The sequence below is a fragment of the Streptomyces sp. PTY087I2 genome (genome assembly GCF_001687325.1).
In the GTDB taxonomy this organism is placed as follows: Bacteria; Actinomycetota; Actinomycetes; order Streptomycetales; family Streptomycetaceae; genus Streptomyces.
Window position 1 is genome coordinate 1 of sequence record NZ_LZRD01000036.1, and the last position, 55,503, is coordinate 55,503.

Annotated in this window: 36 protein-coding genes and 2 rRNA genes; 20 read left to right on the forward strand and 18 right to left on the reverse strand. The window is 71.9% G+C overall.

Annotated elements, in window-relative coordinates; translation table 11 throughout:
- A 23S ribosomal RNA gene (locus A3Q37_RS30545) occupies positions 1-209 on the forward strand; the annotation flags it as partial.
- Positions 210-287: 78 nt separating this feature from the next.
- Positions 288-404: ribosomal RNA gene (gene rrf, locus A3Q37_RS30550) — 5S ribosomal RNA — on the forward strand.
- 119 nt (positions 405-523) lie between these two features.
- Here the strand turns inward: rrf and A3Q37_RS30555 are convergent.
- From A3Q37_RS30555 to A3Q37_RS30575, 5 genes are read right to left on the reverse strand one after another with little or no spacing between them, the layout of a single operon-like run.
- Positions 524-1,837: a DUF58 domain-containing protein gene (locus tag A3Q37_RS30555; protein WP_065489529.1), complete on the reverse strand. Its 1,314-nt coding sequence runs from the start codon at positions 1,835-1,837 to the stop codon at positions 524-526.
- A gap of 10 nt (positions 1,838-1,847) precedes the next feature.
- The gene (locus A3Q37_RS30560) at positions 1,848-2,819 is read right to left on the reverse strand and encodes a MoxR family ATPase (protein ID WP_107471620.1); all 972 of its coding nucleotides are present in this window, start codon (positions 2,817-2,819) and stop codon (positions 1,848-1,850) included.
- 53 nt (positions 2,820-2,872) lie between these two features.
- On the reverse strand, positions 2,873-4,123 hold the full coding sequence (locus tag A3Q37_RS30565) for a DUF4350 domain-containing protein (RefSeq protein WP_065489533.1): 1,251 nt from the start codon (positions 4,121-4,123) through the stop codon (positions 2,873-2,875).
- Positions 4,120-4,809 (reverse strand): DUF4129 domain-containing protein, encoded by a 690-nt coding sequence (locus A3Q37_RS30570; RefSeq protein ID WP_065489535.1) that lies wholly within the window; start codon positions 4,807-4,809, stop codon positions 4,120-4,122. Before A3Q37_RS30570 ends, A3Q37_RS30565 begins: the two co-directional genes overlap by 4 nt.
- 4 nt (positions 4,810-4,813) lie before the next feature.
- Complete coding sequence (locus tag A3Q37_RS30575; RefSeq protein WP_065489538.1) at positions 4,814-6,022, reverse strand: proline-rich domain-containing protein; 1,209 nt, start codon at positions 6,020-6,022, stop codon at positions 4,814-4,816.
- Between the two features lie 140 nt (positions 6,023-6,162).
- Here A3Q37_RS30575 and mtnA point away from each other — a divergent pair, with 140 nt between their 5' ends.
- The 7 genes from mtnA (at position 6,163) to A3Q37_RS30610 (ending at position 14,746) form a co-directional block, all read left to right on the forward strand.
- A complete protein-coding gene (gene mtnA, locus A3Q37_RS30580; RefSeq protein ID WP_079138058.1) occupies positions 6,163-7,311 on the forward strand; it encodes an S-methyl-5-thioribose-1-phosphate isomerase in 1,149 nt (382 codons plus the stop codon).
- A gap of 4 nt (positions 7,312-7,315) precedes the next feature.
- A complete protein-coding gene (gene mtrA / locus A3Q37_RS30585) occupies positions 7,316-8,005 on the forward strand; it encodes a two-component system response regulator MtrA (RefSeq protein ID WP_007448372.1) in 690 nt (229 codons plus the stop codon).
- A gap of 1 nt (position 8,006) precedes the next feature.
- On the forward strand, positions 8,007-10,043 hold the full coding sequence (mtrB, locus tag A3Q37_RS30590; RefSeq protein ID WP_065489543.1) for an MtrAB system histidine kinase MtrB: 2,037 nt from the start codon (positions 8,007-8,009) through the stop codon (positions 10,041-10,043).
- A gap of 28 nt (positions 10,044-10,071) precedes the next feature.
- A complete protein-coding gene (locus tag A3Q37_RS30595) occupies positions 10,072-11,907 on the forward strand; it encodes an LpqB family beta-propeller domain-containing protein (RefSeq protein ID WP_065489545.1) in 1,836 nt (611 codons plus the stop codon).
- A 64-nt stretch (positions 11,908-11,971) separates the two neighbouring features.
- Positions 11,972-12,790 carry a ComF family protein gene (locus tag A3Q37_RS30600; protein ID WP_065489582.1) on the forward strand — a complete coding sequence of 273 codons (819 nt, stop codon included), beginning with the start codon at positions 11,972-11,974 and terminating at the stop codon, positions 12,788-12,790.
- A gap of 327 nt (positions 12,791-13,117) precedes the next feature.
- Positions 13,118-13,807 (forward strand): ribosome hibernation-promoting factor, HPF/YfiA family, encoded by a 690-nt coding sequence (gene raiA / locus A3Q37_RS30605; RefSeq protein WP_006124981.1) that lies wholly within the window; start codon positions 13,118-13,120, stop codon positions 13,805-13,807.
- A gap of 183 nt (positions 13,808-13,990) precedes the next feature.
- Complete coding sequence (locus A3Q37_RS30610; protein ID WP_006124980.1) at positions 13,991-14,746, forward strand: response regulator transcription factor; 756 nt, start codon at positions 13,991-13,993, stop codon at positions 14,744-14,746.
- Between the two features lie 21 nt (positions 14,747-14,767).
- Here the strand turns inward: A3Q37_RS30610 and A3Q37_RS30615 are convergent, their stop codons facing one another.
- On the reverse strand, positions 14,768-15,955 hold the full coding sequence (locus A3Q37_RS30615) for a winged helix-turn-helix domain-containing protein (protein WP_065489547.1): 1,188 nt from the start codon (positions 15,953-15,955) through the stop codon (positions 14,768-14,770).
- Between the two features lie 64 nt (positions 15,956-16,019).
- Positions 16,020-16,640 carry a GNAT family N-acetyltransferase gene (locus A3Q37_RS30620; protein WP_065489549.1) on the reverse strand — a complete coding sequence of 207 codons (621 nt, stop codon included), beginning with the start codon at positions 16,638-16,640 and terminating at the stop codon, positions 16,020-16,022.
- Between the two features lie 238 nt (positions 16,641-16,878).
- Between A3Q37_RS30620 and secA the strand changes: the two genes are divergently transcribed.
- Complete coding sequence (gene secA / locus A3Q37_RS30625; RefSeq protein WP_065489551.1) at positions 16,879-19,692, forward strand: preprotein translocase subunit SecA; 2,814 nt, start codon at positions 16,879-16,881, stop codon at positions 19,690-19,692.
- A gap of 77 nt (positions 19,693-19,769) precedes the next feature.
- On the opposite strand, the gene A3Q37_RS36085 is transcribed toward secA, so the two are convergent.
- Complete coding sequence (locus A3Q37_RS36085; protein ID WP_079138059.1) at positions 19,770-20,300, reverse strand: Rv3235 family protein; 531 nt, start codon at positions 20,298-20,300, stop codon at positions 19,770-19,772.
- A 275-nt stretch (positions 20,301-20,575) separates the two neighbouring features.
- On the opposite strand from A3Q37_RS36085, the gene A3Q37_RS30635 reads away from it, so the two are divergent.
- Together A3Q37_RS30635 and A3Q37_RS30640 are read left to right on the forward strand one after the other, a co-directional pair.
- Complete coding sequence (locus A3Q37_RS30635) at positions 20,576-21,082, forward strand: DUF6912 family protein (protein WP_032765104.1); 507 nt, start codon at positions 20,576-20,578, stop codon at positions 21,080-21,082.
- Between the two features lie 62 nt (positions 21,083-21,144).
- The gene (locus A3Q37_RS30640; protein ID WP_065489554.1) at positions 21,145-21,831 is read left to right on the forward strand and encodes an HAD family hydrolase; all 687 of its coding nucleotides are present in this window, start codon (positions 21,145-21,147) and stop codon (positions 21,829-21,831) included.
- Positions 21,832-22,170: 339 nt separating this feature from the next.
- Here A3Q37_RS30640 and A3Q37_RS30645 read toward each other — a convergent pair whose 3' ends face one another.
- Positions 22,171-22,728 carry a DJ-1/PfpI family protein gene (locus A3Q37_RS30645; protein ID WP_065489555.1) on the reverse strand — a complete coding sequence of 186 codons (558 nt, stop codon included), beginning with the start codon at positions 22,726-22,728 and terminating at the stop codon, positions 22,171-22,173.
- Positions 22,729-23,171: 443 nt separating this feature from the next.
- Between A3Q37_RS30645 and A3Q37_RS30650 the strand changes: the two genes are divergently transcribed.
- The gene (locus A3Q37_RS30650) at positions 23,172-28,178 is read left to right on the forward strand and encodes an NAD-glutamate dehydrogenase (RefSeq protein ID WP_065489556.1); all 5,007 of its coding nucleotides are present in this window, start codon (positions 23,172-23,174) and stop codon (positions 28,176-28,178) included.
- Positions 28,179-28,612: 434 nt separating this feature from the next.
- Here the strand turns inward: A3Q37_RS30650 and A3Q37_RS30655 are convergent, their stop codons facing one another.
- Complete coding sequence (locus tag A3Q37_RS30655; protein WP_065489557.1) at positions 28,613-29,338, reverse strand: ABC transporter ATP-binding protein; 726 nt, start codon at positions 29,336-29,338, stop codon at positions 28,613-28,615.
- 57 nt (positions 29,339-29,395) lie between these two features.
- Entirely contained in the window at positions 29,396-30,331 is a 936-nt protein-coding gene (locus A3Q37_RS30660) for an ABC transporter permease (protein WP_065489559.1), read from the reverse strand.
- A 214-nt stretch (positions 30,332-30,545) separates the two neighbouring features.
- On the opposite strand from A3Q37_RS30660, the gene A3Q37_RS30665 reads away from it, so the two are divergent.
- Positions 30,546-31,166: a TetR/AcrR family transcriptional regulator gene (locus A3Q37_RS30665; protein ID WP_065489562.1), complete on the forward strand. Its 621-nt coding sequence runs from the start codon at positions 30,546-30,548 to the stop codon at positions 31,164-31,166.
- Between the two features lie 47 nt (positions 31,167-31,213).
- Here A3Q37_RS30665 and A3Q37_RS30670 read toward each other — a convergent pair whose 3' ends face one another.
- Entirely contained in the window at positions 31,214-32,437 is a 1,224-nt protein-coding gene (locus A3Q37_RS30670; RefSeq protein ID WP_065489564.1) for a hypothetical protein, read from the reverse strand.
- A gap of 77 nt (positions 32,438-32,514) precedes the next feature.
- Positions 32,515-36,120 carry a CDP-glycerol glycerophosphotransferase family protein gene (locus A3Q37_RS30675; protein ID WP_065489566.1) on the reverse strand — a complete coding sequence of 1,202 codons (3,606 nt, stop codon included), beginning with the start codon at positions 36,118-36,120 and terminating at the stop codon, positions 32,515-32,517.
- 101 nt (positions 36,121-36,221) lie between these two features.
- Between A3Q37_RS30675 and A3Q37_RS30680 the strand changes: the two genes are divergently transcribed.
- The 6 genes from A3Q37_RS30680 to A3Q37_RS30705 all read left to right on the forward strand — a co-directional run bounded on the left by A3Q37_RS30680 (position 36,222) and on the right by A3Q37_RS30705 (position 47,126).
- Entirely contained in the window at positions 36,222-37,418 is a 1,197-nt protein-coding gene (locus tag A3Q37_RS30680; protein ID WP_079138060.1) for a CDP-glycerol glycerophosphotransferase family protein, read from the forward strand.
- A gap of 117 nt (positions 37,419-37,535) precedes the next feature.
- Positions 37,536-38,294 (forward strand): methyltransferase domain-containing protein, encoded by a 759-nt coding sequence (locus A3Q37_RS30685; RefSeq protein WP_065489568.1) that lies wholly within the window; start codon positions 37,536-37,538, stop codon positions 38,292-38,294.
- Between the two features lie 11 nt (positions 38,295-38,305).
- Positions 38,306-39,184 carry a TylF/MycF/NovP-related O-methyltransferase gene (locus A3Q37_RS30690; protein WP_176711542.1) on the forward strand — a complete coding sequence of 293 codons (879 nt, stop codon included), beginning with the start codon at positions 38,306-38,308 and terminating at the stop codon, positions 39,182-39,184.
- A 420-nt stretch (positions 39,185-39,604) separates the two neighbouring features.
- A complete protein-coding gene (locus A3Q37_RS30695) occupies positions 39,605-43,126 on the forward strand; it encodes a bifunctional glycosyltransferase/CDP-glycerol:glycerophosphate glycerophosphotransferase (RefSeq protein WP_065489572.1) in 3,522 nt (1,173 codons plus the stop codon).
- On the forward strand, positions 43,123-45,987 hold the full coding sequence (locus A3Q37_RS30700) for a CDP-glycerol:glycerophosphate glycerophosphotransferase (protein ID WP_065489574.1): 2,865 nt from the start codon (positions 43,123-43,125) through the stop codon (positions 45,985-45,987). Before A3Q37_RS30695 ends, A3Q37_RS30700 begins: the two co-directional genes overlap by 4 nt.
- Complete coding sequence (locus A3Q37_RS30705; protein WP_065489576.1) at positions 45,984-47,126, forward strand: glycosyltransferase; 1,143 nt, start codon at positions 45,984-45,986, stop codon at positions 47,124-47,126. Before A3Q37_RS30700 ends, A3Q37_RS30705 begins: the two co-directional genes overlap by 4 nt.
- Positions 47,127-47,169: 43 nt before the next feature.
- On the opposite strand, the gene A3Q37_RS30710 is transcribed toward A3Q37_RS30705, so the two are convergent.
- The 5 genes from A3Q37_RS30710 to A3Q37_RS30730 form a co-directional block, all read right to left on the reverse strand.
- Positions 47,170-49,401, reverse strand: a complete 2,232-nt coding sequence (locus tag A3Q37_RS30710) for a bifunctional glycosyltransferase family 2 protein/CDP-glycerol:glycerophosphate glycerophosphotransferase (protein ID WP_065489578.1) — start codon at positions 49,399-49,401, stop codon at positions 47,170-47,172.
- 173 nt (positions 49,402-49,574) lie between these two features.
- The gene (locus A3Q37_RS30715) at positions 49,575-50,516 is read right to left on the reverse strand and encodes a carbohydrate ABC transporter permease (RefSeq protein ID WP_065489584.1); all 942 of its coding nucleotides are present in this window, start codon (positions 50,514-50,516) and stop codon (positions 49,575-49,577) included.
- 14 nt (positions 50,517-50,530) lie between these two features.
- Positions 50,531-51,817 (reverse strand): carbohydrate ABC transporter permease, encoded by a 1,287-nt coding sequence (locus tag A3Q37_RS30720; protein WP_065489586.1) that lies wholly within the window; start codon positions 51,815-51,817, stop codon positions 50,531-50,533.
- Positions 51,818-51,917: 100 nt separating this feature from the next.
- A complete protein-coding gene (locus A3Q37_RS30725; RefSeq protein WP_065489580.1) occupies positions 51,918-53,282 on the reverse strand; it encodes an ABC transporter substrate-binding protein in 1,365 nt (454 codons plus the stop codon).
- A 381-nt stretch (positions 53,283-53,663) separates the two neighbouring features.
- The coding region (locus tag A3Q37_RS30730; RefSeq protein ID WP_255311992.1) for an FtsK/SpoIIIE domain-containing protein at positions 53,664-55,503 on the reverse strand (1,840 nt) is incomplete at its 5' end.

A 55,503-nucleotide genomic window follows, 5' to 3' on the forward strand; every position in this document is an offset into this window, starting at 1 on the left:
CAGTTGTTCTGCCAAGGGCATGGCTGGTTGGCTACGTTCGGAAAGGATAACCGCTGAAAGCATCTAAGCGGGAAGCCTGCTTCGAGATGAGTGTTCCCACCCCCGTGAGGGGTTAAGGCTCCCAGTAGACGACTGGGTTGATAGGCCAGATGTGGAAGCCCGGTAACGGGTGGAGCTGACTGGTACTAATAGGCCGAGGGCTTGTCCTCAGTTGCTCGCGTCCACTGTGTTAGTTCTGAAATAACGAACGGCCGTGTTTTTGTCCGGTGTTCACAGTTTCATAGTGTTTCGGTGGTCATTGCGTTAGGGAAACGCCCGGTTACATTCCGAACCCGGAAGCTAAGCCTTTCAGCGCCGATGGTACTGCAGGGGGGACCCTGTGGGAGAGTAGGACGCCGCCGAACAATCTTTGTGGGAAAGCCCCGCACCTTTTGGTGCGGGGCTTTTCTGCGTTCAGGGTGCGGAACCCCGGAACTGCGGCCGACGCACCCGCAGCCCCTTCCCCGGGCCGGCCGCAGATCCCTCAGAGACGACCTGCGGCCTTCAGCGCCAAGTACGCATCGGCCAGTGCGGGAGCGAGATGGTCCGGAGTGGCGTCCACGACGACGACGCCGTGGCGCCGAAGCCTGTCGGCCGTGCGGCGACGATCTGCCTGGGCCTGGCCGGCGGCTGCCGCGTCGTAGACCGAGTCCACTGTTCCCCGCGCGTTCGCCATGTCCTCGATCCGAGGGTCGGAGACCGCGGCCACGAGAACGGTGTGGCGCTGGGTGAGCTGAGGCAGTACCGGGAGAAGCCCCTCCTCGATGGGGGCGGCCTCCAGCGTCGTGAGGAGAACGATCAGCGAACCGCGCGGGGCGTCGGTGAGGGCGGCATTGCTCAGGCCGCGGGCGTCCGTCTCGATGAGCTCGGGTTCCAGCGTGGCCAGCGTGTTGATGACGGTGGCCAGGACATTGCCCGACGTCGTCCGGCCCTGGACACGGGCTCGGACCTGACGGTCGTAGGCGAGGAGGCTGACGCGGTCGCCTGCCCGCATGGCGAGCGCGGTGAGAAGGAGCGTGGCGTCCATCGAGGCGTCCAGGCGGGGGACATCGCCGACCCGCCCCGCCGACGTACGCCCGGTGTCGAGGACGAGCAGGATGTGGCGGTCACGCTCGGGGCGCCACGTCCGGACCGCTACGGCCGACTGGCGCGCGGTGGCCCGCCAGTCGATGGAGCGGGTGTCGTCCCCGGGAACATAAGCCCGTAGACTGTCGAACTCGGTGCCCTCACCGCGTGTCAGAACGCTGGTGCGGCCGTCCAGTTCCCGGAGCCGGGCGAGCCGGGAGGGCAGATGCTTGCGGCTCGTGAACGGCGGCAGGACCCGTACGGTCCAAGGGGCTCGGTGCTGACCCTGGCGTGCGGCCAGGCCGAGCGGGCCGTACGACCGGACCGTGATGCGTTCCGCCTGCCGGTCACCGCGACGGGTCGGGCGCAGAACGGTGACCAGGCGCCGCTGTTCCCCGGCAGGGATCGTCAGCGTGTGACGGGAAGAGCTGCGTTCGGTGCCCGAGGCCCAGCTGCTGAGGGGCCAGGCGTCCCGCAGCTGGGCGCGCAGACGCCGACGCGAGGTGTTGGTCACCGTCAGTTGCACTTCGGCCGCGTCACCGAGTCGAACAGTTGTATCGCCGGATCGGGTGAATCGAAGCGTGCGCACTGGCGCTGCCAGGGCGTAGTCGCACAGAATTGCCAGTGAGAGCGGTGCGTTGACCGCCAGCATCCCGGTCCAGCTGGGAGCGAGGATGCCTACGGGGAGTGACCCCAGGGCGGCCAGCAGCGCGGTACGTCCGGTGAGGGCCATGGTCACCGCCTCATCGGGGTACGGGGACATGGGCGAGCACTGAGGCGATGACGGAGTCGGGAGTGACTCCTTCCATTTCCGCCTCGGGCCGCAGTTGGATGCGATGACGGAGCGTGGGGAGCGCCAGGGCCTTCACATCGTCCGGGGTGACATAGTCCCGGCCGGTCAGCCAGGCCCAGGCGCGGGCGGTCGACAGTAGTGCGGTGGTACCTCGGGGGGAGACACCGAGGGCGAGCGAGGGGGAATCGCGCGTGGCACGGCAGATATCCACGACATAGCCGGCGATCTCGGGGGAGACGGTCGTCTTCGCGACGGCTTCGCGAGCTGCTTCCAGATCGGCGGGCCCGGCGACGGGCTGTATTCCGGCGGCCTTCAGGTCGCGGGGGTTGAAGCCGTCGGCGTGACGGGTGAGGACGTCGATCTCGTCCTGTCGTGAGGGCAGCGGAACCGTCAGTTTGAGCAGGAAACGGTCCAGTTGGGCTTCGGGAAGGGGGTAGGTGCCTTCGTACTCGACGGGGTTCTGGGTCGCGGCGACGAGGAACGGTTCGGGCAGTGGACGCGGAGTTCCGTCGACGGTGACCTGCCGCTCCTCCATCGCTTCGAGAAGGGAGGACTGGGTCTTGGGAGGGGTGCGGTTGATCTCGTCGGCGATCAGCAGGTTGGTGAAGACCGGGCCGGGCTGGAAGGAGAACTCGGCGGTGCGTGCGTCGTAGACCAGTGAACCCGTGACGTCGCTGGGCATCAGGTCGGGGGTGAACTGGACCCGCTTGGTGTCGAGTTCGAGGGAAGCGGCGAGTGCACGGACCAGCAGGGTCTTGGCCACTCCGGGCACGCCCTCGAGGAGTACGTGACCTCGGCAGAGCAGCGCGACGACGAGTCCCGTGACAGCGGGGTCCTGCCCGACCACGGCCTTGGCGATCTCGGAGCGCAGAGCCTCCAAGGAGGCGCGGGCGCTGTCGGACGGCTCCGGTTCCGCGGGCATCACGGGGGCTGCCGCAGGCGCCGTGGGCTCGGCCGGCTCGGGGGTCGGGGCGCTCATGAAGTGCGTACCTCTCTTTCGAGGGCGCCGAGTTGATCGGCGAGGAGGACCAGGGCGGCGTCGGTGGAGGGAGCCGTGCCGAACAGCAGGGTGCTGAGGTCGTGGTCCGGGGCGGTGACGCGTGCGGACACGGCGGGGAGGAGGACATCGGGGGTGTGCGCGTCGCGTGCGGGCACACCGGCGAGCGGGGCGAGGCGTGTGCGGCTGGCGGCTCGGAGGGCGTCGGCGGCCCGGTCGCGGGCGTTGGCCTTGCGGTAGAGGAGTGAGCGGCCTTCGGCGGATTCGGATGCGCGGATGGCCACCGGCAGTCGTTCTGTCACCAGGGGGCCGAGTCGGCGGGCCCGCCAGACGGCGGCGAGGACTGCGGCGAGGGCGAGTTGGAGCGTTCCCCACAGCCAGCCGGAGGGGATGAGGTCGAGGAAGCTGCTCTCGTCGGCCGCGTCCTCCCTCGCTCCGCCCTCCGACTGTTCTTCGTCCCCGTCGCCGGGGGCGCCGTCATCGGTTGTTGCGGATGGATCGCTGAGAGAGGGGAGGTACCAGACGAGATGGGGACGGGAACCGAGGAGTTGCAGGGCGAGCGAGGCGTTGCCCTGCTTGTCGAGACGTTCGTTGTGGAGGATGCCGGGGGAGCCGAGGACGACGGTGTCGCCGCCCGCTCCGGTCGGCAGGACGACCAGGCTGGGGAGGCCTGCGCTCGGGTAGCAGGCGACGGCGGAGGGGCCCTGCGTCGTGTAGCGGGTGCCGCCCATGTCCGCTGTGCCGGCCCGCCGGGCGGCGGGGAGTTCGCACGCCGGGGCGAGAGCACTGACGGCCCGGTGGGATTCGGCGTGGATGCCGGGGGCGAGCCGGGGTGTGGCTCCCGGCCCCGGGGCGACCAGCAGGGTGCGCCCTCCGGAGGCGGAGGCCGCGTCGTCCAGCCGGAGCTGCTGCGACCGGGTCAGGAGGTTGGGGCCGGTGACCAGGAGCGTGGTGTCGGGGCCGGTCGCGGCGGTGGCCTCGTCGAGCGTGGTGGCGACGGTGACGGATATGCCGCGAGCCTTGAGGAGTTCGGCCACGGCACGGCTGCCCTTGGGGTCCGCGGAGCGGGGGTCGAGCTGCCCGTGGTTCGTGCCGGAGCGTACGGCGGCGAATGTGATGCCGGCGACGACGAGGATGAGGACGACGGCCAGGATGCCTCGGGCGCGGGTCCAGACCTGGCCGGGGGTGGGCGCGGTCGAGGTGGACGAAGGGGTGGTCGCCGCGGTCATCCGGTGGCTCCTCGGGAGGTTCCGGGCAGGAGCGGCTTCGCCTCGTCGAGTTCGAGGTCAAGGGTGCGCAGGGACAGGTATGCCGACCGGTTCGCGGCGCGGCCTCCGTATGTCACGTCGTCGAAGGTCCGGGCGGCGGCGCGCAGCCGGGCCGTGTGCTCGGGGAGAGTGCGGCCCGCTTCGGCCGCGGCTTCGTCCGCGGTGCGGCCGGGGCGGGGGTCGAGCAGAGCCCGCTCCTCCAGGGAGCGGACGATGGCGCGCATGCGTTCCTGGACGGCTTCGGTCCAGCGCAGGGCCGCGGCGTGGGCCTCGGCGGCGGCGCGGTGCTGGGCCGCGCTGCGGGGGCCGGCGCTGTCGAAGAGGGCGTCCGCGCTCCGGGAGGAGCGTTGCGGGGTGCCGAGCCGCCACCAGAGGGCGGCGGCGAGACCGATGACGATGACGACCAGGACGGCGAGTCCGGCCGGGCCGCCGGGGGCAGCCCCCGCGGCGGCGTCGAACACTCCGGCGACCCAGTCCCAGAACTGGTTCAGGGCACGCTGGACGAAGTTCGGGTCGTTCTCGTGGTACATCGGTTTGGACAGTTCGCTCTCGGCCGCCTCCCGTGCGGGGAGACGTGGTGTGTCCACGGGTATGTCGCCCGCTGCGATGTCCTGCCGTGCTGTGGTGGTGCCCCCCGCCCCCGACACCGCATCAGCTCCTGGGTGTGTTGTCGCCGTAGCCGGGCAGGCCGGCGGCTCGTGCGAGGTCGAGGTCCAGGGCTTCGCGGCGGATGCGCTGGTCCATGTAGAGGAGGGCCATCACGCCGGCGACGAAGGGGTAGATCAACGTCGAGACGATCACTTCGCCGATGCCGGTGACGATCAGGAAGGGCCAGCCGACGGAGGGGGCGGTACCGCCGAAGAGGTCGTTGACCTCGGTTCCGTCGGCGACCACCGCGATGGCGGTGAACGGGATGGAGACGAGGAAGGTCAGCAGGAAGGTCAGCAGATAGGTCAGGGCGAGGATTCCAAAGGTTCGCCACCAGGCGCCCCGGACCAGCTTCGCCGACCTGCGCAGCGCGGCCACGATGCTCTGCCGTTCCAGCATCAGTGCGGGGGCGGCGAGGGCGAAGCTCACGTTCAGCCAGAGCATCACGACGCAGGCGGCGGCGAAACCGAGGAAGGCGAGGGCCGCTCCGGCCTCGGAGCCCAGCAGCAGGCCGGGGCCGATGCCCACGGTCATGATGGCGGCCATGATCACGGCGACCAGCACGGTCAGCCCGAGCAGGGGGAGGACGCGGGGGCGGGCCTCGGCCCAGGAGTCGGCGAGTGTGGTGGGGCGGCCCAGTACGGAGCGGCTGATGATCACGGTGACGACCGACGCGGTGAAGAGCGTGGCGATCATCGAGAGGACGGAGGCGGGGGCCAGGGAGATCAGCGTCGAGCGGGCCGAGTCGGCGGTCTGACGCAGGGCCTCGGCGCCGGTGGCGTTCGGGTCGATGGAGGTCGGTTCCGGCAGCAGATAGCGCTGCATGAGGATGACGGCGATCTGGGTGACCACGGAGACCGCGAGGCTGAAGCCGAGGGCGGTACGCCAGTGGGCGCGCAGGGCGGACACCGAGCCGTCGAGGATTTCGCCGAGGCTCAGCGGTCGCAGCGGGATGACGCCGGGCTTCGCGGCCGGGGGCGGTCCTGCCCAGCCGCGCTGAGGGCCGCCGCCCCAGCCGGATGCGGGCGGCCGGGTTCCGGGGCCGCTGCCGGGGTTGCTCGGTGGGGACCACTGCCCGGGGGGCGGCTGCTCGGGGGACCACTGTCCCGTCGGGCCGCTTCCGTCCTGCGGGTCGGAGGGGCGGGGGATCGCCTTCTCCTTGCCGTCGGAGGGGGCAGATCCGGGCGACGCCCAGCCCGGAGAGTCGTTCATTCTCGCTCCTTCACCGTCCTGACCGCTCATCGGGGCGGCAGGTTGGCAGCCATCGTGCCACGCGCCGGTGCGGGGCGGACCAGCCGCTCCATCTCGTTCGCACCTTCATATGCGGGTGGCTCACCGGGCAGACTGGACAGATGGCTGATCAGGACGCGCAATCATCGGTGGGCTTCGAGCCTCCCGCGCTTTCCGTACTTCGCTGGGACGAGCCTCCGGAAGGTCCCGTGCTGGTGCTTCTCGACCAGACGCGGCTGCCCGCAGAGGAGGTCGAGCTGGTGTGCACCGATGTGCCCGCGCTGGTGCGGGCGATCCAGACGCTGGCGGTGCGCGGGGCTCCGCTGCTCGGGATCGCCGGGGGGTACGGGGTGGCGCTCGCGGCGGCGAGGGGCTTCGACGTCGCGGAGGCGGCGGGACTGCTGGAGGGGGCGCGGCCCACCGCGGTGAACCTCGGTTACGGGGTGCGGCGGGTGGCCGCGGCCTACTGGGCGGCCTCCGGGAAGGGGGAGGGGGAGGGGGACGAGGCGGCGGCCGCGGCGGCGCTGGCCGAGGCGCGGGCGCTGCACCGGGAGGATGCCCAGGCCAGCGGGCGTATGGCCGAGTACGGCGAGGCGCTGCTGGAGGAGCTGCTGCCGGGCCGGGCGTACCAGCTGCTGACCCACTGCAACACCGGGGCGCTGGTCTCGGGGGGTGAGGGGACGGCGTTCGCGGTGGCGTTGCGGGTGCACCGGCAGGGGCGGCTGCGGCGGCTGTGGGTGGACGAGACGCGGCCGCTGCTCCAGGGGGCGCGGCTGACCGCGTACGAGGCGGCGAGGAACGGGCTGGCGTACAGCCTGCTCACGGACAACGCGGCGGGGTCACTGTTCGCGGCGGGGGAGGTCGACGCGGTGCTCATAGGCGCCGACCGCATCGCCGCAGACGGCTCGGTGGCCAACAAGGTGGGGAGCTATCCGCTGGCCGTGCTCGCGAAGTATCACCATGTGCCCTTCATCGTGGTGGCGCCGACGACGACCGTGGATCTGGAGACCCCGGACGGCACATCGATCATCGTCGAGCAGCGTTCCGGGAAAGAAGTGACGGAGCTCACATCGTCGCAGGGTGTATCGGCCGGCGGCGGAGGCGGGATCGTCGTCGCACCCCTCGGAGCCCCGGCGTACAACCCGGCCTTCGACGTCACACCGCCGGAACTGATCACGGCGATCGTCACCGAGGAGGGCGCGATTTCCCCGGTCACGGGGGTCGGACTGGCCGAGCTGTGTGCCAGGTCATCGCAGGTAACGATTGGCTAATGGGATGATGTCGATTATGAAGGGACGCGTCCTTGTCGTCGACGACGACACCGCACTGGCCGAGATGCTCGGGATTGTGCTGCGTGGAGAAGGTTTCGAGCCGTCGTTCGTAGCGGACGGCGACAAGGCACTGGCCGCATTTCGTGAGGCCAAGCCGGACCTGGTGCTGCTGGATCTCATGCTGCCCGGTAGGGACGGCATCGAGGTGTGCAGGCTGATCAGGGCCGAGTCCGGTGTGCCGATCGTCATGCTCACTGCCAAGAGCGACACCGTCGATGTCGTGGTCGGCCTGGAATCAGGGGCCGACGACTACATCGTCAAGCCGTTCAAACCGAAGGAGTTGGTCGCCCGGATCAGGGCACGTCTGCGGCGGTCGGAAGAGCCCGCGCCGGAGCAGCTGACCATCGGTGACCTGGTCATCGACGTGGCCGGCCACTCCGTGAAGCGGGAGGGGCAGTCGATCGCCCTGACTCCGCTGGAGTTCGACCTGCTGGTCGCGCTCGCCCGTAAGCCGTGGCAGGTCTTCACCCGTGAGGTCCTGCTGGAGCAGGTGTGGGGTTACCGCCACGCGGCCGACACCCGCCTGGTGAATGTTCATGTCCAGCGTCTGCGTTCCAAGGTCGAGAAGGACCCGGAACGGCCGGAGATCGTGGTGACGGTCCGAGGCGTCGGCTACAAGGCCGGACCGAGCTGAGATGTCCCGAGGCAGTGCTGCTCCGGGGCCCGGCGAGCCGGGAGTCCGTACGGAGCGGGCTGCCGGCCCGGGACGGAAGGCGTCACGTATGAGCCGTTTCCTGCATGGCGGCCGGTTGTTCGAGGACCGGACGCCCGGCGGGCCCGTACCGCGGTTGCTGATGCGGTGGGTGCGCCGTCCGTTGCTGCCCGCCGTCCGGTTGTGGCGGCGCAACCTCCAGCTCCGCGTGGTCGCGGGCACCCTCCTGATGTCGATCGGGGTCGTGCTGCTGCTCGGCTTCGTCGTCATCGGCCAGGTGCGCAACGGCCTGCTCGACGCCAAGGGCAAGGCCGCCCAGACCCAGGCCGCCGGTGGTTTCGCCGCGGCCCAGGAGAAGGCGAACGCCCCTCTCGCCCCCGGTGGGCAGGGGAGCGGCGGTGCCGACGGTATGACCGGCAGCACTTCCTGGCGTACCGAGCTCGTCGACCAGCTCGCCAGCGGCGGCAAGAACGCCTTCAACGTGGTGGCGCTCAGTGTGGACTCGGTGACCGAGGGCGCGAGCAGCCGTGCCGCGCGCGGTTCCGGCAGCGTCGAGGCGTCCAGCGTGCCCGAGCGTCTGCGGCAGAACGTGAGCAAGGGGCAGGGCGCCTACCAGACGTACTCGCTGATCCAGTACTCGTACGGCAACGAGTCGCAGCCGGGGCTCGTCGTCGGCAAGCGGCTCTACGACATCGATCAGCAGCCCTACGAGCTGTACTACCTCTTCCCGCTCACGCAGGAGGAGAAGTCCCTGACCCTGGTCAAGACGACCCTGGCGACCGCCGGACTGTTCGTCGTCGTGCTGCTCGGCGCCATCGCCTGGTTCGTGGTGCGGCAGGTCGTCACACCGGTACGGATGGCGGCCGGCATCGCCGAGCGCCTCTCCGCGGGCAAGCTCCAGGAGCGGATGAAGGTCACCGGCGAGGACGACATCGCCCGGCTCGGTGAAGCGTTCAACAAGATGGCCCAGAACCTCCAGCTGAAGATCCAGCAGCTGGAGGAGCTCTCCCGGATGCAGCGGCGCTTCGTCTCCGACGTCTCGCACGAGCTGCGGACCCCCCTCACGACCGTGCGGATGGCCGCCGATGTCATCCACGAGGCCCGCGCCGACTTCGACCCCGTCACCGCACGCTCCGCCGAGCTGCTGGGCGACCAGCTCGACCGGTTCGAGTCGCTGCTCGCCGATCTGCTGGAGATCAGCCGCTTCGACGCGGGCGCCGCGGCCCTGGAGGCCGAGCCGATAGACCTGCGGACCGTGGTGCACCGGGTGATCGGCGGCGCCGAGCCGCTCGCCGAGCGCAAGGGCACCCGGATCCTGGTCGTCGGCGACGACCAGCCGGTGATCGCCGAGGCCGATGCCCGCCGTGTCGAACGCGTCCTGCGGAACCTCGTGGTCAATGCCGTCGAGCACGGCGAGGGCCGGGACGTCGTGGTGCGGATGGGCGCGGCACAGGGCGCGGTCGCCGTAGCCGTCCGGGACTACGGGGTCGGGCTCAAGCCCGGCGAGGCGACCCGCGTCTTCAACCGGTTCTGGCGTGCCGACCCGGCACGGGCCCGGACGACCGGCGGGACCGGCCTCGGCTTGTCCATCGCGGTCGAGGACGCCCGGCTGCACGGCGGCTGGCTCCAGGCCTGGGGCGAGCCCGGTGGCGGCTCCCAGTTCCGGCTGACCCTGCCGCGTACGGCGGACGAGCCGCTGCGCGGTTCGCCGATACCGCTGGAGCCCGAGGACTCACGGCGCAACCGGGAGGACCGGGAGCGCGACGGGGCCGGTTCGGGCCCGTCGGGCGACCACCGGCTGATGTCCGTGCCGCCCCAGCCCGGCGCGGGCGGGCGTTCGCCGCTGCCCGTGCCCGGTCGCGGCCCCGCCCTCCGTAACGCCGCGCCCTCGTCGGTGCACCCCGCCGCGCTGCCCGGCAACGGAGCACGAGTCGTGGCGCGCCAGGCCCCGGAACGTCCCGGTGGCCTGGGCAACGGCGTACAGAATTCCGACCGGGAGGACACCACTCGTGGGTACTGACCGCCGTCCGGGCGGCCATGGACGGGCGGTGCGGATATCCGCGCTGCTGGGCTGCGGCGTCGTCGTGCTGGCCGGCTGCGGCTCGATGCCGGTGACCGGCGACGTCAAGGCGGTCGACGCCTCGCAGCCCGGGGACTCCCAGGTGCAGGTGTACGCGGTGGCGCCCCGGGAAGGCGCGCCGCCCAGCGAGATCGTCGACGGCTTCCTGGAGTCGATGACCAGTGACGATCCCGCGTTCGCGACCACCCGGAAATACCTGAGCGCGGACGCCCGGCGCACCTGGCAGCCGGGCGGGACCACCACGGTGCTGGCCCAGGCCCCCAACCGCAGCGGCCCCCTGCTCCACGACGAGGACAACCGGGCCACCCGGGACCGGGAGACGACCTACACGCTGACCGGCGAGAAGGTCGCGACGGTCGACGCTCAGAGCTCCTACCAGCCGCTCGCGCCCACCTCCTACTCCCAGACCCTGCACCTGGTGCTGGAACAGGTGGCGGAGGGGAAGAAGGAGTGGCGCATCGACATCGTGCCGGACGGCCTGGTCCTCGGGCAGTCCGACTTCAAGCGGCTCTACCGCTCCGTGAACAAGTACTACTACGCCACCGGGGGCACGAACGGCCGGTCGACGCTCGTCGCCGACCCCGTCTACGTACGCAACCGTACGGATCCCGTCACGCGCATGGACACCGCGACGCAGACCGTCAGGACGCTGCTGGCCGGGCCGACGAACTGGCTGCGGCCCGTGGTCGATTCCCGGTTCCCGACGGGCACCGCCCTGCGCAAGGGCGTCACCGCGCTGGCGCCGGACGATCAGAACGTCCTGAAGGTGCCGCTCAACCAGAAGGCCGACACGGCGGGCAGGAGCGCCTGCCGGATGATGGCCGCCCAGGTGCTGTTCACGCTCCGCGATCTGAGCTCGGCGCGGGTCGAGCGGGTGGAGCTGGAGGGCGGCGAGGGCCGGCTCTGCGCGCTGGACGCCGACGAGGCGTCGGAGTTCTCCGCCGACCGCGGCTCCGAAGGGGCCGACAGCCAGTACTTCATCAACGACAAGGGCCAGGTCGAGCGGATTCTCGGCGCCACCGACGGCGGCGGGACGCCCGAGCCCGTCGTCGGTCCGCTGGGAGCGGGCACCGTCCCGATGGGATCGGTCGGGGTGGCCCGGGACGAGGAGCGGGCCGCCGCGGTCTCCTCCAAGGGGCAGCATCTCTACGTGTCCTCCCTGGAGACGGACAGCGAGCTGGCCGAGCCCCTCGTCACCAGCGGGGCGAAGAAGGCCGCCGACCGGCTGTCGCCCCCGAGCTGGGACGGCCGCGGCGATCTGTGGGTCGCCGACCGTGATCCGGCGGGACCCAGGCTGCTGCGGCTGGCCGGGGGTACGGGCGAGCCGCAGGAGGTCCGGGTGCCCGGCCTCGACGGCGCCCGGATCGAGGAGCTCCGGATGTCCGCGGACGGTGTTCGGATCGCCCTGCTGCTGACGAAGGACGGCCGTACGACGCTGAACATCGGCCGGGTCGAGCGCCGGGGGTCCACCGTGGCGCCCGAGATCTCGGTCGAGGACCTGCGCCAGGCCGCACCGCAGCTCACGGACGTCACGGCCATCTCCTGGTCGGGACGCAGCCGTCTGGTGGTGGTCGGCAAGGAGGAGGGCGGCGTCCAGCAAGTGCGTTACGTGCAGGCCGACGGGTCCACGTCCGCCTCGGGGGCGCTCCCCGGGGTGAACCAGGTCCAGTCGGTCGCCGCGGCGGACGACGAACAGCTTCCGCTGATGGCGGAGACCGTCGGCGACGGGATCGTGAAGCTCTCGCCGGGCGACAACTGGCAGACGGTCCTCAAGAAGGGCAAGGCGTTGGTCTACCCCGGCTGATCCGGGAGTTCCGGGGTCTTCCACAGGGGTGGTCCGGTTCCGGTGGGCGCGGCACAGTGAGGTCATGCGGAACGTGTGGCAGGAGCTGTCCGGTCTGCTTCTGCCGGTGGCCTGCGCCGGCTGCGGCAGGCCGCGCACCGAGCTGTGCGTGGCCTGCCGGGCCGCGCTGCTCGGCGGACCCGCCCGCCGGGTCCGCCCCTCGCCCGGGCCGCCGGGACTTCCGGCGGTCTATGCGGCCGCGCCGTACGAGAACGCCGTACGCGCGGTTCTGCTGGCCCACAAGGAGCGCGGGGCACTCGGGCTGGCGGGGGTGCTCGGACGCGCCCTGGCGGGGTGTGTACGGGCCGGGACGGGGCAGCTGGGCGGTGCGGAGCCCCGGCCGGGACGTGCGGGAACGCCGGGCGGTGCGGCGAGGCCCGGCGGGGCAGGCTTCCCGGGAGCTGCGGCGCCTCTGCTTCTGGTCCCCGTGCCCTCCGCGCGTTCCGCGACCGCTGCCCGCGGCCATGACCCGGTGAGCAGGATCGCCGCCACGGCCGCGCGGGAGCTGCGGCGCGCGGGTCTGCCGGCCCGGGTGCTTCCCGTGCTCCGGCAGCGGCGCGCGGTCGCCGACCAGTCGGGGCTCGGGGCGCGGCAGCGGCGGGTGAACGTGGCCGGCGCGCTGGAGCTCACGGCGGCGGGGGAACGGCTCCTCCGGCGCGGACTTCTCCGTCACGACCGGGTGATCCTGGTCGACGATCTGTTGACGACGGGATCGACGCTGGCGGAGGCGGCACGGGCCCTCGGAGAGGGGCACGGCACCGATCGGGAGCCTCCCGTGCACGGAGGGTGCCGGGCGGCGGTCGTCGCAGCCTCTCCCTCCGCCTTCGAAATGAACCGGAACTGACCGAGAATCTGCATCGTTGCAGGTAATGAGAGGCCAATACCCCCTGAATGGAGGTACGTGCCAGTAGCGGGTGCCGAGACCCTGGTGCGCAGGCTATGTTCGGTTGTGAGGAACGGTGAATGCCGGACCTCGATGAATGCACCATGAGGTTTCGGGCAGGTAACTCACCGGTAGGAGAAGCACGCAAAGTCGGTGGGGTTGCGACCCCTCCGGCGGGGGAGGAGGAGGCGAAAGCCACCGAGTCCGAGGCCCTGGGGATCTCCGGGGCCTGGTGCAAAAGGGAGATGCTCCGCCATCGAGCGGGGCGATCCGGGAACGGAGTTCTGCGTGGACATCGTCGTCAAGGGCCGCAAGACCGAGGTGCCCGAGCGGTTCCGCAAGCACGTGGCCGAGAAGCTGAAGCTGGACAAGATCCAGAAGTTCGACGGCAAGGTGATCAGCCTCGACGTCGAGGTGTCCAAGGAGCCGAATCCCCGTCAGGCCGACCGTTCCGACCGGGTGGAGATCACGCTCCGCTCCAGGGGACCGGTCATCCGGGCGGAAGCGGCGGCGGGCGACCCTTACGCAGCGCTCGACCTGGCCACCGGAAAGCTGGAGGCCCGGCTGCGCAAGCAGCACGACAAGCGCTACAGCCGCCGTGGCAACGGCCGTCTGTCGGCTGCCGAGGTCGGGGACGTCGTCCCCGGCGTAGCTTCGTTCGACGAGGACGGTGAGCTGGTCGGCGACCAGTCGCCGGCGCCCGTCCCCACCACGAAGATCGGCTCGCTCGAAGTACAGGGCGAAGGGCCGCTCGTGATGCGCGAGAAGACCCACACCGCCGCACCGATGTCGCTCGACCAGGCGCTCTACGAGATGGAACTGGTCGGCCACGACTTCTACTTGTTCGTCGACTCCGAGACGAAGGAGCCCAGCGTCGTCTACCGGCGACACGCCTACGACTACGGCGTCATCCACCTGAGGACCGACCCGCTCGCCGCGGACGAGGCAGGCGGCGCGGGCGGTGCGCTCGGCGGCTGAGGCCACATCGCGCGGGTGCCCCCGGGGCGTTTTTACGCCACCGGGGGCACCCGCGCACGGGCACAGGACCACCGTGCCGGGGTCGGGGCATGGAATCATGGCGGACCGAGCCAACCGGTGTTCCGTGAGGTGCCGTTGGCGAACGACCGACACTTCAGGCCGTGGCCTTCAGGGGGAGGAACGATGGCGGACACCTTCGGGCCCGTGCGTGATGCGAACGACTCCGACGACGACACCGGTGCGTACACCGGCGCGGACGCGGACGGCGCTGCACGCAAGGAGCCCATCAGGGTCCTCGTGGTCGATGACCACGCGCTCTTCCGCAGGGGTCTGGAGATCGTCCTCGCGCAGGAGGAGGACATCCAGGTCATCGGCGAGGCCGGGGACGGATCCGAGGCGGTCGACAAGGCTGCCGATCTGCTGCCCGACATCGTTCTGATGGATGTCCGGATGCCCAAGCGCGGCGGCATCGAGGCCTGCACCGCCATCAAGGAGGTGGCTCCCAGCGCGAAGATCATCATGCTGACGATCAGCGACGAGGAGGCCGACCTCTACGAGGCGATCAAGGCGGGCGCGACCGGATATCTCCTCAAGGAGATCTCCACCGACGAGGTCGCCACGGCCATTCGCGCGGTCGCCGACGGCCAGTCCCAGATCAGCCCCTCCATGGCCTCCAAGCTGCTCACCGAGTTCAAATCGATGATCCAGCGCACCGACGAGCGGCGGCTCGTCCCGGCGCCCCGGCTCACCGAACGCGAGCTGGAGGTGCTGAAACTCGTGGCGACCGGCATGAACAACCGGGATATCGCCAAGGAGTTGTTCATTTCCGAGAACACGGTGAAGAACCACGTCCGCAATATCCTGGAGAAACTCCAGCTGCACTCCCGGATGGAAGCCGTGGTCTATGCCATGCGCGAGAAGATCCTGGAGATCCGGTAGCCGGCAGGGGCAGACAGCCGGTCAGCGACCGGCGCGCCGGAACGCGTGGCCGATCTCCGTCCGGAGCGGCTCGCGCAGCTCCGGCGCGTCCACCCGGTCCACCCGGATGTCCGTGCAGCCCACCCAGGCCGCCGCCTCCACCAGCGCCTCGGCCATCGGGGCCACCGCCTTCGGGCCGGCCAATGAGGCCTGCTTGGCGACCAGTGTGGTGCCCTCGCGCGCCGGATCGACCCGGCCCTGGAGCTTCCCGCCCGCCAGCAACGGCATCGCGAAATAACCGTGGATCCGCTTCTGCTTGGGCACATAGGCCTCCAGCCGATGCGTGAAGTCGAAGATCCGCTCCGTGCGCGCCCGCTCCCAGATCAGGGAGTCGAACGGCGACAGCAGCGTCGTACGGTGGCGGCCGCGCGGCTCCTTGGCAAGGGCCTCCGGATCCGCCCAGGCGGGCTTCGTCCAGCCCTCCACCACGACCGGGACCAGCCCCGAGTCCGCCACCACGGCGTCGAACTCCTCGCCCTTCAGCCGGTGGTAGTCCGCGATGTCGCTACGGGTGCCGACGCCCAGGGACCGGCCCGCCAGCGCGACCAGCCGCCGCCGGCACTCGGCGTCGCTCAGCTCGTCGTGCAGCAGGGCGTCCGGAACGGCCCGCTCGGCCAGGTCGTAGACCCGCTTCCAGCCGCGCCGCTCGGTGCACACCACCTCGCCGTACATCAGGGCCCGCTCGACGGCGACCTTGGACGCCGACCAGTCCCACCACTCGCCGCCGTTCTTCGCGCCGCCCAGCTCGGTGGCCGTCAGCGGGCCCTCGTCGCGCAGTTGCTTGATCACGGTGTCGTACACGCCGTCGGGCAGATCGTGGTGCCAGTGCGGGCGGGAGCGGTAGGCGCGGCGGCGGAACGCGAAGTGCGGCCATTCCTCGACGGGCAGGATGCACGCGGCGTGCGACCAGTACTCGAAGGTGCGGCCGCCCGACCAGTAGGCGTCCTCCACCGTCCGGCGGCCCACCGAGCCGAGCCGGGCGTAAGGGATCAGCTCGTGCGAACGGGCCAGCACCGAGATCGTGTCCAGCTGGACCGCGCCGAGGTGGCGCAGCACCCCCGGCACCCCTGCCCGGCGGTCCGGAGCCCCCAGGAAGCCCTGGGCGCGCAGGGCTATGCGGCGGGCCTGGTCGGCGGAGAGTTCGACTGCGGGAGGAGGCACAGGCGTCATACGTCGAACCCTAGACGCCACCACTGACAGTCCCGCCCCGCGATCCGCCCGCCTATCACGGAGGTCAGACGGGCCGGCGTACGGAATCGGGGGCTCCGTCGGGCCGGGGCGCGTGCCGCCCGGGGACGTACGGGTGGGTGCCCGCGAGCCCGAGGTCGGACGGGAGCAGGGCCGCCGTCCAGGCGTCACGCCGCACGCCTTTGTTGAGCAGCCCGGACCGCTGCTCGCCCTCCAGCCGGAACCCCGCCCGCAGGGCGACGGCCCGCGAGGCCAGATTGCCGATCTCGGCCCGCCACTCCAGCCGGTCCGCCCCGAGCGAGGCGAAGGCCCAGCGGGCGGAGCCGAGGACCGCCTCGGTGACATAGCCGTTGCCGCGGTGCTCCTTGGTGGACCAGTAGCCCACCTCGTACGTCCCCGGATGGCTGCGGCGGTCGATGCCGAGTGCCCCCACGAGCGTCCCGTCCTCCCGCAGAGTCAGGGCGAAGCCGTACGCGGAGTCGTCCTGCCAGCCCGCCGGGGCCAGCTTCGTGGTGAACAGCTCCGCGTCGGTGAGGCGGTACGGGGAGGGGATCACCGTCCAGCGCTGGATGTCCGGGTCCTGACAGGCGGCGTGCACCCGGTGCGTGTCCTGCGGGCCGAAAGGCCGCAGGACCAGGCGTTCCGTGGTGAGGGTGATCGGCTCCATGGGCCGATTCTCGTGAGCCCGCCGCCTCGATGCGAGCACTTTCGGGCTTCCCGGCACCTTCCGCGCCTCTGGACCGTTGTCCTAGAAGGGTGCGGCGAGGTCCACGCCACGGCAGCCCTCCCGGCGCGGTGGTGTCCTCGCTTACGATGACCGTTGCGGTGGGGCCCACCTGCCGTGCCCGCGCCAGAGTCCATCACACGACCAGTGCCAGGCCCGACCGGCAAGGAGACCAGCCTCAGTGTCCGTCTTCAACAAGCTCATGCGTGCAGGCGAAGGCAAGATCCTGCGCAAACTGCACCGCATCGCGGACCAGGTCAGCTCCATCGAAGAGGACTTCGTCAACCTCTCCGACGCCGAGCTGCGGGCGCTCACCGACGAGTACAAGGAACGGTACGCGGACGGCGAGAGCCTGGACGACCTGCTCCCCGAGGCGTTCGCCACGATCCGCGAGGCCGCCAAGCGTGTCCTCGGGCAGCGCCACTACGACGTACAGATCATGGGTGGAGCCGCCCTGCACCTCGGCTATGTGGCCGAGATGAAGACCGGTGAGGGCAAGACCCTCGTCGGCACCCTGCCCACGTATCTGAACGCGCTCTCCGGCAAGGGCGTGCACCTGATCACGGTCAACGACTACCTCGCCCAGCGCGACTCCGAGCTGATGGGCCGGGTCCACAAGTTCCTGGGTCTTTCCGTCGGCTGCATCGTCGCCAACATGACCCCGGCCCAGCGCCGCGAGCAGTACGCCTGCGACATCACGTACGGCACGAACAACGAGTTCGGCTTCGACTACCTCCGCGACAACATGGCGTGGTCCAAGGACGAGCTCGTCCAGCGCGGCCACAACTTCGCCGTGGTCGACGAGGTCGACTCGATCCTGGTCGACGAGGCCCGTACGCCGCTGATCATCTCCGGCCCGGCCGACCAGGCCACCAAGTGGTACGGCGACTTCGCCAAGCTGGTCACGCGCCTCACCAAGGGCGAGGCGGGCAACCAGCTCAAGGGCATCGAGGAGACCGGCGACTACGAGGTCGACGAGAAGAAGCGGACCGTGGCCATCCATGAGTCCGGCGTCGCCAAGGTCGAGGACTGGCTCGGCATCGACAACCTCTACGAGTCGGTGAACACCCCGCTCGTCGGCTACCTGAACAACGCCATCAAGGCGAAGGAACTGTTCAAGAAGGACAAGGACTACGTCGTCATCGACGGCGAAGTCATGATCGTCGACGAGCACACCGGCCGTATCCTCGCCGGCCGCCGCTACAACGAGGGCATGCACCAGGCGATCGAGGCGAAGGAAGGGGTGGACATCAAGGACGAGAACCAGACCCTCGCCACGATCACCCTTCAGAACTTCTTCCGCCTCTACGACAAGCTCTCCGGCATGACCGGTACGGCGATGACCGAGGCCGCCGAGTTCCACCAGATCTACAAGCTCGGCGTGGTGCCGATCCCGACGAACCGGCCGATGGTCCGCGCCGACCAGTCGGACCTGATCTACCGCACCGAGGTCGCCAAGTTCGCCGCGGTCGTCGACGACATCGCCGAGAAGCACGAGAAGGGCCAGCCGATCCTGGTCGGCACCACCTCGGTCGAGAAGTCCGAGTACCTCTCTCAGCAGCTCTCCAAGCGCGGCGTCCAGCACGAGGTCCTCAACGCCAAGCAGCACGACCGGGAGGCGACGATCGTCGCCCAGGCGGGCCGCAAGGGTGCCGTCACCGTCGCGACGAACATGGCCGGACGAGGCACCGACATCAAGCTCGGCGGCAACCCGGACGACCTCGCCGAGGCGGAGCTGCGCCAGCGCGGCCTCGACCCCGTGGAGAACGTCGAGGAGTGGGCGGCCGCGCTGCCCGCCGCGCTGGAGGCGGCCGAGCAGGCCGTGAAGGCGGAGTTCGAAGAGGTCAAGGAGCTCGGCGGGCTCTACGTGCTGGGCACCGAGCGCCACGAGTCGCGCCGTATCGACAACCAGCTGCGCGGTCGTTCCGGCCGTCAGGGCGACCCGGGCGAGTCCCGTTTCTACCTGTCGCTGGGCGACGACCTGATGCGCCTGTTCAAGGCCCAGATGGTCGAGCGCGTCATGTCGATGGCGAACGTCCCGGACGACGTCCCGATCGAGAACAAGATGGTCACCCGCGCCATCGCCTCCGCCCAGTCGCAGGTCGAGCAGCAGAACTTCGAGACGCGTAAGAACGTCCTGAAGTACGACGAGGTGCTCAACCGGCAGCGCGAGGTCATCTACGGCGAGCGCCGCCGCGTCCTGGAGGGCGAGGACCTCCAGGAGCAGATCCGGCACTTCATGGACGACACGATCGACGACTACATCCGGCAGGAGACCGCCGAGGGCTTCGCCGAGGAGTGGGACCTGGACCGGCTGTGGGGCGCCTTCCGGCAGCTCTACCCGGTGAAGGTCACCGTCGAGGAGCTGGAGGAGGCGGCCGGGGACCTGGCGGGCGTCACCGCCGAGTTCATCGCCGAGTCCGTCAAGAACGACATCCACGAGCAGTACGAGGAGCGCGAGAACACGCTCGGCTCCGACATCATGCGTGAGCTGGAGCGCCGCGTCGTCCTCTCGGTGCTCGACCGCAAGTGGCGCGAGCACCTCTACGAGATGGACTACCTCCAGGAGGGCATCGGCCTGCGCGCCATGGCGCAGAAGGACCCGCTGGTCGAGTACCAGCGCGAGGGCTTCGACATGTTCAACGCCATGATGGAGGGCATCAAGGAGGAGTCCGTCGGCTACCTGTTCAACCTGGAGGTCCAGGTCGAGCAGCAGGTCGAGGAGGTGCCGGTGCAGGACGGCGCCGAGCGCACTTCGCTGGAGAAGGAGGGCGCCGCTGCCGCCCCGCAGATCCGCGCCAAGGGCCTGGAGGCTCCGCAGCGGCCGGACCGGCTCCACTTCTCCGCTCCCACGGTGGACGGCGAGGGCGGTGTCGTCGAGGGCGACTTCGCCAACGACGACAGCGTGCGGTCCGGCGCCTCGGACGGCATGACGCGTGCGGAGCGCCGCAAGGCCCAGAAGAGCGGTGGCGGCGGCCGCCGTCGCAAGAAGTAGCCGTACGGGCTGTTCCCCGGCAGGGGCCGGACGCCGCGAGGTGTCCGGCCCCTGCCGTGTTTTCCGTACCTTCCGGGTCACCGGGGGCCCGGGGCGCCGGCCCGGAGGCGTTCGCCGCCCAGCTCCACGGCGGCGCAGCGCCAGCGCTGGTCGGCGCCCTGTTCCAGCCGGAACGCCATCGCCCGCACCCGGTCGCCCGCGGCGATGCTCGCGAACGCCTCCACCACCCCCGTGGCGGGCTGCGCCCCGCGGCAGTGGCGGAGGACCGGGCGGCTGCCGTGGGTGGCCCTCAGCGGGCTGCTGGGGGCCAGTTCGGCGAGCTGGTCGTAGGCCTCGCCGATGGTGTGGCCGAGCATCCAGTGCACCGGGCGCTGGCCGCTGAGGACCGCGAGCAGCCGCTCGGCGAACCACTGGTGCGGCCGCTGCGGCCGGTGGGGCTGGAGCCTGCGGGACCGCTGGGGAGGTACCGGCCGGGGGCCGTTCGGTGCCGATCGAGGGCCGCCGGATGCCGACCGGGGGCCGCTCGATGTCGATCGAGGACCGTTCGGCGTCGATCGGGGGCCGCTCTGGTCGCGTCGTCCTGCGGGCCTCGTCCTGTCCGTGCTCATGCTCCATCGCCCCCGTTGACCGGGCCCGGCTTCTACCGGGCGGTAACTTTTGTTGGGGATCTTCTACGGGGGCGGTCGTCAGCGACGCAAGGGGCCTCCTGGCGCCGAGTCGGCGCGGGCGGTTTCACCTATCCGTGGCTCGGCCCTTGCGGGGCAAGGGCGACGGCGGGGGTGACGGGGCGTCGGCGGTGGACGGACGCCCCCGGTTGCCGAAACCCGAAAGGGGACGCTCCCACGTATCCTGAGGACGTTTCCCCCTACGAAAGCGACCTGCCATGCGCGTGTACGTCCCCCTGACCCTCTCCGGTCTCGCAGCGGCGCACGGTGCGGGCGAGGTCGGCCCCGGGCCGCTGACCGCCTACGCGGTCACCCCCGGGCTGCGGGAGTGGTACGTCTCCGACGACATCGAGGAGCTGGAGTACGCGGCGCTCAACCGGGCCGCCGCCGCCTCGCTCCGGATGATCGCCGGAAGCCCGGACGAGGTGCGCCGCCGGGTCGTCGTCGCCGTCGACGTACCGGACGGGTCCGCCGTCGCCGACCCGGACCACGGGCTGAGCGCGGCGTCGCTCGGCGAGGTGCGGATCGCGGCCGCGCTGCCGCTGGCCAAGGCGGCGGCGGTGCACGTGGACGCCGACGACGCGGAGAAGGACGTGGCCGCCGCGGCGGCGGCTCTGGGGGCGGCGGACCTCGGCGACGACGACGCGCAGTTCACGGTGGACGGGGCCGAGGACCACGAGCTGCTGTGGTTCGGCGTGCAGGAGATTCCGCAGCTCATCCGCTGAGCCGGCGCCGAGCCGGTGCTGGGCCGGCGGCGTTGTCGGACCCGGCGGGTATTTTTCTCTGTATGACTTCCGGTACGCCACGCACACATCTGGTCTGGGACTGGAACGGCACGCTGCTCGACGACACGCATGCCGTCATCCAGGCGACGAACGCCGCGTTCGCGGAGGTCGAGCTGGCGCCGATCACGCTGGAGCAGTACCGGGAGATGTACACCATCCCCATACCCCGGTTCTACGAGCGGTTCCTGGGCCGACTGCCCACGGAGGCCGAGTGGGAGCGGATGGACGGCGTCTTCCACCGGTACTACACGGAGCAGCGGGCGGCCTGTGGGCTCACCGCCGGGGCGGAGGAGCTGCTGCACGAGTGGCAGCGGGCCGGGCGCAGTCAGTCGCTCCTGAGCATGTACGGGCACGAGCAGCTGGTTCCGGTGGTGCGGGGGTACGGGATCGAGCCGCGGTTCGTCCGCGTCGAGGGGCGTACGGGGCCGTCCGGCGGGAGCAAGGCGCTCCACATGGAGCGGCACGTCGCGGCGCTGGCCGGGGCGGGTGGCGTGGACGGGTTCTCGCCGGAAAACGTGGTGGTCATCGGGGACGCGCTGGACGATGCGGTGGCGGCGGCGCATGTGGGGGCGCGGGCGGTGCTGTACACCGGGGGGTCGCACAGCCGGAGCGCTCTGGAGGGGGCGGGGGTGCCGGTGGTGGACAGTCTGGGGGAGGCGGTGGCGTTGGCGGAGACGTTTGGCGCGTAGCGGGTGCGGGGGGCCTTGGCGCGGGTTTCGGGGCGCTGCCCCGGGCCCCGGTCCTCAAGCGCCGGACGGGCTGGAAAGGAATGCCCTCAATCGCCGGGCGGGCTTGGAGGGGTGCTCGGGCGGGGTGGGAATGTGCCCCTGCGGGCCGGGCGTGGCTGAGCTGAAAGACGTCCTCAAGCGCCGGACGGGCTGGAAGTGGTGCCCGGGCGGGCTGGAGGGTGCGGTGCGGCTTGGTGGGTGGGAATGTGCCTCTGCGGCCCGGGGTGTGGGCTGAGGTGAAAGATGTCCTCAATCGCCGGACGGGCTCGAGTGGGTGCCGGACGGGCTCGGAGGGGTGCCCTACGGGGTTGATTTCAGCACCCTCAGGAACTCCCTCATCCAGGCCGCGTGGTCCGGCCACGCCCGTGACGACACCAACGGGCCGTCCGTCACCGCCTCCGTGTCCTGGAACGTGGCGCCCGCGCTCTGCATGTCCGGTTCCAGGGCCGGGTACGCCGTGACCGTGCGGCCGCTGAGGTTCCCGGTGGCGGCGGTGATCAGGGGGCCGTGGCAGATCTGGGCCACCGGGCGGTCCGCGGAGAAGAAGGCGCCGACGATCTTCCGTAGCTCGGCGTTGTTGCGGAGGTACTCGGGGGCCCGGCCGCCGGGGATCACCAGGGCGATGTAGGCCCCGGGGTCGACCTCGGAGAAGGACAGGTCGGCGGGCCAGGTGTAGCCGGGCTTCTCCGTGTACGTGTCGAAGCCGGGCTCGAAGTCATGGACCACGAAGCGCAGCGTCTTGCGCTCGGGGGCCGCGATGTCGACCTCGTACCCCTCCTCCAGCAGCCGCTGGTACGGGTAGAGCACTTCGAGCGACTCGGCGGCGTCGCCGGTGACGATGAGGATCTTCTGCGGCATGGCGGACTCCTCGGGCGATCGGCCCCCGGCGGGCCGGGCTCGCGTCCGCCGGGGCCCGGTTCGGGGCTGTATGGACAGATTGCCCCGGTTCCGGGAGTTCGCCAAGGCGGCACGGCGCACTGTCCAGAGTGTCAAAGTTCGGGGGGTTCTTTTGTACACAAGCAGCTCATGACGCGGTGGGGTGCGGGAGAGATAGCCTGGTGCCGTGATCAGCGCGATACGCCTCGGGGGCAGTGAAGCCCCCGGCCGCCGCCCGGAGTGCCACCGCACCCGGGCGATCCGTGATCTCCCGACTCCGGACCGGCCGTCAAAAATGGCCCATGTGGTCCCGGGGAACGCTCGAAGCGGCATAGCGTCGACCCAGACCGGAAACCCCGCGTCGTGGCGGTACGTCGCTTTTCTCACCTACGTCACGCAACGGCGCGCGACAGGAGCCAGAGGACATGCAGACCAAGCTGGACGAAGCCAAGGCCGAGCTGCTCGCAGGGGCCGCCAAGGTAGCTGACAACGGTCCGGGCGGTGGTGTCGGTGGCCCGGGAGGTGCCCCCCGGGCGCGGGTCTCCGCCGCCGGGGCCGACGCGGACGCCTCCGCCGGTCAGGACACAGTGCTCGCCTACCTCCAGCGCTACTACCTGCACACGGCTCCGGAAGACCTCAACGGCCGGGACCCGGTCGACGTCTTCGGCGCGGCCGCCTCGCACTACCGGCTGGCCGAGAACCGCCCCCAGGGCACCGCGAACGTCCGGGTGCACACCCCGACCGTCGAGGAGAACGGCTGGGCGTGCAGCCACTCCGTCGTCGAGGTCGTCACCGACGACATGCCCTTCCTCGTGGACTCCGTCACCAACGAGCTGTCCCGGCAGGACCGCGGCATCCACCTCGTGATCCACCCGCAGGTCACCGTCCGCCGTGATGTCACCGGCAAGCTCATCGAGGTCCTCTCCGGCGGTCCCGGCACCCCGAAGTCCTCCCAGAGCCGGAAGAAGTCCAAGGGCGAGAAGAGCGAGCTGCCGCACGACGCGCTCGTCGAGTCCTGGATCCACGTCGAGATCGACCGCGAGACCGACCGCGCCGACCTCCAGCAGATCACCGCCGACCTGCTGCGCGTCCTGTCCGACGTACGGGAGACCGTCGAGGACTGGGGGAAGATGCGGGACGCCGCCCTCCGGATCGCCGACGACCTGCCGGGCGAGCCGCTGGACGACCTCGCCGACGAGGAGGTCGAGGAGGCCCGCGAGCTGCTGCGCTGGCTGGCCGCCGACCACTTCACCTTCCTCGGCTACCGCGAGTACGAGCTGAAGGACAGCGACGCGCTCGCCGCCGTACCCGGCACCGGGCTCGGCATCCTGCGCTCCGACCCGCAGCACAGCGAGGACGAGGCCCACCCGGTCAGCCCGTCCTTCGACCGGCTGCCCGCCGACGTCCGCGCCAAGGCCCGCGAGCACAAGCTCCTCGTCCTCACCAAGGCCAACAGCCGGGCCACCGTGCACCGGCCCAGCTACCTCGACTACGTCGGCGTGAAGAAGTTCGACGCCAAGGGCAACGTCGTCGGCGAGCGCCGCTTCCTCGGCCTCTTCTCCTCCGCCGCCTACACCGAGTCCGTGCGCCGGGTCCCCGTCATCCGCCGCAAGGTCGCCGAGGTCGTCGAGGGCGCCGGCTTCTCGTACAACAGCCACGACGGACGCGACCTGCTCCAGATCCTGGAGACCTACCCGCGCGACGAGCTGTTCCAGACGCCCGTCGACCAGCTCCGCTCCATCGTGACCTCCGTCCTCTACCTCCAGGAGCGCCGCCGGCTGCGGCTCTACCTGCGCCAGGACGAGTACGGGCGCTACTACTCCGCGATCGTCTACCTCCCGCGCGACCGCTACACCACCGGCGTGCGCCTGCGGCTGATCGACATCCTCAAGGAGGAGCTCGGCGGCACCAGCGTCGACTTCACCGCCTGGAACACCGAGTCGATCCTCTCCCGGCTGCACTTCGTCATCCGCGTCCCCGCCGGTACCGAGCTGCCGCACCTCACCGACGCCGACGCCGACCGCATCGAGGCCCGCCTCGTCGAGGCCGCCCGTTCCTGGGCCGACGGCTTTCAGGAGGCGCTCACCGCCGAGCTGGGCGAGGAGCGCGCCGCCGAACTCCAGCGCCAGTACGGTCACTCGTTCCCCGAGGGCTACAAGGCTGACCACTCGCCGCGCGCCGCCGTCTCCGACCTGGTCCACCTCGAAACCCTCCGGGAGGGTGAGAAGGACTTCGCCCTCAGCCTGTACGAGCCCGTCGGCGCGGGCCCCGGCGAGCGCCGCTTCAAGATCTACCGGACCGGCGAACAGGTCTCCCTCTCCGCCGTCCTCCCCGCCCTCCAGCAGCTCGGCGTCGAGGTCGTCGACGAGCGGCCGTACGAGCTGCGCTGCGCGGACCGCACCCACGCCTGGATCTACGACTTCGGGCTGCGGATGCCCCTGGTCAACGGCAACGGCGGCTACCTCGCCGACGACGCCCGCGCCCGCTTCCAGGAGGCCTTCGCCGCCGTCTGGAAGGGCGAGGCGGAGAACGACGGCTTCAACGCGCTGGTCCTCGGCGCCGGGCTGAACTGGCGCCAGGCCATGGTGCTGCGCGCCTACGCGAAGTACCTGCGGCAGGCCGGTTCGACCTTCAGCCAGGACTACATGGAGTCCACGCTCCGCAACAACGTCCACACCACCCGGCTGCTCGTCTCGCTCTTCGAGGCCCGCATGTCGCCCGGCCGGCAGAGCGCCGGAACCGAGCTGACCGACGGGCTCCTGGAGGAGCTGGACGGGGCCCTCGACCAGGTCGCCTCGCTCGACGAGGACCGGATCCTGCGGTCCTTCCTCACCGTCATCAAGGCCACCCTGCGCACCAACTTCTTCCAGCACACGGAGGACGGCGAGCCGCACTCCTACGTCTCGATGAAGTTCGACCCGCAGGCCATCCCGGACCTGCCCGCGCCCCGGCCGGCGTACGAGATCTGGGTCTACTCGCCGCGCGTGGAGGGCGTCCACCTGCGCTTCGGCAAGGTCGCCCGCGGCGGGCTGCGCTGGTCGGACCGGCGCGAGGACTTCCGTACGGAGATCCTCGGACTGGTCAAGGCGCAGATGGTGAAGAACACCGTCATCGTGCCCGTCGGCGCCAAGGGCGGCTTCGTCGCCAAGCAGCTCCCGGACCCGTCCGTGGACCGCGACGCCTGGTTCGCCGAGGGCATCGCCGCCTACCGCACGTTCATCTCCGCGCTGCTCGACATCACCGACAACATGGTGGCCGGCGAGGTCGTGCCGCCCACCGACGTCGTCCGCCACGACGAGGACGACACGTACCTCGTCGTCGCCGCCGACAAGGGCACCGCGAGCTTCTCCGACATCGCCAACGAGGTCGCCGTCGCCTACAACTTCTGGCTCGGCGACGCGTTCGCCTCCGGCGGTTCGGCCGGCTACGACCACAAGGGCATGGGCATCACCGCCCGGGGCGCCTGGGAGTCCGTCAAGCGGCACTTCCGGGAGCTGGGCCACGACACCCAGACCGAGGACTTCACCGTCGTCGGCGTCGGCGACATGTCCGGTGACGTCTTCGGCAACGGCATGCTGCTCTCCGAGCACATCCGCCTGGTCGCCGCCTTCGACCACCGGCACATCTTCATCGACCCGAACCCGGACGCCGCCACCTCGTACGCCGAGCGGCGCCGCCTGTTCGACCTGCCGCGCAGCTCCTGGGCCGACTACAACACCGACCTGCTCTCCGCGGGCGGCGGCATCCACCCGCGCAGCGCCAAGTCGATCCCGCTCAACGCGCACATCCGCGAGGCGCTCGGCATCGACGCGTCGGTGACCAAGATGACGCCCGCCGACCTGATGCAGACCATCCTCAAGTCGCCCGTCGACCTGGTGTGGAACGGCGGCATCGGCACGTACATCAAGGCCGTCTCCGAGTCGAACGCCGACGTCGGCGACAAGGCCAACGACGCGATCCGCGTCAACGGCGAGGACCTGCGGGCCAAGGTCGTCGGCGAGGGCGGCAACCTCGGCGCCACCCAGCTCGGCCGGATCGAGTTCGCCCGTAACGGCGGCCGGATCAACACCGACGCGATCGACAACAGCGCCGGCGTGGACACCTCCGACCACGAGGTGAACATCAAGATCCTGCTCAACGGTCTGGTCCGGGACGGCGACATGACCGTCAAGCAGCGCAACAAGCTGCTCGCCGACATGACCGACGAGGTCGGCGCGCTCGTCCTGCGCAACAACTACGCGCAGAACGTCGCCCTCTCCAACGCCTCCGCGCAGGCGCCCTCGCTGCTCCACGCCCAGCAGCGCTTCATGCGCCGGCTGGAGCGCGACGGCGCGCTGGACCGGGCGCTGGAGTTCCTGCCCGCCGACCGGCACATCCGGGAACTGCTGAGCAACGAGAAGGGGCTCAGCCAGCCCGAGCTGGCCGTGCTGCTCGCCTACACGAAGATCACGACGGCGGACGAGCTGATCTCCACCGTCCTCCCCGACGACCCGCACCTCCAGAAGCTGGTGCACGCCTACTTCCCGAGCGCGCTGCGCGAGCGGTTCCCCGAGGCGGTCGACGGGCACGCGCTGCGGCGCGAGATCATCACGACGGTCCTGGTCAACGACACGGTGAACACCGCCGGTTCGACCTTCCTGCACCGGCTGCGGGAGGAGACCGGGGCGTCGATCGAGGAGATCGTGCGGGCCCAGTTCACCGCCCGCGAGATCTTCGGTCTCTCGCAGGTGTGGGACGCGGTCGAGGCGCTCGACAACAAGGTCGCCGCCGACGTCCAGACCCGGATCCGGCTGCACTCGCGGCGGCTGGTCGAGCGCGGTTCGCGGTGGCTGCTGGGCAACCGGCCGCAGCCCGTCGCGATCTCGGAGACCATCGATCTTTTCCGGGACGGTGTCGAGCAGGTCTGGAACGAGCTGCCCAAGCTGGTCCGGGGCGCGGACCTGGACTGGTACCACTCGATCCTGGACGAGCTGACGGCCGCGGGCGTGCCGGACGAGCTGGCGGTGCGGGTGGCCGGGTTCTCCTCCGCCTTCCCGGCGCTGGACATCGTGGCCATCGCCGACCGTACGGGCAAGGAGCCGCTGGAGGTCGCGGAGGTCTACTACGACCTGGCGGACCGGCTGCGGATCACGCAGCTGATGGACCGGATCATCGAGCTGCCTCGGGCGGACCGCTGGCAGTCGATGGCCCGCGCCTCGATCCGCGAGGACCTGTACGCGGCGCACGCGGCGCTCACGTCGGACGTGCTGAGCGTGGGGAACGGGTCGGCCACGCCGGAGGAGCGGTTCCGGGCGTGGGAGTCGAAGAACGCGGCGATTCTTGCCCGGTCGCGGGCGACGCTGGAGGAGATCCAGGGGTCGGACGCGTTCGATCTGGCGAATCTGTCGGTGGCGATGCGGACGATGCGGACGTTGTTGCGTACGCACGCGTAGGGGTACGTCTGCGGGGGCCGGTGCCTGTTGGGGCGCCGGCCCCCGCGGCGTGGGGGTGTGTCCTCAAGCGCCGGACGGGCTGAACAGATGTCCTCAAGCGCCGGACGGGCTGGAAAAGATGCCCTCAATCGCCGGGCGGGCTGGATGTGGCCGGGCGAGCTGGGAAGGTGCGGGGTGGGGAAAGATGCCCTCAATCGCCGGGCGGGCTTGAAGTGGCCGGGCGGGCTTGGAGTGGTCAGGCGAGCTGGGAAGGTGCCAGGCCGGTTGGAAGTGGCCGGGTGGGGGAAGGCGTCCTCAATCGCCGGGTGGGCTTGGAGTGGCCGGGCGGGCTGGGAAGGTGCCAGGCCGGTTGGAAGTGGCCGGGTGGGGGAAGGCGTCCTCAATCGCTGGGCGGGCTTGGAGTGGCCGGGCGGGCTGGGAAGGTGCGGGCTCGGCTACTTGTGCTTGGTGAAGGTCTCGTAGGCCTTCACCACCTCCTTTGCCGGGCCGTCCATTCTCAGGGTGCCCGCCTCCAGCCACAGTGCGCGGTCGCAGGTTTCGGTGATCGACTTGTTGCTGTGGCTGACCAGGAACACCGTGCCCGCCTCCGCGCGCAGTTCCTTGATGCGGTCCTTGCTGCGGCGCTGGAACTTCGCGTCGCCCGTGGACAGCGCCTCGTCGATCAGGAGTACGTCGTGGCTCTTGGCGGCCGCGATGGAGAAGCGCAGCCGCGCGCCCATGCCCGAGGAGTACGTGCGCATCGGCAGCGTGATGAAGTCGCCCTTCTCGTTGATGCCGGAGAAGTCGACGATCTCGTCGTAGCGGGCGCGGATCTCCTCGCGCGTCATGCCCATCGCCAGCCCGCCCAGCACCACGTTGCGCTCGCCGGTCAGGTCGCCCATCAGTGCCGCGTTCACGCCGAGCAGCGACGGCTGGCCGTGGGTGTGGACCTTGCCCCGGGTCGGCGGGAGCAGGCCCGCGACCGCCTTGAGCAGCGTCGACTTGCCCGAGCCGTTGGAGCCGATCAGGCCGATCGCCTCGCCCTTGTACGCGGCGAAGCTGACCCCCTTCACGGCGTGCACCTGGCGTGCGCCGGGGACCCGACGGCGCGAGGTGAGCCGGCTGAGCGCCGAGGTCGCGCTGCCCCTGCCCGTACGCGCGCCGTTGACCGTGTACGTGATGTGGACGTCGTCGACGACGACCGTCGGGACCCGGTGGTCCCCGGGGTGTTCCTGTCGTCAGCCACGTCCGTACGTCTCCTCGGCCTTCCAGAAGTACACGAATCCCGCCACCCCGCACAGCAGCGCCCAGCCCGCCGCGGCCGCCCAGGCCAGGTGCGGCAGCTGGTCCCACGTGTAGCTGTCGATGAGCGCGTACCGCATGAGGTTGATGTAGAGCGCCGCCGGGTTGTACTCCAGCAGCACCATCACCACGTGCGGCACCCGGTCGCCGGCCAGCAGGTGGTCCAGGCTCCACATCACGCCGGACGAATACATCCAGGTCCGCAGCACGAACGGGGTCAGCTGGGCGATGTCCGGCGTCTTCGCCGTCAGCCGTGCCACGGCCATCGACAGGCCGGTGTTGAACAGCGCCTGGAGCGCCAGCGCCGGGACGGCCAGCAGCCAGGTCGGGCGCGGGTACTGGCCGAACGCCAGCAGGATCAGGGTCAGCGCGCCCAGCGAGAACAGCAGTTGCTGGAGCTGCTGGAGCGCCAGCGCCACCGGCAGCGAGGCGCGCGGGAAGTGCAGCGCCCGCACCAGGCCGATGTTGCCGCTGATCGCCCGCGTGCCCGCGGTGATCGAGCTGCTGGTGAACGTCCAGATGAAGACCCCGGTGACCAGGAACGGGACGAAGTCCTCCACCCCGTGCTTGGTGTTCATCAGGACGCCGAAGATGAAGTAGTAGACCGTCGCGTTCAGCAGCGGCGTCATGATCTGCCAGATCTGGCCGAGCTTCGCCCGGCTGTACTGGGCCGTCAGCTTGGCCGTCGCGAACGCCGTGATGAAGTGCCGGCGCCCCCAGAGCTGCCGGATGTACGCGGGCAGCGACGGCCGGGCGCCGCTGACCTTCAGGCCGTGGCGGGCAGCCAGGGCCGCCAGCTCACCGGGGGCGTAGGTGGGGACGGCGGTGGCCGGGGCGCCCTCGGAAGAGGTGCCCTCGGAGGGGGCGGACACCGGGGGCGGGGTTGCTGTCTGGCTCAACGATCGACCGCTTTCGACGCCGATGGAGGGATGGGGGGAGAGGGGGAGAGGGGGATGGGGGGGAGACGGGGAGGGCGCGACGGTACGGTCCCGTGGGGACGCCCTCGTTGGGACGGGACCGTATCGTCGTAACGCCGAGAGTAGGACGCTTCTACGTCGCAACGCAACCGTTTCGTCGCGGCCGACTATGCTGCGGGCCATGACCACCGAACGGGGAACCCGCCGCCGCGCCCCCGCGGGCGCCGCCGTCCTGCGGGAGGACGTGACCGACGCCATCCGCGCCGCCGTCTTCGACGAGCTGGCCGCGGTGGGGTTCGCCCGGATGTCCATCGAGGGCATCGCCCGGCGCGCGGGGGTCGGCAAGACCGCCGTCTACCGCCGCTGGAAGTCCAAGCTGGCGCTCGTCCTCGATCTGGTCGCCGCCGTCGCCGCCCAGGGGATGCCCGCCCCGGCCACCGGTTCCCTGTACGGGGATGTGCGCGCCGTTCTGGAGCTGGCCGCGTACGCCCTGCGCCACCCGGTCGCCTCGCAGGTCATCCCCGACCTCTTGGTCGAGGCGGCCCGCAATCCGGAGATCTCCGACGCGATCAAGGCCGCCCTCCTCGACCAGCAGCAGGGCGTCGCCGCCGTGGTGGTGCGGGAGGCGGTGGCCCGGGGGGAGCTTCCGGAGGGAAGCGATCCGGACCGGGCGCTCGATCTGATCGTCGGCCCGCTGTACTGGCGGCTGGTCGTGGTGCGGGGCGAGCTGCCCAAGGGGTACCTGGACGATCTGGCCGCCTCGGCGGTGGCCGCCCTCAAGCACACCTGAGGACCTTCAGCACGCCTGAGGGCCTCAAGCGCGCCACAGGAGGTCCCTCAGCCCGCCGGCACCCGTGCCAGCACCTCGCCCGTGCGCGGGCTGAACGCCAGCACCGTCGCGTTCTCCGGCAGCCGCTGGTGGCGGGTCAGCAGCAGCCACCGCACCCCGTACCGGGCGGTGATCCCGTCCCGGCGGTCCTGCGGGGTCGACATGTCGAGATAGGCGGCCACAGCCTGGCTCCTCTCCCGCCGCTCCGTGGTCGCGAGCCCCGCGTCCGGCAGGGCGTCGGCCAGTACGTACGCCCCGTGTCCGGCCAGCGCGTACATCGCCGGGCGGCTGTCCGTCAGGACCACCTCGCCCGGGGGCACGTACGCGGTCGCCCAGGCGTACGGCTCTCCGGCCGCCTTGACGCCCTCGGCCGCCGGAGGCGCTGTCGTCCGGCTGTCGGTGGGGACGCGCGGGGCGGTGAGCCCGTTGTAATACGGCCACAGCGCTGCCACCGTCACCGCGCACACCCCGGCGAACGCCCACCGCCACACGGTCGGCCGGATCCGGGTCCGCGTCCGGAACGCGATCAGGGCCAGACACCCGATCCCCGCGCCGATCGCCGTCTGCGGGTGGACCAGCAGGACGAGCCCGAGCAGCACCCCGATCCCGGCCGCCTCGAACCACCGGGGCGTCCGGCCCGGTGCCGGGTCGCCGGGCTCGGCGACCCGGGCGGCCACGCGACCGGTCCACGCCCACAGATGCAGGGTGACCGCGACCGCGAACGTGACCGGCGCGCTCCAGCGGGCCGGGTCCGCCCAGTGGATCAGCCCCAGCGGTACGAGGACGAGCACCGGCACCCAGCGGTTCGGGGTCAGCAGCCGGGTCAGCCGGCCGATCCCGGTGAGCAGGAGCAGCAGGTTCATCGACGCGGCCAGCGCCACGACGGACGGGCCGGAGAGCCCGGTGGCGCGGGCGGCAAGACCCTGGAGCAGGGCGTACGGGGAGTAGTGCGCGCTCGCCACGGCGGGCAGGTCGGTCATCGGGAACGCCGGGTGCAGCAGGTTCACCCGCAGCCGTTCGACGACCGCCGCCTGGAGCCCGGCCTCGCAGCACAGCGGAGCCTGCCAGGCCGCCGCCGACAGCACCGCCCACAGCAGGCCGCCCAGCACGAGGTACGGGGACGGCAGCCACAAGGACGGCCGGGCAGCCCCCTCGGCCCGGTCGCCTGCGGTCGCGGCGGGCGGGAGGTCGGCGGCGGAGGACGCGGCGGAGGCAGCGGAGAAGAGGGGCACACCTCATGGGTTCCGTGCGGCGGGCCCGTTCTCCCCGCCGCCACTCGTCCGAGGGATTCCGGGCGACGGGCCTGGGCCTATTCCGCGTCCGCGAGCAGCCGGTCCGCGACCCGGGCCGCCGCGCGGCCGTCGTCCAGATCGCAGTAGTCGCGCCGGAAGCTCTCGTACGCGTCCGCGTGCCGGGCCGCCGACGTGCCCGTGTCGCGCAGGGCCTGGGCCGCCTCGTCCGTCGTGACCAGCAGCGGCCCCGGCGCCCGGGTCTCGAAGTCCAGGCAGAAGCCGCGCACGGTGTCGCGGTAGTGCTCCAGGTCGTACGTGTGGAAGAGCATCGGCCGGCCCGTCAGCGCGAAGTCGAACATCAGCCCCGCGTAGTCCGTCACCAGGACATCGGCGATCAGGAGCAGCCCCGCCGCCCCCGGGTGGTGCGAGACGTCGAGCACGCCGGGCCCCGGCGGGACGCTGCCGGTGACCCGGGGGTGGCGGCGCACCAGCACCGTGTGGCCGGGGCCGAGCGCCCGGGCCAGGGCGTGCGGGTCGAGCGCCGGGTCCCAGCGGTACGGGCCCGGGGCCGTGCGGTCGGCGTACGTGGCGGACGCGGCGGCCGGGGGATGGGCCAGGTGGTCGCGGTAGGTGGGGGCGTACAGCACGACGCGGTGCTCCTCCGGGATGCCGAGCCCGCGCCGTACCTCCTCGGCCGCCTTGTCCCGTACCGGCGGGAACAGCACGTCGTTGGCGGGCGACCCGGCCTCCAGCACCTCGCCCTCGTACGAGAGCGACCGGCGCAGCAGAGGGGTGGCGAAGCGGCTCGGGGAGACCAGCACCGACCACTGGGCCGACCGGCGCGGCAGGGTGGCGAGGTGCTGGTGGTCGGCGTAGAGGGAGTCCGCCAGACCGGAGCCGAACCGGCCGAGCGGGGTGCCGTGCCAGGTCTGGACGACCGTCTGCCCGGGCCGCCGCTCGAACCAGACGGGCAGCTGCTCGTCCGTGACGATCCGGCGCGACCGGGCCAGCGCCTCGTACCAGGCGGCGCTGTGCACGGGGACGGCCCGCGCGCCGGGCGGGACGTGGGTGGTGCGGCCGGGGGTGGTACCGGTGACCCACAGATGTTCGGCGTCCGTGCCCCGGCGCACGAGCTCGGCGTGGACGGCGCGTGGGGAGTCGCCGTCGCTTGCGTAGAGGACGGTGTCGCGGAGGGGGAGGGCGTGGGGGAGCGTGGGCCGGTCGCGGAGGGGTGGGAGCGTGCGGGGCGTGTCCGATGTGCCGGGCGTGCGCCGGTCGGGGTGGTGCGCGGCGCGCAGGAGGCGCCTGCCGTACGCGCTCCGCTCGGCGGCCGGGAGGTCGGGCGGAGCGACGACGGACAGCCGGTCGCCGTGCCGCCGCTCCAGCCGCAACGCGGTCTCGCCCGCGCCGCAGGGCAGCTGCGCGGCGGCGGATCCGAGGACGCGGACGGGGTGGCCGTCCAGGCGGACCTCCCAGCGGCCTTCCGGGAGCGGCGGGGCGATCAGCGCGGAGAAGCGGAGGGTGGGGTGGGTACCCGGGGTACCCACCCCACCCTCCGCGACCGGGACCACCTCATGCAGCGTCTCGTGGCGCAGGACGAGACGGGCGCCGGACGCGTCCGACGTGGCCGTGGCCGTTCCCGGAGCCGATGGGGCGTACGTCCCCGAGATCCGCAGGCCCCCCTCCGGAGTGGCTTCCACCCGGTCCGCGTACGGCGGCCCCGCCAGGTCCAGCACCAGGTCGCCCGCCGGGTCCGCGCACGCGGGCGGCGGCAGGTCCGGGGCGGCGGGCAGCGGGACGCGGGTGCCGTCGTCGAGCAGCATCCGGACCTGCCACCGAGCCCCACCCGCTGCCTCGACCTCGCGGGGGGCCCGGTGCGCGGCGGGCGGCACGGCGGCGAGTTCGGCGAGCGGTACACGCGCGGTGAACGCGAGCGGGTCGGGCGCGGGCGCGCCCGTGTCCGGCCCGGGTGCGCCACTCTCCGGCCCGGACTCCTCCCCGTACGCCACCACACAGGAGCGCTCCTCCCCACCCCCGCGAGTCAGCACCAGCGCCGTAGGCCTCGCCGTCCCGGCGAAGAGCCGGCCCGCGATGTCCAGCGCGACCCCGTCCGTCCCCACCGCGACCGTCCGGTGAGACTCCGCCCGGGCCCGCAGGCGCGACACCGTCAGCCGGAGCCGGCCGCCCCGGAAGTCCAGCACCGCCCTCCGCCCGTCGCCCAGGTCGTGCACCAGCGGCTGGTCCGCCCCCGTGTCCTGGGCGCGCACCGCGACCCGGCGGACCGTTCCGGGGGCGGCCAGGACCAGGCCCACCAGCCAGCCGTCGCCCTCCGGCGTCTCGGGCAGCTTGTCCGGGGCGATGGTCATCTCGAAGCCCGCGTGGGCGTAATCGTGCAGCTCCTGGGCGGAGTTCACCGTCGCCTCGGGGGCGGAAACGGACCGCACCGGCACCGGTCGCACCGCCCGTCCCCGCTCCGCCCGGACCATGCCCACCGTCAGGCGCCCGCGCGCCGACCCCGCCGGGAGGTTGCGCAGATACGCGTACCCGCGCAGCCGCAGCTTCCCGTCCGCGCCCCACCGCGCCTCCAGGAGCCGTGCGACCGCCGGGATGTCCGTGCGCGCGAGCCGGGCGCTCGCGCCGCGCACGCCGGGGTACACCGCCCGCCTCCGCCCCGGCAGACCCTCGACGGCGAACGTGCCCGCCCCGTTGGCCCGTTCGAAGGCGAGGACGTCCAGCAGGTCCGTCAGGCGGCGCTCCCCTACCAGCTGCCACTTGATGCGCAGCTCCACCGGCAGCCCCTCCAGCACCCCGGCCCCTGCCCGGTCGACGAAGGCCCCCGCGCCCTCCAGGAACGCCGCCCGGTACGCCTCGCCGCCCATCGGCAGGCCGTCCAGGAAGTACCCGAAGTCGTCGCGCAGACAGGACGTGTCGTACGCCCGCCGCTGAGCCTCGTCCCGGCCGCCCAGGAACGCGCTCACCTGCTCGCACGCGGCGATCCGGTCCCGTACGCCCCTGACGTCCGTACGCCGCCGGGTGATCGAGCCCTCCCGCACCCGCCAGTAGTAGACATGCTCGGCGAGGACGTCGACCGAGCCCGCGAGATAGTGCGCGGGGATCATCACCGGGGTGTCCTCGTACAGCCTGCCCTCGGGGAACGCGAAGGCGTGCGCGTCCCAGAAGGAGCGCCGGAACACCTTGTTCCACGCCACCCGGTCCGCCAGCAGGCGCGGGTCACGGGTGATGTGCGTACGCGACCGGGGGCCCGTCAGCCAGCGGTACTGCCAGGCCTGCTGCCGCCCCTGCCCGGTCAGCCGCCACACATTGCCGGTCACCAGATCGGAACCGGTCGACTCCAGCGCGGCCGTCATCCGCTCGTACGCGTCGTGCACGACGATGTCGTCGCTGTCCGCGAACGCCAGGTAGGGCACGGTGGGGGTGGTGTGCCGGACGCCGGTGTTGCGGGCCGCGCTCAGGCCCGCGTTCGGCTGCCGGACCAGCCGGAAGCGGTCGTCCCGGGCCGCGAACTCCGCTGCGATCCGGGCGCTTCCGTCCGTCGAACCGTCGTCGACCATCACCACCTCGATCGCGTCGAGCGTCTGCTCCGCCACCGACCGCAGGCAGTCCTCCAGGTAGGCCTCGACGTTGTGGACGGGGACGACGACGCTGAGGAGTGGTGGCTTCATGTCCTGGTCAACAGGGGGCGGGTCCGGGGGTCACCGGCGCTGACCCGAACGGGTGAACGCGGGGCCCCGGCCGCCCGGCCCCGCGATTACGCTCGGCTGCCATGCCGCCCCCAGTCTCCGCAGCCTCCGTGAAGCGGTTTGTTCGTCGGCAGGCCATGCGCGCCGTCTACCGCACCGACCTGCGCCGCCCGCTCGACCCCAACCTCGCGGTCTACGGGGCCTATTGGAACCGAGGCATCGCCTGCAACCCCGCCGCCATCCACGCCAAGGCCCGCGAACTGGTCCCGCACATCCGGGGCGTGTGGGTCGTCTCCTCCCGGCACCGCGACCGGATGCCCCCGGGCGTGCCGTACGTCATCGAGGGCTCGCGCCCCTACTGGCGGGCCATGGCCACCGCCACCTACCTCGTCAACAACTCCAGTTTCCCCGGCGGTTTCACGAAACGGCCCGGTCAGCGCTATCTCCAGACCCACCACGGGACCCCGCTCAAGACCATGGGGCTCGACCAGCGCGCGTACCCCGCCCTTGCCCGGAAGACCGACTTCGGCAAGATCCTCGCCCACGTCGGCCAGTGGGACTTCAGCCTCTCCGCCAACCCGCACACCACCGAGATCTGGGACCGCGTCTACCCGGCCTCGGAGGGCGCGTCCTACGAACATCTCGACCTCGGCTACCCCCGTAACGACGTCTACTTCACCGCCACCGCCGAGGACATCGCGAAGATCCGCGCCGAACTCGGCATCCACGCGGACCAGACCGCACTCCTCTACGCCCCGACCCACCGCGACTACCGCGAGGGCTTCGTCCCTGACCTCGACCCGGAGCGGCTGGCGCGCCAACTCGGTCCTGATTACGTCGTGTTGGTGCGCGCCCACTACTTCTACGGGCGGTCCGCCGGGCTCGGCGAGAGCGTGCCGACCGGCCGCGTCCTGGACGTCACCGCGCACCCCCGGGTCGAAGAACTCTGCCTGGCCGCCGACGCGTTGATCACCGACTACTCCTCGCTGGCGTTCGACTACGCCTGCCTGGACCGCCCGATCGTCGTCCACGCCCCCGACTGGGACGCCTACCGGACCACGCGCGGCACGTACTTCGACCTGCTCTCCGGCCGGCCCGGCGACACCCCGGGCGCCGTCACCGCCACCTCCGACGAGCTGGTCGAGGTGTTCCGTGCGGGGGAGTGGCGCTCCCCGGAAGCGGCCGCTCTGCGCACCGCGTTCCGGGAGCGGTTCTGCCCGTACGACGACGGGCACGCGGCGGAACGCGTCGTACGGCGGTTCTTCGTCCCGGCCGAGTGACCCGGGGCCGCGCCCGTCACCCGAACGGCGCAAGACGCGCTCCCTGTGCCGGTTCCTCCGCCCAGCGCGGTCGTTGTGCCCAACAGTTCGCTCACCCCGCGATGTTGGGAGACGCCCATGCACCGGTCCGCCTACGAGCAGATGGAACTCTGCATCAAGGAGTATCTGCCCGTCGAAGGGCCCGCCTCCGGCAACGGCGCCTACCGGGTCGTCGACCTCGGGTCGCGGATCTCCGGCAAGCAGACCCGTACCCACCGGGCCCTCCTCGCCGGGCACTCCATCGACTACTTCGGGGTCGACGTCCAGGACGGGCCCAACGTCGACGCGGTGATGCGGAAGCCGTACCGCATCCCCGCCCGCTCCAGCAGTGCCGATGTCGTCCTCTCCGGGCAGGCGTTCGAGCACATCCCGTTCTTCTGGGCCTCGATGCTGGAGATCGCCCGGATCCTCAAGCCCGGCGGGCACGCGTTCATCACCGCCCCCTCGCGCGGCCATGTTCACGACGCGCAGGACTGCTGGCGCTACTACCCCGACGGATTCCGCGCCCTCGCCGCCCACTCCCGGCTCGAACTGGTCGAGGCCTACACCGACTTCCCGCCGCAGAAGGGTATCTGGCACGACTACCGGGCCATCGACAAGAAGGCCGCCTACTGGGGCGACTCCGTCGGCGTCTTCCGCAAGCCGCGGCGCTATCCGCGCCTGACCATGTTCGCCGTACGGGAGTTGGCCGTCTGGTGGGCGAACCGGGTCGGCGGCGTGGACTCCGTCCCGCTGCCCGCGCCGCTCGACGGCCGCGCGGAGTGCGGACGCCCGAAGGCCGTGCCCGCGCCAGCGGCCTCACTCGAACAGGACCCGCCCCGATCAATGGCAGGTTGACGAAAGGTGACATGAGTCGCAAACCGCGCGTACTGTCCCGGGGCATGGCTTGGCGCAACGCCGTCAACGGCGTCCTTCAGCAGCTCACCGGATACCAGCTCAGGCGTGTCACGGTGCCCGCCGCTCGCACCGCCCCCGCCGGTCCCGCCCCGGCACCGGCCGCCCCCACGGCCCCCGCACCCGCCCCGAAGCCCAAGGCGAAGAAGCCCGCTCTCGCGTTTCCCGCGGACTACGACGACGAGGCGAAGGACATCATCCGCGCGGTCAAGCCGTACTCGATGACCTCGCCGGAGCGACTCAACGCCTTCATCCTCGCCACCCGGTACATCGCCCGGCACGACATCCCCGGTGACATCGTCGAGTGCGGGGTCTGGCGCGGCGGTTCCATGCAGGCGTGCGCCCGGACCCTGCTGTCCGTCGGGGAGACCGAGCGCGAGCTGTATCTCTTCGACACGTACGAGGGGATGACCCCGCCCACCGCCGAGGACCTGCGGCGCGACGGCCGGCCGGCTCAGGAACTGCTGGACGCCCAGGGCAAGGACCGGCCGATCTGGGCGGTCGCGTCCCTGGAGGACGTCAAGGCGGGGTTCGAGAACGTGCCGTACCCGAAGGAGCGCGTGCACTATGTGCGGGGCCGGGTCGAGGACACCGTCCCCGGGCAGGCCCCGGAGCAGATCTCGATCCTCCGCCTGGACACCGACTGGTACGCCTCCACGAAGCACGAACTGGAGCATCTGTACGACCGGTTGGTTCCCGGCGGGGTCCTCCTGATCGACGACTACGGCTACTGGCAGGGATCGCGGCAGGCCGTGGACGAGTTCCTGGAGAAGACCGGTGAGCGGCTCCTCCTGCTCCGCATGGACGAGGGCCGGATCGCCGTCAAGCCCTGACCCGAGCCCTTAGGGCCTGTCCGGCGGATCTTGACCGGGTCCGCGACGCCTGGCACTTCCCCAAGCTCTCGGCTTCGCTCGAGCAGGGGAGGCCCCATCCCTCGCCGCGTTGCCGAAACGCCCGAATCGCTCCGCGATGAGGACGTTCCAGCGCCTTGCGATGCACCGCACCAGACGCCGCGGCCTATCCGGTCCTGATCCGCCGGACAGACCCTAGCGGCCCCGCCGAGCCCCGTGCCCTCCCGGTGCGGGGCTCGAACGCGTACCCGGCGCGCCCCCGGGCGCCCGACTCCGCCCCTCCCGTCACCCGAACGGACCCCCTCGGGTGACCGGTTACCACGGCGCGGGTTGTACCCCATGGCCCCCGGCGGGCCCTCCACGCCCCCGAAGCCCCAGTCCCCGGAAGGATCGTGCGCCGCGATGGCACCCCGTCTCACCGTCGTCGTCCCCCTCTACAACGTCGAGGAGTACCTCGGTGCCTGCCTGTCCTCCCTCGCCGAGCAGACCATGGCGGACCTGGAGGTCGTCCTCGTCGACGACGGCTCCACGGACAACGGCCCCGCTCTGGCACAGGAGTTCACGGAACGCGACCCCCGCTTCCGGCTGTTCCGGCAGGAGAACGCCGGGCTCGGCGCGGCCCGCAACGCAGGGGTCCGCGAGGCCCACCCCGGCGCGGAGTTCCTGACGTTCGTCGACAGCGACGACGTCGTCCCGCCCGGCGCGTACGCCCGGATGCTGGCCGAACTCGACCGCTCGGGCTCCGACTTCGCCACCGGCAACGTGCTCCGGCTGCGGGCCAACGGGGATCTCGAACAGTCCCCGATGTTCCGCAAGCCGATGGAGAAGGCCCGCCCGGCCACCCATGTCACCCGGGACTGGATCCTGCTCGGCGACCGCATCGCCTGCAACAAGGTCTTCCGCCGCACCTTCTGGGACGAGCACGCCTTCGCCTTCCCCACGGGCGTGCTGTACGAGGACATCGCCGTCGTCCTCCCCGCCCACTTCCTGGCCCGCTCGGTCGACGTCGTCGAGGAGCCCGTCTACCACTGGCGTGACCGCGACGGTTCGATCACCACCCGGCGGGCCGTCCCCCGGGGCATCCGCGACCGGGTCACCGCCGTCACCACCGTCAGCCGCTTCCTCGCCGAGCGGTCGGCCGAGCGGTCATCGGGGGAAGGGTCGGCCGACGCCGCCGAGGCCAAGCGCCGCTACGACGCCCATGCCCTCTCCGGCGACCTGTGGCTGTTCATCGAGGCCCTGCCGGACGGCGACGCGGAGTTCCATGAAGCCTTCCTGGAGCACGCCGGCGCGTTCGCCTCCACCGTCGAACCCGGCGTCTTCGCCTCCCTGCCCCTGCATCTGCGGGTCAAGTGGCAGCTCATCCGCGAACGCCGCCTCCCCGAACTCCTCGCCCTCCTCGCCGATGAGAAGAAGGGCCGGGACACCTTCCACGTACGCGGACTGCTCCGGCCCCGCGCTCACCACCCCGCCGTCCGCGACCCGCTGCCGCCCGCCGTGACCGCGCTGACCTCCGCCGATCTGCCCGTCCACGCCCATCTCACCGAGGCCGTCTGGCGGGACGGGCTGCTGCGTCTGACCGGGTATGCCTATGTGCGCAACGCCCCGGGCGGGCCGCCGCGCCTCGGCTGGCTGCGGTCCGGGAAGCGGCTGATCCCGTTGCGGCTGCGGCCCGTCGGCGGCGACGAGGCCACCGCCCGGTCCGGCCGCTCCCTGCACCGGTACGACCGCGCCGGGTTCACCGCCGTCGTCGACCCGCGCAGGCTCACCACCAAGAGCGGCCGTACGACCTGGAAACCGGAAGCCGTCGTCGTCGGCGCCGGCCGACCGCGCCGGGGCCCCATGCGGCTCGTCGGCACCCCGGCCCCGCCCGCCGTGACGTACACCGACGAGCGGACCCGTATCGTCCCCGTCCTGTCCGGCAACAAGCTGGAGCTGCGCACCGAACGCGTCGCCGCCGTCCTGACCGGGCAGTCGGCGGTCGAGGACGCCGTGCGCCTGGAGGTGAAGGTCCTCGGCGACGCCGGGCCGGTTGCCCTAAGGCTCACCGAGTGGCGCACCAAGGAGACCCGGGAGTTCGCCCTGCGCGGCTCGCTGGGCTCCCGGGCGGCGGACATCCCGCTCAGCGTGTTCCGGGGGGAGGACGACATCTGGGGTGTTCAACTCGTCGGTGAGAGCAAGCCGTTGACCGTTGCCGCTCGGCCCGACGGTCCGGACGGGCGTTACGCCCTGCCCGGCGGGCGCGAGGTGTACGCGGCCCCCAACCCCTCGGGCGACCTCGTCCTCACCGACCGGGCCGTCCAGCCCGTCGTCACCTCCGCCGCCTGGGAGGGATCGGGCGAGCTGGTCCTCGAAGGGGCCTTTCCCGAACCCACGGGCGCCGCCCATGAATTGGTCCTGCGGCACAGTGGCCATCAGGAGGAGGCCGTCGTCGAGATGGAGCGGATCGGGGACGACGGCTTCCGGGCCGTCGTCGCACCCGCCGCCGTCGAAGGGCCCGGCGGAGCGCTGCCGCTCGCCGAGGGGCGCTGGTACCTCTTCCTGCGCGCACCGGGGGAGCGGGACCCGGAGGCGTACCGGCCACTGCGGCTGAGCGCCCCCCTGCACAGCACCCTGCCCCGCCAACGGCACGAAGGCGGACGCGACTTCACCCTCCAGCGGCGCTACCACGACCGGCTCGTCCTGGAGTCCGGCAGCGCCCTCCCGGCCGCCGACCGAGGGCCGTACGGGCAGCGCGTCCGGCGCGAGCGGTATGCCGTGGTCCGGACGGTCGCCCCGGCCGCGACGCGCCCCGCCGTCCTCTACTCCAGCTTCGACGGCCGTCAGTTCTCCGACTCGCCCCGCGCCATCCACCGCGAACTCGCCGCCAGGGAACCGGACATCGAGCATCTGTGGGTCGTCCGTGACCAGCAGGCGGCCGTGCCCGACGGGGTCAGGACCGTCGCCCTGCACAGCGCCGCGTGGTACCAGGCGCTGGCCCGCAGCCGCTGGATCGTCACCAACACCCATCTCCCCGAGTGGTTCGAGCGGGCCGACGGACAGTGCGTCGTCCAGACCTGGCACGGCACGCCCCTCAAGCGCATCGGCCGGGACCTCGCGGGCACCCCGCACGCCGACGCCGCGTACATGGCGTCCATGGAACGCCGGTCCGCCCAGTGGAGCGTGCTCGTCTCGCCGAACAGCTTCTCCACCCCCGTCCTGCGCCGCGCCTTCGGCTACTCGGGCGAGGTCCTGGAGTGCGGCTACCCCCGCAACGACCTGCTGTACGCCTCCGACCGGGCCAAGGTCGCCGCCGCCGTACGGGAACGGCTCGCGATCCCCGAGGGGTGGCGGGTGATCCTGTACGCCCCGACCTGGCGCGACGACCAGCCCCGGACGGGCGGGAGGTACGCCCCCGATCTCCAACTCGACCTGGAGCAGGCCCGCGAGGCCCTGGGCGACGACCATGTCCTGCTGGTCCGGCGGCACTACCTCGTCGGCGGAACCGTTCCCGACACCGACTTCGTCCGGGACGTCTCGCGCCACCCGGACGTCGCCGAACTCCTCCTGATCAGCGATGTGTTGGTGACCGACTACTCCTCGATCATGTTCGACTTCGCGCAGACCGGCCGCCCGATGCTCTTCCACACCCACGACCTGGCCCACTACCGCGACACCCTGCGCGGCTTCTGCTTCGACTTCGAGCGCCGCGCACCGGGACCCCTGATCCCCGACTCCGCCGGGATCGTGGCCGCCCTCCGCGACCCGGCCGCCGCCACCGCCGGGCACCGGGAGGCCTACGAGCGGTTCCGGGAAGCGTTCTGCGACCTCGACGACGGGACCGCCGCCGCCGGGGTCGTCGACCGGATGCTCAAGAGCGAGCGGATGCCCACGGACGACCGGGCCGTCGAAGGGGACCGGGCCGTCGAGGGGGAGCGGGCATGAGCGACTTCAGCTGTGTGATCACCGGCGGCGGGGACGGCGAGGACCCGGGCGGGGCCGACGCCCTGCGCGCCTCCGTCGAGTCCGTCCTCGGCCAGTCGATGCGCGGCTCCGAGGCCCTCGTCGTCCTCGCCTCCGCCGCCGACCCGGCCGTCCGCACCACCGCCCGCACCCTCGCCGCCCGCGCGCCCGAGCGGGTCCGCGTCGTCCACGCCGACCCCGCCGCCCGCACCACCGGGGCCCTGCGCAACGCGGGTCTCGACGCGGCGACCGGCCGGTACGTCCTGGTTCTCGGCAGCGGCGAACGGCTCCAGCGGCACGCCTGCCGCAACCTCTGGCAGGCGGGCGAGACCAGCCGCGCCGACCTGATCGCCGGCCGCTGGAGCCGGACCGCCGACGAGAGCGGCAAGGAGCGGGAGCCGTCCTGGCAGGGGGAGCTGTTCGCCCGCTCCCGCACCCTCACCCGCTTCACCGAGGCCCCCCAACTCGTCGTCCGGGACGCCCTGGTGACCGGATTCTGTCTGCGCCGCGAGGCCGCCCGGCGGCACGGGCTGCGGTACGAGGAGGACCTGGCGCACGGCGAGATCCTGTTCGGCCCGCTCGCCGCGGCGTCGGTCGGCCGGATCGCCCTGGTCCGCCGGCTGATCGTGACCGGCCGTGCCGTCCCCGACCGGGCCCGCGACCTCATCGCCCTGGTCGAGGCCCACCGCCGGGTCGCCAACACCCTCCTCGCGCGCGGCCTTCCCGAGCTGCGCGAGGAGCGGGAGGCGGCGTTCCACCGGGACCATCTGGTGCCGCTGGTCCGGTCGTTCCCCGCGCTGCCCGCCGTCCGCCGCGACCGGGTCGCCGCCGCTGCCGCCCGCACCCTGACCGGGCCCGTCCCGCCGGAGCTGCCGCCGCTGGAGCGGGTCGCCGTGACCCTGCTGGGCCGGGGCGACGCCGAGGGGATCCTCGCGGCGGCCTACGCGCTGAGCCGGCCCGCCACCGTGTGCGCGCCGCTGACGACGGACGCGGACGGGCGGGTCGGCTGGGGCGGAGAAGCGGCGGAGCCCGTCGCCGACATCACCGAACTCGGCCATCAGTACCGCCGGTTCGGCGAGATGCGGCTGATGAACCGGCTCACCCGCTGCGCCGCCGCCGACCACGGCCGGCTGCTCCTCGAAGGCCGTCTCGTGCTGCCCGGGGACACCGGACCCGCCCCCGGCGAACCCCTCACCGCTACCCTGGAGTTCCGGGTCCGGGGCGGGGCGCGCGCCGTCGCGTTCCCGGCCGAGGTGGTCCGGCACGACGGGAACGGGATCACGTGGCGCGCGCGGGCCGACATCTCACGCCGCCTGCGCCCCGTCGGCGTCCGCGACACGGCGTGGGACGCGCGGCTGACCGTGGAGGCCGACGGGGTCCGGTCCGTCAGCGATCTGTTCGCCCCGCAGGACCAGGTGGCCGGGGCGGTCCGCTTCGCCGCGCGGCCCCGGCTGGGGCGGCTCGCCGGGGACACCTGGGAGCCCTACATCACCCTCAAGGACCACTTCGCGCTCCGGCTGGCCGCCCGCCGCCGCCCGGCCCGCACCGCCCACCGTCTGGTCCGCTACGCCACGCACTTCCGGCCCGCCCGCAAGGCGAAGCTCCTCGTCCGTGCCCTGCGCAAGCGCCTGGAGCGCTACCGCTCCCGAGGGTTCAAGGCCCCTGCCTACAACGCCTGGCTCACCCGTCTCCCCGTGCGCCGGGGCTCCGTCGTCTTCGAGAGCCACATGGGCACCTGCTACGGCGACAGCCCGCGCGCCCTGTACGAGGAGATCCGCCGCCAGGGCCTGAAGCTCCACGCCACCTGGTCCTACGACCCCTCCCCGGCCGGTTTCCCGGACGACGCCCGCCTCGTACGCCGCTGGTCCTGGCGCTACCTGTGGGCGCTGGCCCGCGCCGAGTACTGGGTCGACAACCAGGGCTTCCCGCAGCACCTGCGCAAGCCCGACCGCACCACGTACCTCCAGACCTGGCACGGCTCCGCGTACAAACGGATGGGCTTCGACGAGACCCGCGTACGGCTCCAGAACGCCCCGCAGCGCGAACGCCTCCAGCAGGCCGTCGACCGCTTCGACCACTTCCTCGTCCGCTCCGAGCACGACGTGCACACCCTCGCCCGCGCCTACCGGCTGCCCGAGGAGCGGCTCCTGCGCACCGGCTACCCGCGCAACGACGCCCTGATCGCCGAGCGCACCCGGGCCGAGACCGAGGGAAGGCTGCCGCGCCCGCCGCTCGCCGGGGCGCTCGGGCTCGACGACCACAAGAAGACCGTGCTGTACGCCCCGACGTTCCGGGGCGGCCCCGGAAAGCAGCGGAAAACCCGAATCCTGCTGGATGTAAGGGAGTTCGCGGAGCGGTTCGGCGACACCCACACCCTGCTCGTGCGGGCCCACTACCTGGAGTCCGCCCGGCTGCCGGTCTGCCCGCCCGGCACCGTCGTCGACGTCTCGCACCACCACGACGTCAGCGAACTCCTCGCCCTCACCGACGTGTTGATCACCGACTACTCCTCCATCATGTTCGACTTCGCCCTCCTCGACCGGCCCATCGTGCTGTTCGCCCCCGACCTGGAGGCGTACGCTGCCGAGCGCGGCAGCTACTTCGACCTGCGGGAGCAGGCCCCGGGACCGGTGACCGCGACCCAGGACGAGCTGTTCGCCGCCCTCGCGGAGCTGAAGAAGTCCGACACCCGGTACGCCGACCAACGCCGGGCCTTTGCTGAGAAGTTCGGCGCCTACGACCGGGGCGACGCGGCCCGCGCCACCGTCGCCGCCGTCTTCGGGCTCGCCGCCTCCCGGGGCGTCCGCCACACCACCGACCACGACCGGGGGGCCGGCCGATGAGCCGCGACATCTTCATCGTCTCCAACAGCACCGACGAACTCGGCGGTGTCACCGGCTGGATGCACCAGACCGCCCGCCTCTTCGCCGGCCAGGGCCACCGGGTCCACACCGTCGGCATCCACGCCTCCGACCTCAAGATGGCGCTGCCCCGGCAGCCCGAGCACCCGGTCACCGCCCTCTATCCCGCCCACCCCCCGACCCCGTGGACACCCCACGGCGTCCGCGACCGCCTCCGCATCCCCACCCGGCGCAAGGAGGCCGCCCGGGTCGCCGCCAAGAAGCAGGCCGTCGGGCGGCTCTCGGAGCTCTTCGCCACCGCCCGGCCCGGCGCGGTCGTCATCGTCACCCAGGTGTGGGCGATGGAGTGGGTCGGGGAGGCCGACACCACCGGGCTGCGGGTCATCGGGATGAGCCACGAGTCCTACGACTACTCCCGTGCGAGCCACCGCTACCGCTGGATCAAGAACCACTACAAGGACCTCGACCACTGGCTCGTCCTCACCGAGGAGGACGCCGACCGGTGGGCCGGGGACGGCATGAACAACGTCGGCTTCCTGCCCAACGCCCTCTCCCGGCTCCCGCTCGTGCCCTCCCCGCGCACCGCGAAGACCGTCGCGAGCATCGGCCGGCTCAGCGACCAGAAGGGCATCGACCTGCTCCTGGACACCTGGGCCCTGGTCGCCCCCGCCCGCCCCGAGTGGACGCTGCGCGTGTACGGGGCGGGCGAGGACGAGGCCGCGCTGAAGCAGCAGTGCACGGGCCTCGGCCTCGACGGGTCCGTGGAGTGGATGGGGCGCACCGACGACGTGGAGCGGGCCCTCGCGGACGCCTCCGTCTTCGTCCAGTCCTCCCGGGGCGAGGGCTTCCCGCTCGCGCTCCTGGAGGCGATGGCCAGCGGGGTGCCGTGCGCCGCCTTCGACTGCGCGCCCGGGGTCCGCGAGATCGTCCGGGACGGCGAGGACGGGCTCCTGGCCCCCGCCGGGGATGTCGCCGCCCTCGCCGACCGGCTGCTGCGGCTCACCGGCAACCCCCGGCTGCGCGACGCGATGGGCGCGCGCGCCCGCTCCGGCGTCCAGCGGTTCTCCGAGCCGGAGACCCTGCGCCGCTGGGAGGAGCTGTTCGCGTTCCTGGAGCGCTGAGCCGGGTTCTTGAAACGCTGATCCCGACCTGCGGTTGTCGGGGTCAGCCCCCGACGGCCGCCCCGGCCCCGTCCTGCGCGGGCAGGGCCGCGGGCGTCCGGCGGGCCGCGAACGGCACCGGCAGCGGCAGCCCGTCCGTCTCCCCGAGGAAGACCCGCCGCACCACCCGCTCGGCGGCGTACCCGTCGTCGTACGGACAGAACCGGGCCCGGAACGCGGCCCGCAGCTGCGCCGAGCGGGAGCCCCGCCAGTGGTCCGTGGCGAAGATGTCGAACAGCTCGTCCTGGCTCCGGGCGACGACCCCGGGCGGGAACGCCGTGATGTCGAAGTACGTGCCCCGGGCCGCCTCGTACGCCTCGATGTCGTCCAGGTGCAGCACCACCGGGCGGTCCAGGTTGACGTAGTCGAACATCAGCGAGGCGTAGTCGGTGAGCAGGGCGTCCGAGGCGAGCGCCAGCGTCTCCACCGACCGGTGGGCGCTCACGTCGATGATCCGGGGATGCGCCGCCCGGCCCCCGCCCCCGGGACCGGCGGGGCGCGGCGCCCGGGCCAGGATCACGAACTGCGGGCCCAGCACCCGGACCAGCCGCTCCAGGTCGAGGGAGGGCCGCTGGACCCGCCGGTAGTCGCGGGGGACGGGGGCGTACAGCAGAGCGGTGGCGCCCTCCGGGATGCCCAGCGTCTCGCGCAGCCGCGCCACATCGGCCGGACCGGTGCGGTGGTACACGTCGTTGCGCGGCGATCCGTACTCCAGCGTCGTGTACGCGGACGGAAAGGCCCGTTCCCGTACGAGGGTGGAGTGCGGGTTGGCCGAGAGGGAGAAGTCCCAGGTGTCGACCGAGCGCAGCAGCTCGTCGAAGTCGGTGCCCCGGGCGGCGGCGGGCCGGTCCAGCAGATCGGTGCCCTCGGTCCGCAGTGGCGTGCCTTCGTGCGTCTGGAGCAGGATCTGACCCCGCCGCTTGACCAGCCCCCGGTCGAAGGAGCCGTCGTTCACCAGATACGCCGAACGGGCCAGGGCGGCCCGGTGGGCGAAGGTGCCGGGCGCGAGCTGCCGGGTGCCGGTCGGCACGGTGTGGGCGTCGACGGGCCGGCAGATCCAGGCTGTTCGCACCCCCGGGACCAGCTCGCGGACCTTCGCCTCGATCGCCGCCGGGTTGCCCGCGTACCCGCCGCCGCCCCGGGTGGTGAACACCGCGTCCCGGGTGCGCAGCGGCAGCCGCAGCTGGATCCGGTAGTGCGCCCGCAGCGCCGCGCCCCGCACCGCCCGGCGCAGGACCGCCGCCCCTTTCCGCAGCCGGCCGGCGAGGCGCTGGGCCTCCGACAGGGCCCGGTAGGTGCGCCGCGCCCCGAGATGCATCAGGCCGTGCCGCAGCAGGGCGCGGCGGGGGGCGGGAGCGCCGGGGACGTGGTGGCGGCGGCAGGACACGGTCGCCCGTCGGAAGAACGCGGCGCGGCTGTGCAGCGGCAGCCGGTCCCGGGAGGCGAAGAGCGCCGAGAAGTGGTCCAGCATGCGGCGGAATATCACCGGGCGCCACAGAGCGAGTTCGGGGCGCGAGTCGATGAACGCGAAGACCCGGTCGTACTGGTCGAAGACGTCGAAGTGCTTCTCGCTGGTCGTGGAGAGGATGTTGCCGCGCCGCCGCTGCCGGTAGGAGACGCAGACCGCGTCGAGCACCGCGATCGAATCGGCCGCCATCAGGACCGGATAGGTCCAGGGGGTGTCCTCGTAGTAGCCGGGCGGGAAGGTGAACCCCTCGGCCTCGACGAACGCGCGGCGGTACGCCTTGTTCCAGACGACCATGAGGAGTCGCAGCAGCTCGGGGCGGTCGGTGAGGCGGAAGCGCTCGGGGCCGCTCTCGTCGAGATGGGCGGCCAGGACGTTGCGGACGCTGCGGCCCGTCCAGTACGTACGGGCGTAGTCGTACATCAGGACGTCGGGCTCGCCGGTCGCGTCGATCCGGTCGGCGATGGACTGGAGGGCATCCGGCAGGAGGGTGTCGTCGCCGTCGAGGAAGATCAGGTAGTCGCCCGAAGCCCGGCCCATCCCGGCGTTGCGGGCCGGGCCGAGGCCGATGTTGCGGGGCAGGTGCAGTGCGGTGACGCGGGGGTCCCGGCGGGCGTACTCGTCGGCGATCGGTCCGCAGGCGTCGGGGGAGCAGTCGTCGACCACGACGATCTCGTAGTCCTTGAAGGACTGGGCCAGCACGGAATCCAGACACGCGTGCAGATACGCCTGGACCCGGAATGCGGGCACGATGACGGAGAACCGGGGCACTACACATCCATGGGTCGATCGTTCGCGGAAACCAGGCAGAGCGCAAACGTCGGATGGAATGACAGGGTTACGCCGGACGTGGCAATCGGGCGACGCGGACGCCGAAGCGGCCCGGTTCCGGGGAACCGGGCCGCTCCGTGTTGACGTACAGCCGTACGGCCGTGAGGTGCGCGCTACTTGACCGCGCCCGCCATCACGCCGGAGACGAACTGCCGCTGGAAGGCGAAGAACACCGCCAGCGGGATCACCATCGACACGAACGCGCCGGGCGCGAGCACATCGATGTTGTTGCCGAACTGGCGTACCTGCTGCTGGAGCGCCACGGTGATCGGCGGTGAGTCGGAGTCCGCGAAGATCAGCGCGACCAGCATGTCGTTCCACACCCACAGGAACTGGAAGATCCCGAGCGAGGCGATCGCCGGACCGCCCAGCGGCATCACGACCCGGGTGAAGAGCCGGATCTCGCCCGCCCCGTCGAGCCGGGCGGCCTCCAGCAGTTCACGGGGGATCTCCGCGAAGAAGTTCCGCAGCAGGAAGATCGCGAACGGCAGGCCGAACGCCGTGTGGAACAGCACCACGCCGAGCGTCGTCTCGAAGATCCCGATCGTGCCGAACAGTTCGGAGACCGGGATCAGCGCGACCTGCACCGGCACCACGAGCAACCCGACGACCAGCAGGAACAGCCAGTCCCGGCCAGGGAACTCCATCCAGGCGAAGGCGTATCCGGCGAGCGACCCGATCACCACCACCAGCACCGTGGAGGGCACCGTGATCATGATGGTGCTGACGAGCGAGCCGGTGATCGTCGAATTGTCCAGCAGCCGCTGGTAGTTCTCGAAGGTCAGCTCGGACGGGGCGGTGAAGATCTTCCACCAGCCGGTCGCCGCGATGTCCTGCGGACCGCGCAGCGAGGACAGCAGCAGACCGATCGTGGGCAGCAGCCAGAACAGGGCGATCAGGATCAGGAAGACCCGCATCGCCCCGCCGCCCGCGCGGGCGGCGATCCTGGCCCCGAGGGACTGCTTCGCTCTGGGTGCTTCGGGGGTGCCCGTTTTCCGGGAGACCGCCTTCTGACGGCCGATGCGGGCGGTGTTCACGTCCGGTGCGCTGCTCATCTCCGGTGTGCTGCTCATCGCCGTCCCTCCTTCCGGATCCGGCGGATGTTGACCAGCATCACCGGGATCACCAGCAGCAGCAGAAGCACCGCGATGGCGCTGCCGATCCCCAGGTCCGCGTCCGTGCCGAACGAGGACCGGTACAGCTGGAGGGCCAGGACGTTCGCGTCGTCCTGGGAGGAGCCCGGGGCGATGATGAACACCAGGTCGAAGACCTTCAGTACGTTGATCATCAGCGTCACCAGGACCACCGCGAGCACCGGCGCCAGCATCGGCACCGTGATCCGGCGGAACACCTGCCACTCGTTGGCCCCGTCCACCCGGGCCGCCTCCAGCAGCTCGCGCGGCAGACCGGCAAGACCGGCGGCGATCAGCACCATCGCGAACCCGGCCCACATCCATACGTAACTGCCGATGATCCCGGGCGTCACGAGGGACGGGCCGAGCCAGTCGACACCGTTGTACGGCTCGCGGAAGTTGTCGGCGGGCAGCCGCAGTTGGGCCCCTTCCGCCGATGCGGGCAGGGTGAACACCCCGTCCGCTCCCGCCGTGGCGGAGGCGACGACCTTGCCGTCCTTCACCGCCTCGACCTTCAGGCCCTTCAGGCCCAGCTCCTTAGGGTCGACGACGTTGGGTTTCCCGCCGCCGCCCCGGGTGAAGTCCAGCCAGGCCGTGCCGGAGATCTGGTCCCCGGAGGCCGCCGGTGCGCCTTTCGCGGGCTTCGCGTCGCCCGGCATCTTCGCCGGGGCCACACCGACCAGCGGCACCCGCAGCGGCTCGCCCGCGCGGATCGGCTCCTTGGAGACGAACGTTCCGCCCTCGCCCTTCTCCAGCGGGTGCACGGGCAGCGGGCGGGCCTTCGGGAAACCGGCGGACGCGTTGAACGTGTCGTGCACGCTCACCGCCACCGCGTTGGCGACCCCGCGCTCGGGAGCCTGGTCGTACACCAGACGGAAGATGATGCCCGCCGCCAGCATCGAGATCGCCATCGGCATGAAGACGATCAGCTTGAACGCGGTGCCCCAGCGGATCCGTTCAGTCAGCACCGCGAAGATCAGCCCCAGCGCGGTGGCGACCGTGGGTGCGAAGACGACCCAGATCGCGTTGTTCTTCACCGCCGTGAGGATCGTGTCGTCGGTGAACAGAGCGGTGTAGTTGTCGAACCCGGCGAAGCCCGTGCCGGCCTGGTCGAAGAACGACCGGTAGACCGAATAGCCGATCGGGTAGAGCACCAGCGCACCGAGCAGCACCAGCGCGGGCAGCAGGAACACCACCGCGATGACCCTGCGGGTGCCGGTCACGCTCCGGCCGGGCTTCTCCGGGCCGGGGGACGGGCGCGGACTCGTGTCGTCGGCGGGGGGCGCCGCACCGGCGCCCCCCGCGATCGCTGTCGTCACGGCGTCAGCTCTTGTACGCCTTGGCCGCCGCGGACTCCAGCTTTTTCTGGGTCCCCGCGATGTCCTTCGGGTTCTTCAGGAAGTCCTGGAGGATCTTCCACTCGCCCGCCCCGGGCGTCCCGCCGAACGACTGCGGGGCCTGGTCGGACATGTCGAACCGGACGTCGTCACCGGCGTCGATCAGCGCCTGCGCCATCGTGCGCTGCACATCGTTCGGATACGCCTTCAGGTCCAGGCTCTTGTTCGGGGAGATGAACCCGCCCGCCTCGGCCCAGATCTTCGCCGCGTCCGCCGACGCCAGCCAGGTCAGCAGCGCCTGCGCGCCCTTGCTGTCCTTCAGCGCCACCGCCGCGTCGCCGCCGGTCACCACCGGCGAGTCCGCGCCGACCGCCGGGAACGGGAACACCTTGGCGTCGGTGCCGATCTTCGCCTCGGTCTGCGCGATGTTGACGGCGACGAAGTCACCCTCGAAGACCATCGCGCCCTTGGGCTGGTCGCCCCCGGTGAAGGTCTGCGTCACCGAGGCCGGGAACTCCGTCTGGAGCGCCCCGTCCGCCCCGCCCGCGATCAGCTCCGGCTTCCCGAACAGCTCGGCCAGCGTGGTCAGCGCGTCCTTCACGGACGGGTCGGTCCACGGGATCTCGTGCTTGGCCAGCTGGTCGTACTTCTCCGGGCCGGCCTGCGAGAGGTAGACGTTCTCGAACCAGTCGGTCAGCGTCCAGCCGTCCGCGCCGCCCACCGAGACCGGGGTGACGCCGGAGGCGGAGACGGTCTCCGCGGTCGTCAGGAAGTCCTTCCAGGTCTTCGGCTCACTGGCCCCCGCGTTGTCGAACGCGGCGGCGTTGTACCAGATGAGGGACTTGTTGGCGGCCTTGAAATACACCCCGTACTGGGTGCCGTCGACCGCGCCGAGGTCCTGCCAGACCTTGGCGTAGTTCTTGTCGAGCTGGGCCTTCGCCTCGGGTCCTACCGGCTTGGCCCACTTCTTCGCGGCCGCCTGCTGGATCGCGCCGACCTGCGGGATCATCGCCACGTCCGGCGGCTGCTTGCCCGCGATCTTGGTGCCGAGGAAGTTGATGATCGGGTCCTGCGCCGGGACGAACGTGACGTTCGCGCCCGTACGCTTCTCGAACTCGTCCAGCACCTTGGTGAAGTTGGCCTGCTCGGGTCCGGTCCAGACCGCGGCGACGGAGACGTTCTCCCCGTCCAGCTTCGGCAGCTTCACCGTGGACGCGCTCTCCGTGCCCTTGCCGGAGTCGTCGCCTGTCTTCTTCTTGCCGTCGCCGTCGCCCCCGCAGCCGGTGAGCGCCAGAGCGCCGACCGCCGCGAACACGAGTGCGGCCCTGCGTATCGAGAAGGTTGTGCGCATTCCTGCCCCGTCTCTTCCGTACGCGCCCGGCCACGTCGCATGCCCGGACTGCGTCGTCCGTGCGCACAGTCCTACGCCCGGGCGCACGGGCCCCGCAATACCGCCGGAGGCCTCAACGGGCTGATCGTGATCGCCTCGTGACGTCATGTCAGGGCATGTCGGAAGCCTGCCCCGGGCGCCTGCCCCGGACAGGGGGAGGCGGCGGGCCTCCGGAGGCGGTGGGGCAGGTGTGTGCCGTGAGGCCGGGGGCGTGCTCGTGGCGGAGCCGGTGGCGGGGTCGTGCGGGGCCGGGGTGGGTCGTGCCCGTGGCGGGCTCAGGCCGGGAACGGGACCGGGGTGGGCAGCGGTGGGCGGCCGGGGCCGGCCGCGCCTCCAGCGGGCTCAGGTCGTGAACGGCACCAGCGCGGGCAGCCGTTCGGCGTTCACCGAGCGGGCCGCGCGCTCCAGGGCGCTGGCGAGCAACGCGAGGTCGGTCGGCCCGTTGCCCAGCTCCCGGACCGGGCGCCGGGTCGGCGGATCGCCCATCCGCTCCCACTCCAGCGGGACGACCGTCGGACGCAGCGTCGCCGTACGCGGGATGCGGCCGGTGACCCGGCCCCCCTGGAACGGCGTCACCCGGCCGTCCGGATGCCCCAGCCTGCCCCGGCCCGGGGCCGGTTCGTCCGGGGACGGCGGCAGCACCGGCGCGTCCAGCACGATGCGCAGCCTCGCGCCCCGGGCCAGCTCGGTGTCCTCCGTGCGGTCCGGGCGTGCCGAGGTGGCGACCAGATGCACCCCGAGCCGCCCGCCGTCCCGGGCCACGGCCTCCAGCGCCCGCACCACCGAACCGGCGGCGGGCCGGCCGGGGGAGCCGAGCGCCGGGGCGACCAGCGCGTCGAAGTCGTCGGCGAGGACGACGAGTCGGGGCAGCGGGGACGGACCCGGGTCCGCGGAGCGGGCGGCGGCCGGGCGCAGCCGCAGGGTGCCGCTGGCCGGGGAGTCCAGATCGCCCCGGCGCTCGGCACCGCTCGGCGGCCGCTGGCCCACGACGCGGGGGGCGGGGCCCTGTTGGGCCTCCTGCTGCCCGTACCGCTCGTGCCAGGCCGCGAAGTCCAGCTCGCCGAGCAGCTCGGCGCGCCGCTTCAGCTCGCCGCCCAGGGCCTGCGCGAATTCCCGCATCCGGACCGGGTCGGACGCCACGAGGTGCGCGAAGACATGCGGCAGCTCCGTACAGGGGAGCAGCCCTTCGCCGCGCTCGCCCTGTTCCCCGCCGGAACCGTCGACCAGCAGGATCCCGAGCCGGTCGGGCCGCGCCGCGGAGGCGAGCGAGGCGGCGACGGCCCGCAGCAGCTCGGTACGGCCACTGCCCGGGGGCCCCTCGATCAGCAGATGCGGCCCCTCGTCGGCGAGATCGACGCTGAGGGGACCGCGGGGCCCGGCCCCGAGCACGAGGACGGGGCGGCCGGTGTGGGCGGGGGCCCCGCTGGGGCCGGATGCGGGGGTGGTGGCGTCGCCCTGCTGCCGGGCTGCGGCGTCGGCCTCGGACCCGGCGCCGGAGCCGCGCCCCGGGCCGGAGCGCTGGGCGCCGAGGTAGGGGGTGCGGTCGGGGCCGGGGCGGGTGCCTGGGTGGGGCGTGCGGCCGGAGTCGCGGGCGTCCAGGGGCGGGTACGGCGTGCGGCCGGAGTCGCGGGAGTCGAGCGGTGGGTACGGGGTGCGGTCCGGGTCGGGGGCGCCTGCGGGTGGGTAGGGGGTGCGGCCGGAGTCTGTGCGGTTGCCCGGGTGGGGCGTACGGCGGGAGTCCAGGGGCGGGTACGGCGTGCGGCCGGAGTCGCGGGAGTCCAGTGGGGGGTAAGGCGTCCGGTCCGGGTCTGTGCGGTTGCCCGGGTACGGCGTACGGCCGGAGTCGCGAGCGTCCAGCGGTGGGTACGGCGTGCGGCCGGAGTCGCGGGAGTCCAGCGGTGGGTACGGCGTGCGGTCCGGGTCCGGGGCGCCCGCGGACGGGTACGGCGTGCGTCCGGAGTCGTGGTGGGGGGAGGCCGCGGTGCGCTGCGGGCCCACGCGCGGGCCCGCGCTCAGGGTGCGTCCGGAGTTGGGGCTGTCCACATCGGCGCGCGGCTGCGGCGCGGCGGCCGTCCGGGGTGCCGAAGCGCCCGGCTGGGCCTCCGCCGTCGACGCCCAGCGGGCCATCAGCGAGGCCGGCGTGGCGCGGGCCAGCCCCAGCTCGTCCAGCAGCCGGGCGGAC

Excerpts from the sequence above, each read along its gene's own strand:
- mtnA (WP_079138058.1), top strand. The coding sequence starts at position 6,163 with ATGGCTGATCAGGACGCGCAATCATCGGTGGGCTTCGAGCCTCCCGCG.
- A3Q37_RS30725 (WP_065489580.1), bottom strand. The coding sequence starts at position 53,282 with ATGCGCACAACCTTCTCGATACGCAGGGCCGCACTCGTGTTCGCGGCG.
- A3Q37_RS30650 (WP_065489556.1), top strand. The coding sequence starts at position 23,172 with ATGCAGACCAAGCTGGACGAAGCCAAGGCCGAGCTGCTCGCAGGGGCC.
- A3Q37_RS30555 (WP_065489529.1), bottom strand. The coding sequence starts at position 1,837 with ATGGCCCTCACCGGACGTACCGCGCTGCTGGCCGCCCTGGGGTCACTC.
- A3Q37_RS30640 (WP_065489554.1), top strand. The coding sequence starts at position 21,145 with ATGACTTCCGGTACGCCACGCACACATCTGGTCTGGGACTGGAACGGC.
- A3Q37_RS30565 (WP_065489533.1), bottom strand. The coding sequence starts at position 4,123 with ATGACCGCGGCGACCACCCCTTCGTCCACCTCGACCGCGCCCACCCCC.
- A3Q37_RS30560 (WP_107471620.1), bottom strand. The coding sequence starts at position 2,819 with ATGCCCGCGGAACCGGAGCCGTCCGACAGCGCCCGCGCCTCCTTGGAG.
- A3Q37_RS30690 (WP_176711542.1), top strand. The coding sequence starts at position 38,306 with ATGAGTCGCAAACCGCGCGTACTGTCCCGGGGCATGGCTTGGCGCAAC.
- A3Q37_RS30600 (WP_065489582.1), top strand. The coding sequence starts at position 11,972 with ATGCGGAACGTGTGGCAGGAGCTGTCCGGTCTGCTTCTGCCGGTGGCC.
- A3Q37_RS30700 (WP_065489574.1), top strand. The coding sequence starts at position 43,123 with ATGAGCGACTTCAGCTGTGTGATCACCGGCGGCGGGGACGGCGAGGAC.
- A3Q37_RS30680 (WP_079138060.1), top strand. The coding sequence starts at position 36,222 with ATGCCGCCCCCAGTCTCCGCAGCCTCCGTGAAGCGGTTTGTTCGTCGG.
- A3Q37_RS30715 (WP_065489584.1), bottom strand. The coding sequence starts at position 50,516 with ATGAGCAGCGCACCGGACGTGAACACCGCCCGCATCGGCCGTCAGAAG.
- mtrB (WP_065489543.1), top strand. The coding sequence starts at position 8,007 with ATGTCCCGAGGCAGTGCTGCTCCGGGGCCCGGCGAGCCGGGAGTCCGT.
- A3Q37_RS30665 (WP_065489562.1), top strand. The coding sequence starts at position 30,546 with ATGCTGCGGGCCATGACCACCGAACGGGGAACCCGCCGCCGCGCCCCC.
- A3Q37_RS30695 (WP_065489572.1), top strand. The coding sequence starts at position 39,605 with ATGGCACCCCGTCTCACCGTCGTCGTCCCCCTCTACAACGTCGAGGAG.
- A3Q37_RS30635 (WP_032765104.1), top strand. The coding sequence starts at position 20,576 with ATGCGCGTGTACGTCCCCCTGACCCTCTCCGGTCTCGCAGCGGCGCAC.
- A3Q37_RS30685 (WP_065489568.1), top strand. The coding sequence starts at position 37,536 with ATGCACCGGTCCGCCTACGAGCAGATGGAACTCTGCATCAAGGAGTAT.
- A3Q37_RS30705 (WP_065489576.1), top strand. The coding sequence starts at position 45,984 with ATGAGCCGCGACATCTTCATCGTCTCCAACAGCACCGACGAACTCGGC.
- A3Q37_RS30620 (WP_065489549.1), bottom strand. The coding sequence starts at position 16,640 with ATGGAGCCGATCACCCTCACCACGGAACGCCTGGTCCTGCGGCCTTTC.
- mtrA (WP_007448372.1), top strand. The coding sequence starts at position 7,316 with ATGATGTCGATTATGAAGGGACGCGTCCTTGTCGTCGACGACGACACC.
- A3Q37_RS30675 (WP_065489566.1), bottom strand. The coding sequence starts at position 36,120 with ATGAAGCCACCACTCCTCAGCGTCGTCGTCCCCGTCCACAACGTCGAG.
- A3Q37_RS30575 (WP_065489538.1), bottom strand. The coding sequence starts at position 6,022 with ATGAACGACTCTCCGGGCTGGGCGTCGCCCGGATCTGCCCCCTCCGAC.
- A3Q37_RS30645 (WP_065489555.1), bottom strand. The coding sequence starts at position 22,728 with ATGCCGCAGAAGATCCTCATCGTCACCGGCGACGCCGCCGAGTCGCTC.
- A3Q37_RS30610 (WP_006124980.1), top strand. The coding sequence starts at position 13,991 with ATGGCGGACACCTTCGGGCCCGTGCGTGATGCGAACGACTCCGACGAC.
- A3Q37_RS36085 (WP_079138059.1), bottom strand. The coding sequence starts at position 20,300 with ATGAGCACGGACAGGACGAGGCCCGCAGGACGACGCGACCAGAGCGGC.
- A3Q37_RS30615 (WP_065489547.1), bottom strand. The coding sequence starts at position 15,955 with ATGACGCCTGTGCCTCCTCCCGCAGTCGAACTCTCCGCCGACCAGGCC.